Origin of the sequence: Nocardioides sp., assembly GCF_964228225.1 — a bacterium.
Taxonomy (GTDB): Bacteria; Actinomycetota; Actinomycetes; order Propionibacteriales; family Nocardioidaceae; genus Nocardioides.
The window spans coordinates 1-54,152 of sequence record NZ_CAXQZB010000003.1; the positions used below are offsets into that span (position 1 = coordinate 1).

At 73.6% G+C, this 54,152-nt stretch carries 59 protein-coding genes and 2 tRNA genes (1 of these 61 running past the window's edge); 18 read left to right on the forward strand and 43 right to left on the reverse strand.

Translation table 11 applies throughout. The features are described from left to right. On the forward strand, window positions 1-1,195 hold a 1,195-nt coding region (locus ACERUJ_RS00575; RefSeq protein WP_370246487.1), incomplete at its 5' end, for an HNH endonuclease signature motif containing protein. A gap of 104 nt (window positions 1,196-1,299) precedes the next feature. After that, window positions 1,300-1,515 carry a hypothetical protein gene (locus ACERUJ_RS00580; RefSeq protein WP_370246488.1) on the forward strand — a complete coding sequence of 72 codons (216 nt, stop codon included), beginning with the start codon at window positions 1,300-1,302 and terminating at the stop codon, window positions 1,513-1,515. Between the two features lie 6 nt (window positions 1,516-1,521). Here the strand turns inward: ACERUJ_RS00580 and ACERUJ_RS00585 are convergent, their stop codons facing one another. The 3 genes from ACERUJ_RS00585 to ACERUJ_RS00595 form a co-directional block, all read right to left on the reverse strand. Then, a complete protein-coding gene (locus tag ACERUJ_RS00585; protein WP_370246489.1) occupies window positions 1,522-3,492 on the reverse strand; it encodes a TIGR03960 family B12-binding radical SAM protein in 1,971 nt (656 codons plus the stop codon). A gap of 67 nt (window positions 3,493-3,559) precedes the next feature. Next, on the reverse strand, window positions 3,560-3,865 hold the full coding sequence (locus tag ACERUJ_RS00590) for a hypothetical protein (protein ID WP_370246490.1): 306 nt from the start codon (window positions 3,863-3,865) through the stop codon (window positions 3,560-3,562). A 42-nt stretch (window positions 3,866-3,907) separates the two neighbouring features. Continuing rightward, a complete protein-coding gene (locus ACERUJ_RS00595) occupies window positions 3,908-5,539 on the reverse strand; it encodes an MDR family MFS transporter (protein WP_370246491.1) in 1,632 nt (543 codons plus the stop codon). A 45-nt stretch (window positions 5,540-5,584) separates the two neighbouring features. On the opposite strand from ACERUJ_RS00595, the gene ACERUJ_RS00600 reads away from it, so the two are divergent. Next, window positions 5,585-6,691 carry a calcium:proton antiporter gene (locus ACERUJ_RS00600; protein ID WP_370246492.1) on the forward strand — a complete coding sequence of 369 codons (1,107 nt, stop codon included), beginning with the start codon at window positions 5,585-5,587 and terminating at the stop codon, window positions 6,689-6,691. A 204-nt stretch (window positions 6,692-6,895) separates the two neighbouring features. Here the strand turns inward: ACERUJ_RS00600 and ACERUJ_RS00605 are convergent, their stop codons facing one another. From ACERUJ_RS00605 to ACERUJ_RS00635, 7 genes are all read right to left on the reverse strand, one after another. Continuing rightward, window positions 6,896-8,593, reverse strand: a complete 1,698-nt coding sequence (locus ACERUJ_RS00605) for a CopD family protein (RefSeq protein WP_370246493.1) — start codon at window positions 8,591-8,593, stop codon at window positions 6,896-6,898. A 31-nt stretch (window positions 8,594-8,624) separates the two neighbouring features. Next, the gene (gene rodA / locus ACERUJ_RS00610) at window positions 8,625-9,833 is read right to left on the reverse strand and encodes a rod shape-determining protein RodA (protein WP_370246494.1); all 1,209 of its coding nucleotides are present in this window, start codon (window positions 9,831-9,833) and stop codon (window positions 8,625-8,627) included. Next, the gene (mrdA, locus tag ACERUJ_RS00615) at window positions 9,830-11,947 is read right to left on the reverse strand and encodes a penicillin-binding protein 2 (protein ID WP_370246495.1); all 2,118 of its coding nucleotides are present in this window, start codon (window positions 11,945-11,947) and stop codon (window positions 9,830-9,832) included. Before mrdA ends, rodA begins: the two co-directional genes overlap by 4 nt. Continuing rightward, window positions 11,944-12,513, reverse strand: coding sequence for a rod shape-determining protein MreD (locus tag ACERUJ_RS00620; protein WP_370246496.1), 570 nt, complete (start codon window positions 12,511-12,513; stop codon window positions 11,944-11,946). The genes mrdA and ACERUJ_RS00620 overlap by 4 nt, the downstream gene beginning before the upstream one ends. Then, a complete protein-coding gene (gene mreC / locus ACERUJ_RS00625) occupies window positions 12,510-13,433 on the reverse strand; it encodes a rod shape-determining protein MreC (RefSeq protein WP_370246497.1) in 924 nt (307 codons plus the stop codon). Before mreC ends, ACERUJ_RS00620 begins: the two co-directional genes overlap by 4 nt. Beyond that, window positions 13,430-14,473: a rod shape-determining protein gene (locus tag ACERUJ_RS00630; protein WP_370246498.1), complete on the reverse strand. Its 1,044-nt coding sequence runs from the start codon at window positions 14,471-14,473 to the stop codon at window positions 13,430-13,432. Before ACERUJ_RS00630 ends, mreC begins: the two co-directional genes overlap by 4 nt. A gap of 84 nt (window positions 14,474-14,557) precedes the next feature. After that, the gene (locus ACERUJ_RS00635; RefSeq protein ID WP_370246499.1) at window positions 14,558-14,956 is read right to left on the reverse strand and encodes a hypothetical protein; all 399 of its coding nucleotides are present in this window, start codon (window positions 14,954-14,956) and stop codon (window positions 14,558-14,560) included. A 118-nt stretch (window positions 14,957-15,074) separates the two neighbouring features. On the opposite strand from ACERUJ_RS00635, the gene ACERUJ_RS00640 reads away from it, so the two are divergent. Next, window positions 15,075-15,380 (forward strand): hypothetical protein, encoded by a 306-nt coding sequence (locus tag ACERUJ_RS00640; RefSeq protein ID WP_370246500.1) that lies wholly within the window; start codon window positions 15,075-15,077, stop codon window positions 15,378-15,380. 85 nt (window positions 15,381-15,465) lie between these two features. Further along, window positions 15,466-16,209 carry a YidC/Oxa1 family membrane protein insertase gene (locus ACERUJ_RS00645; protein ID WP_370246501.1) on the forward strand — a complete coding sequence of 248 codons (744 nt, stop codon included), beginning with the start codon at window positions 15,466-15,468 and terminating at the stop codon, window positions 16,207-16,209. Between the two features lie 18 nt (window positions 16,210-16,227). Here ACERUJ_RS00645 and ACERUJ_RS00650 read toward each other — a convergent pair whose 3' ends face one another. From ACERUJ_RS00650 to ACERUJ_RS00675, 6 genes are all read right to left on the reverse strand, one after another. Then, window positions 16,228-16,740 (reverse strand): hypothetical protein, encoded by a 513-nt coding sequence (locus ACERUJ_RS00650; RefSeq protein WP_370246502.1) that lies wholly within the window; start codon window positions 16,738-16,740, stop codon window positions 16,228-16,230. Window positions 16,741-16,784: 44 nt separating this feature from the next. Further along, window positions 16,785-17,330, reverse strand: coding sequence for a hypothetical protein (locus tag ACERUJ_RS00655; RefSeq protein WP_370246503.1), 546 nt, complete (start codon window positions 17,328-17,330; stop codon window positions 16,785-16,787). Between the two features lie 10 nt (window positions 17,331-17,340). Further along, complete coding sequence (locus ACERUJ_RS00660; protein ID WP_370246504.1) at window positions 17,341-17,667, reverse strand: hypothetical protein; 327 nt, start codon at window positions 17,665-17,667, stop codon at window positions 17,341-17,343. Next, the gene (locus ACERUJ_RS00665) at window positions 17,667-18,062 is read right to left on the reverse strand and encodes a hypothetical protein (RefSeq protein WP_370246505.1); all 396 of its coding nucleotides are present in this window, start codon (window positions 18,060-18,062) and stop codon (window positions 17,667-17,669) included. Before ACERUJ_RS00665 ends, ACERUJ_RS00660 begins: the two co-directional genes overlap by 1 nt. A 64-nt stretch (window positions 18,063-18,126) precedes the next feature. Next, window positions 18,127-18,537 carry a nucleoside-diphosphate kinase gene (gene ndk, locus ACERUJ_RS00670; RefSeq protein WP_370246506.1) on the reverse strand — a complete coding sequence of 137 codons (411 nt, stop codon included), beginning with the start codon at window positions 18,535-18,537 and terminating at the stop codon, window positions 18,127-18,129. Window positions 18,538-18,547: 10 nt separating this feature from the next. After that, window positions 18,548-19,231, reverse strand: coding sequence for a pyridoxamine 5'-phosphate oxidase family protein (locus tag ACERUJ_RS00675; protein ID WP_370246507.1), 684 nt, complete (start codon window positions 19,229-19,231; stop codon window positions 18,548-18,550). Window positions 19,232-19,260: 29 nt separating this feature from the next. On the opposite strand from ACERUJ_RS00675, the gene ACERUJ_RS00680 reads away from it, so the two are divergent. Next, window positions 19,261-20,622, forward strand: a complete 1,362-nt coding sequence (locus ACERUJ_RS00680) for a PLP-dependent aminotransferase family protein (protein WP_370246508.1) — start codon at window positions 19,261-19,263, stop codon at window positions 20,620-20,622. Window positions 20,623-20,637: 15 nt separating this feature from the next. Here the strand turns inward: ACERUJ_RS00680 and ACERUJ_RS00685 are convergent, their stop codons facing one another. Further along, the gene (locus ACERUJ_RS00685; protein WP_370246509.1) at window positions 20,638-21,060 is read right to left on the reverse strand and encodes a DUF4233 domain-containing protein; all 423 of its coding nucleotides are present in this window, start codon (window positions 21,058-21,060) and stop codon (window positions 20,638-20,640) included. Further along, on the reverse strand, window positions 21,057-22,436 hold the full coding sequence (locus ACERUJ_RS00690) for a folylpolyglutamate synthase/dihydrofolate synthase family protein (protein ID WP_370246510.1): 1,380 nt from the start codon (window positions 22,434-22,436) through the stop codon (window positions 21,057-21,059). Before ACERUJ_RS00690 ends, ACERUJ_RS00685 begins: the two co-directional genes overlap by 4 nt. Before the next feature lie 64 nt (window positions 22,437-22,500). On the opposite strand from ACERUJ_RS00690, the gene ACERUJ_RS00695 reads away from it, so the two are divergent. After that, window positions 22,501-22,971: a DUF4334 domain-containing protein gene (locus ACERUJ_RS00695; RefSeq protein ID WP_370246511.1), complete on the forward strand. Its 471-nt coding sequence runs from the start codon at window positions 22,501-22,503 to the stop codon at window positions 22,969-22,971. After that, on the forward strand, window positions 22,968-24,065 hold the full coding sequence (locus ACERUJ_RS00700) for an NAD(P)-dependent alcohol dehydrogenase (protein ID WP_370246512.1): 1,098 nt from the start codon (window positions 22,968-22,970) through the stop codon (window positions 24,063-24,065). Before ACERUJ_RS00695 ends, ACERUJ_RS00700 begins: the two co-directional genes overlap by 4 nt. On the opposite strand, the gene ACERUJ_RS00705 is transcribed toward ACERUJ_RS00700, so the two are convergent. Further along, complete coding sequence (locus tag ACERUJ_RS00705; protein ID WP_370246513.1) at window positions 24,043-24,987, reverse strand: GNAT family N-acetyltransferase; 945 nt, start codon at window positions 24,985-24,987, stop codon at window positions 24,043-24,045. The two genes, ACERUJ_RS00700 and ACERUJ_RS00705, sit on opposite strands and share 23 nt — an antisense overlap. 52 nt (window positions 24,988-25,039) lie before the next feature. On the opposite strand from ACERUJ_RS00705, the gene valS reads away from it, so the two are divergent. Then, window positions 25,040-27,658 (forward strand): valine--tRNA ligase, encoded by a 2,619-nt coding sequence (valS, locus tag ACERUJ_RS00710; RefSeq protein ID WP_370246514.1) that lies wholly within the window; start codon window positions 25,040-25,042, stop codon window positions 27,656-27,658. Window positions 27,659-27,869: 211 nt separating this feature from the next. Here valS and clpX read toward each other — a convergent pair whose 3' ends face one another. The 5 genes from clpX to ACERUJ_RS00735 all read right to left on the reverse strand — a co-directional run bounded on the left by clpX (window position 27,870) and on the right by ACERUJ_RS00735 (window position 32,430). Beyond that, complete coding sequence (gene clpX, locus ACERUJ_RS00715) at window positions 27,870-29,156, reverse strand: ATP-dependent Clp protease ATP-binding subunit ClpX (RefSeq protein ID WP_370246515.1); 1,287 nt, start codon at window positions 29,154-29,156, stop codon at window positions 27,870-27,872. A gap of 155 nt (window positions 29,157-29,311) precedes the next feature. Then, window positions 29,312-29,917, reverse strand: coding sequence for an ATP-dependent Clp protease proteolytic subunit (locus ACERUJ_RS00720; protein ID WP_370246516.1), 606 nt, complete (start codon window positions 29,915-29,917; stop codon window positions 29,312-29,314). After that, on the reverse strand, window positions 29,914-30,522 hold the full coding sequence (locus ACERUJ_RS00725) for an ATP-dependent Clp protease proteolytic subunit (protein ID WP_370246554.1): 609 nt from the start codon (window positions 30,520-30,522) through the stop codon (window positions 29,914-29,916). The genes ACERUJ_RS00720 and ACERUJ_RS00725 overlap by 4 nt, the downstream gene beginning before the upstream one ends. Window positions 30,523-30,678: 156 nt before the next feature. After that, on the reverse strand, window positions 30,679-31,161 hold the full coding sequence (locus ACERUJ_RS00730; protein WP_370246517.1) for an SRPBCC family protein: 483 nt from the start codon (window positions 31,159-31,161) through the stop codon (window positions 30,679-30,681). A 42-nt stretch (window positions 31,162-31,203) separates the two neighbouring features. Then, on the reverse strand, window positions 31,204-32,430 hold the full coding sequence (locus ACERUJ_RS00735) for an esterase/lipase family protein (protein WP_370246518.1): 1,227 nt from the start codon (window positions 32,428-32,430) through the stop codon (window positions 31,204-31,206). Between the two features lie 170 nt (window positions 32,431-32,600). Here ACERUJ_RS00735 and ACERUJ_RS00740 point away from each other — a divergent pair, with 170 nt between their 5' ends. Together ACERUJ_RS00740 and ACERUJ_RS00745 are read left to right on the forward strand one after the other, a co-directional pair. After that, on the forward strand, window positions 32,601-34,037 hold the full coding sequence (locus tag ACERUJ_RS00740; RefSeq protein WP_370246519.1) for a DUF1800 domain-containing protein: 1,437 nt from the start codon (window positions 32,601-32,603) through the stop codon (window positions 34,035-34,037). Continuing rightward, the gene (locus ACERUJ_RS00745; RefSeq protein WP_370246520.1) at window positions 34,034-35,329 is read left to right on the forward strand and encodes a DUF1501 domain-containing protein; all 1,296 of its coding nucleotides are present in this window, start codon (window positions 34,034-34,036) and stop codon (window positions 35,327-35,329) included. Before ACERUJ_RS00740 ends, ACERUJ_RS00745 begins: the two co-directional genes overlap by 4 nt. A 72-nt stretch (window positions 35,330-35,401) precedes the next feature. Here the strand turns inward: ACERUJ_RS00745 and tig are convergent, their stop codons facing one another. After that, window positions 35,402-36,808: a trigger factor gene (gene tig / locus ACERUJ_RS00750; protein ID WP_370246521.1), complete on the reverse strand. Its 1,407-nt coding sequence runs from the start codon at window positions 36,806-36,808 to the stop codon at window positions 35,402-35,404. Window positions 36,809-37,022: 214 nt separating this feature from the next. On the opposite strand from tig, the gene ACERUJ_RS00755 reads away from it, so the two are divergent. Together ACERUJ_RS00755 and ACERUJ_RS00760 are read left to right on the forward strand one after the other, a co-directional pair. Next, window positions 37,023-38,324, forward strand: a complete 1,302-nt coding sequence (locus ACERUJ_RS00755) for a TetR/AcrR family transcriptional regulator (RefSeq protein WP_370246522.1) — start codon at window positions 37,023-37,025, stop codon at window positions 38,322-38,324. A 10-nt stretch (window positions 38,325-38,334) separates the two neighbouring features. Then, a complete protein-coding gene (locus ACERUJ_RS00760) occupies window positions 38,335-39,573 on the forward strand; it encodes a TetR family transcriptional regulator (protein WP_370246523.1) in 1,239 nt (412 codons plus the stop codon). 15 nt (window positions 39,574-39,588) lie between these two features. On the opposite strand, the gene ACERUJ_RS00765 is transcribed toward ACERUJ_RS00760, so the two are convergent. The 4 genes from ACERUJ_RS00765 to ACERUJ_RS00780 form a co-directional block, all read right to left on the reverse strand. Next, window positions 39,589-40,857 (reverse strand): Ig-like domain-containing protein, encoded by a 1,269-nt coding sequence (locus tag ACERUJ_RS00765; protein WP_370246524.1) that lies wholly within the window; start codon window positions 40,855-40,857, stop codon window positions 39,589-39,591. A gap of 145 nt (window positions 40,858-41,002) precedes the next feature. Beyond that, a complete protein-coding gene (locus ACERUJ_RS00770) occupies window positions 41,003-41,428 on the reverse strand; it encodes an arsenate reductase ArsC (protein ID WP_370246525.1) in 426 nt (141 codons plus the stop codon). Further along, window positions 41,425-42,165: an aquaporin gene (locus tag ACERUJ_RS00775; RefSeq protein WP_370246526.1), complete on the reverse strand. Its 741-nt coding sequence runs from the start codon at window positions 42,163-42,165 to the stop codon at window positions 41,425-41,427. The genes ACERUJ_RS00770 and ACERUJ_RS00775 overlap by 4 nt, the downstream gene beginning before the upstream one ends. Then, on the reverse strand, window positions 42,162-42,521 hold the full coding sequence (locus ACERUJ_RS00780; RefSeq protein WP_370246527.1) for an ArsR/SmtB family transcription factor: 360 nt from the start codon (window positions 42,519-42,521) through the stop codon (window positions 42,162-42,164). The genes ACERUJ_RS00775 and ACERUJ_RS00780 overlap by 4 nt, the downstream gene beginning before the upstream one ends. Window positions 42,522-42,598: 77 nt before the next feature. Between ACERUJ_RS00780 and ACERUJ_RS00785 the strand changes: the two genes are divergently transcribed. Continuing rightward, window positions 42,599-43,060 (forward strand): ArsI/CadI family heavy metal resistance metalloenzyme, encoded by a 462-nt coding sequence (locus ACERUJ_RS00785; protein ID WP_370246528.1) that lies wholly within the window; start codon window positions 42,599-42,601, stop codon window positions 43,058-43,060. 45 nt (window positions 43,061-43,105) lie between these two features. On the opposite strand, the gene ACERUJ_RS00790 is transcribed toward ACERUJ_RS00785, so the two are convergent. Next, a tRNA-Pro gene (locus tag ACERUJ_RS00790) sits at window positions 43,106-43,179 on the reverse strand. Between the two features lie 93 nt (window positions 43,180-43,272). Continuing rightward, window positions 43,273-43,343 (reverse strand) — tRNA-Gly (locus ACERUJ_RS00795). A gap of 124 nt (window positions 43,344-43,467) precedes the next feature. On the opposite strand from ACERUJ_RS00795, the gene ACERUJ_RS00800 reads away from it, so the two are divergent. Further along, entirely contained in the window at window positions 43,468-44,586 is a 1,119-nt protein-coding gene (locus ACERUJ_RS00800; protein ID WP_370246529.1) for a DNA recombination protein RmuC, read from the forward strand. A 10-nt stretch (window positions 44,587-44,596) separates the two neighbouring features. Next, on the forward strand, window positions 44,597-45,010 hold the full coding sequence (locus tag ACERUJ_RS00805; protein WP_370246530.1) for a DUF6542 domain-containing protein: 414 nt from the start codon (window positions 44,597-44,599) through the stop codon (window positions 45,008-45,010). Window positions 45,011-45,054: 44 nt separating this feature from the next. Here the strand turns inward: ACERUJ_RS00805 and ACERUJ_RS00810 are convergent, their stop codons facing one another. Continuing rightward, window positions 45,055-45,678: an L-threonylcarbamoyladenylate synthase gene (locus ACERUJ_RS00810; RefSeq protein WP_370246531.1), complete on the reverse strand. Its 624-nt coding sequence runs from the start codon at window positions 45,676-45,678 to the stop codon at window positions 45,055-45,057. A 236-nt stretch (window positions 45,679-45,914) separates the two neighbouring features. On the opposite strand from ACERUJ_RS00810, the gene ACERUJ_RS00815 reads away from it, so the two are divergent. Further along, window positions 45,915-46,895 carry a glycosyltransferase family 2 protein gene (locus ACERUJ_RS00815; protein ID WP_370246532.1) on the forward strand — a complete coding sequence of 327 codons (981 nt, stop codon included), beginning with the start codon at window positions 45,915-45,917 and terminating at the stop codon, window positions 46,893-46,895. A gap of 8 nt (window positions 46,896-46,903) precedes the next feature. Continuing rightward, complete coding sequence (locus tag ACERUJ_RS00820; protein ID WP_370246555.1) at window positions 46,904-47,323, forward strand: GtrA family protein; 420 nt, start codon at window positions 46,904-46,906, stop codon at window positions 47,321-47,323. Here the strand turns inward: ACERUJ_RS00820 and ACERUJ_RS00825 are convergent. From ACERUJ_RS00825 to secY, 11 genes are all read right to left on the reverse strand, one after another. Next, the gene (locus ACERUJ_RS00825; protein WP_370246533.1) at window positions 47,301-48,302 is read right to left on the reverse strand and encodes a 4-hydroxy-3-methylbut-2-enyl diphosphate reductase; all 1,002 of its coding nucleotides are present in this window, start codon (window positions 48,300-48,302) and stop codon (window positions 47,301-47,303) included. The genes ACERUJ_RS00820 and ACERUJ_RS00825 overlap by 23 nt on opposite strands. A gap of 106 nt (window positions 48,303-48,408) precedes the next feature. Further along, window positions 48,409-49,002: a 50S ribosomal protein L17 gene (gene rplQ, locus ACERUJ_RS00830; protein ID WP_370246534.1), complete on the reverse strand. Its 594-nt coding sequence runs from the start codon at window positions 49,000-49,002 to the stop codon at window positions 48,409-48,411. Window positions 49,003-49,099: 97 nt separating this feature from the next. Next, a complete protein-coding gene (locus ACERUJ_RS00835; RefSeq protein ID WP_370246536.1) occupies window positions 49,100-50,116 on the reverse strand; it encodes a DNA-directed RNA polymerase subunit alpha in 1,017 nt (338 codons plus the stop codon). Between the two features lie 104 nt (window positions 50,117-50,220). After that, window positions 50,221-50,829, reverse strand: a complete 609-nt coding sequence (rpsD, locus tag ACERUJ_RS00840) for a 30S ribosomal protein S4 (RefSeq protein WP_370246537.1) — start codon at window positions 50,827-50,829, stop codon at window positions 50,221-50,223. Window positions 50,830-50,853: 24 nt separating this feature from the next. Then, complete coding sequence (rpsK, locus tag ACERUJ_RS00845; RefSeq protein ID WP_370246538.1) at window positions 50,854-51,258, reverse strand: 30S ribosomal protein S11; 405 nt, start codon at window positions 51,256-51,258, stop codon at window positions 50,854-50,856. Window positions 51,259-51,326: 68 nt separating this feature from the next. Next, complete coding sequence (gene rpsM / locus ACERUJ_RS00850; protein ID WP_370246539.1) at window positions 51,327-51,701, reverse strand: 30S ribosomal protein S13; 375 nt, start codon at window positions 51,699-51,701, stop codon at window positions 51,327-51,329. Between the two features lie 176 nt (window positions 51,702-51,877). After that, a complete protein-coding gene (rpmJ, locus tag ACERUJ_RS00855; RefSeq protein ID WP_004008316.1) occupies window positions 51,878-51,991 on the reverse strand; it encodes a 50S ribosomal protein L36 in 114 nt (37 codons plus the stop codon). Window positions 51,992-52,020: 29 nt separating this feature from the next. Continuing rightward, window positions 52,021-52,242 carry a translation initiation factor IF-1 gene (infA, locus tag ACERUJ_RS00860; RefSeq protein ID WP_011757309.1) on the reverse strand — a complete coding sequence of 74 codons (222 nt, stop codon included), beginning with the start codon at window positions 52,240-52,242 and terminating at the stop codon, window positions 52,021-52,023. A 220-nt stretch (window positions 52,243-52,462) separates the two neighbouring features. Then, window positions 52,463-53,287 carry a type I methionyl aminopeptidase gene (gene map, locus ACERUJ_RS00865; RefSeq protein ID WP_370246540.1) on the reverse strand — a complete coding sequence of 275 codons (825 nt, stop codon included), beginning with the start codon at window positions 53,285-53,287 and terminating at the stop codon, window positions 52,463-52,465. Between the two features lie 30 nt (window positions 53,288-53,317). Further along, the gene (locus ACERUJ_RS00870) at window positions 53,318-53,893 is read right to left on the reverse strand and encodes an adenylate kinase (protein ID WP_370246541.1); all 576 of its coding nucleotides are present in this window, start codon (window positions 53,891-53,893) and stop codon (window positions 53,318-53,320) included. Next, on the reverse strand, window positions 53,890-54,152 hold the end of the coding sequence (gene secY, locus ACERUJ_RS00875) for a preprotein translocase subunit SecY (RefSeq protein WP_370246542.1). It continues 1,039 nt past the right edge of the window; only the last 263 of its 1,302 coding nucleotides appear in the window; the start codon falls outside the window, past its right edge; its stop codon occupies window positions 53,890-53,892. Before secY ends, ACERUJ_RS00870 begins: the two co-directional genes overlap by 4 nt.

Here is a 54,152-nt window from a genome sequence, read left to right on the forward strand (position 1 = left end):
AGCGGCGGAGCGGCGGTTCTTCGTCGGCGCTGCGGAGTTCGCGGTCGCGCATCCGTTCTTCCCCTGGACCGTTTCGGACGGGCGGCCCGAGACCATGGAGGAGGTCGCGGGGATCGATGAGTCCGCGGTGGCGGAGTTCGCGTGCGCGACCGGCCGGACCTACCAGTCGGGTCTGGGGTACCTGTCAGCCGCGAAGGAGTGCGCCACCCGCCTCCCGCGCCTGTGGGTGCGGGTGCTGGCTGGTGAGGTGTCGGTGTGGCGGGCCCGGCTGATCGCGGACCGCACCTACTGCCGCAACGCCGCCGTCGCCGAGTACGTCGACGCCCGTCTCGCCGCCTACGCCCACTCCTGTTCGTTCGCCCAGCTCGACCGCACCGTCGCCGCCGCGATCGCGGCCCACGACCCCGAACTCGCCGCCGAGCAGGCCAAGGCCGCGGCCGACGGGCGCCGGGTCCTGATCGGCACCACCACCGCCGGCGCCGACGGCGTGGTCGAACTCTTCGCGACCCTCGACGCCGCCGACGCCCTCGACCTCGACCGGGCCCTCGGCGAGGTCGCCGCCGACCTGAAGGCCGCCGGCAGCGAGGACACCCTCGACGTCCGCCGCTCCATGGCCCTCGGCGAGCTCGGCCGCAAACAGCTCGCCCTCGACTTCGGCGCCCCGAGCGAAGAGGACCGGGAGCCCAGGAACCGACGGGACCTCACCCTCTACGTCCACCTCTCCCAGGCCGCCCTCGAAGCCGGCACCGGGATCGGACGGTTGGAGAACACCCGGATCCCCGTGACCCTGCGCCAGATCAAGAGCTGGTGCGGCGTCGCGGGCACCAAGGTCGTCGTCCGCCCGGTCCTCGACACCGGCGCCGTGCGACACACCGACGCATACGAAGCCACCCCGATGATCCGCGAGGCCGTGATCGTGCGGGACGGGACCTGCGTCGCCCCCTACTGCACGCACTCCGCCCGCGGCGCCGACCTCGACCACATCGAACCCTTCGACCACGCCCACCCCGCCCGGGGCGGACCGACGTCGACCGAGAACCTCACCTGCCTCTGCAGACGCCACCACCGGCTCAAGACCCACCACGGCTGGACCTACGAACCCCTCACCACCCCCGACGGGGGGTCCTATCTGTGGACCCTGCCGTCGGGCAGCCGCTACCTCCGCGGCCCCACCGGCACCACCCCACTCCACTGAGGGCACCGGCCCAGCACCACCGCCCGGCGGCACCCACCCCGGGTGCCGCCTCCCGGTGCTGCTCCGTGCTGCCCGGACACGGTCCGGGGCAGGAGGGGCGGATGGTGAGCGAGGAGAAGGCGACCCTGCAGCACTACCTCCAGGGAGCGCGGGACACCCTTGCCTGGAAGGTGGAGCACGCGGGCCACGCCGACATCCTGCGCGAGCAGGTCGACGGGTCGGCCGGGCTGCTGCGCCACGTCAGCAAACTCCCGACCTCGATCGACTGGGCCGCCTCCACCGCGCGGCTCACCGCGATCGCCGATCGCAGCCCCGACTGAGCGACCTCAGACCACCGAGAGCGGCAGGAGCTTCTGCCCGGTGGGACCGACCTGGATCTCGGTGCCCATCTCGGGGCACACGCCGCAGTCGTAGCACGGCGTCCAGCGGCAGTCCTCGACCTCGATCTCGGCACCGTCGGCGACGGCGAGGGCGTCCTCCCAGTCGGCCCAGAGCCAGTCCTTGTCCAGACCGGAGTCGAGGTGGTCCCAGGGCAGCACCTCGTCGTAGCCGCGCTCGCGGGTGGTGAACCAGTCGACGTCGACGCCGGTGCCGGCCAGCGCCTGCTCGGCGCACGCCATCCAGCGGTCGTAGGAGAAGTGCTCGCTCCAGCCGTCGAACCTGCCGCCGTCGCGCCAGACCGCCTCGATGATGCGGCCCACGCGACGGTCGCCGCGCGAGAGCAGGCCCTCGACGACTCCGGGCTTGCCGTCGTGGTAGCGGAACCCGATGGCGCGGCCGTAGCGCTTGTCCGAGCGCACGGCCTCGCGCAGCTGGCGCAGCCGCTCGTCGGTGGTCTCGTGGTCCAGCTGCGCGGCCCACTGGAACGGGGTGTGCGGCTTGGGCACGAACCCGCCGATGGAGACGGTGCAGCGGATGTCGTTGCGCCCCGACACCTCGCGGCCGGTGGCGATCACCCGCTTGGCGAGCTCGGCGATCTGCAGCACGTCCTCGTCGGTCTCGGTGGGCAGACCGCACATGAAGTAGAGCTTCACCTGCCGCCAGCCGTGGGAGTACGCCGCCGCCACCGTGCGGATGAGGTCGTCCTCGCTGACCATCTTGTTGATGACCTTGCGCATCCGGTCGCTGCCACCCTCGGGCGCGAACGTCAGACCCGAGCGACGGCCGTTGCGGGAGAACTCGTTGGCCAGGGTGATGTTGAAGGCGTCCACCCGGGTGCTGGGCAGGCTGAGGGAGACGTTGGACCCCTCGTAGCGGTCGGCCAGACCGGTGGCGATGTCGCCGATCTCGGTGTGGTCGGCGCTGGAGAGGCTCAGCAGCCCGACCTCCTCGAAGCCGGACTTGCGGATGCCGTTCTCGACCATCGCCCCGACCGTCTCGATCGAGCGCTCCCGCACGGGGCGGGTGATCATGCCGGCCTGGCAGAACCGGCACCCGCGGGTGCAGCCGCGGAAGATCTCCACGCTGAACCGCTCGTGCACGGTCTCGGCCAGCGGCACCAGGGGCTTGGCGGGGTAGGGCCAGGCGTCGAGGTCCATCAGGGTGTGCTTGCGCACGCGGTGCGGGATGCCGGGCCGGTTCGGCTCGATCGCGACCAGCGCGCCGTCGTCGCCGTAGCGGGCGTCGTAGAAGCGCGGCACGTAGATGTTGCCGGTGACGGCGAGGCGCCGCAGCAGCTCCTCGCGCCCGCCGGGCCGGTCCTGGGCCTTCCACTCGCGCACGACCTCGGAGATCGCGAGCACGACCTCCTCGCCGTCGCCGAGCACCGCGGCGTCGACGAAGTCGGCGATCGGCTCGGGGTTGAACGCCGCGTGCCCGCCGGCGATCACCACGGGGTGGGTCTCGTCACGGTCGACGGCGTGCAGCGGGATGCCCGCGAGGTCGAGGGCGTTGAGCATGTTGGTGTAGCCCAGCTCGGTGGAGAAGCTGAGGCCGAAGAGGTCGAAGTCGCGCACGGACCGGTGCTGGTCGACGGTGAACTGCGGCACGCCCGACTCGCGCATGACCTTCTCCAGGTCCGGCCACACCGCGTAGGTGCGCTCGGCCACGATCCAGTCGCGCTCGTTGAGCACCTCGTACAGGATCGCCACGCCCTGGTTGGGCAGGCCGACCTCGTAGGCGTCGGGGTACATCAGCGCCCACCGCACCGTGGGGCCCTCCGGCGCGCAGTCCCAGTCCTTCAGGGTGGAGTTCAGCTCGCCGCCGACGTACTGGATCGGCTTGGACACCGAGGACAGCAGCGGCTCGAGCAGCGGGAACAGACTGGCCCCGGGGGCGTGCAGCGTGGGCGCGGACATGGCCACGATTCTAGGAGCCCGCCGCCCACCCGAGGGGATCGGCGCCGTCGTCGGCCCGCTCAGCGCCTCACACGTCACGCCGACGACGCTGCGTCGCCGCCCCGACACCGCCCGCGCCGGCCACGATCAGCAGGGTCGCCCCGCTGCCGAGGAACGCCCAGGTGCGGCCGGTGGCGAAGGCCATCTCACGGGCGCAGTGCGCCGCGTACACGACCTCCTGGTCCTGCGGGGAGGTCGCGATGTAGGTGACGGGCGAGACCACCGAGCCGCAGTCGACCAGGCTGTCCTCGTGGCCGCTCACCCCGCGCAGCACCCCCAGGGCGAGCAGGACGAGACCGATCAGGGACAGCAGCAGGCAGGTCGCACGGGGCACCGGCACCCTCTACCCCGTCCCCCTCCGATCAGTCCGCGCCGATCAGTCCGGGACCGGCCCGGCCGCGGCAGCGTCGGCGCGGGCGGCGGCCTGGGCTGAGACCTGGCGCAGCTCGACGGCCGGCAGGAACAGCAGCACGAGGAAGGCGATGCCCCCGGCGCCGGCGGCGAGCCGGAACACGTCGTCCATCGACTCCGCGAACCCGACCTTGATCGGGTGGGCGACGGCGTCGGGCAGCGTCTCGATCACCGAGGAGTCGTCCTCGACCCCGGCGATCCGCTCCTGCAGCGCCGGGTCGGCCAGCGCCTGCGCGACGACGGGGTCGTCGGCCTCGGCGGCGAAGGCGGAGGAGATGTTGCCGCCCACCTGGCCGAAGAGCACCGAGAGGAAGACCGCCACCCCGATCGTGCCGCCGATCTGGCGGAAGAACGTGGCCGACGACGTCGCCACCCCGATGTCGGTGGGCGGCACCGCGCTCTGCACGGTGAGCAGCAGCGGCTGCATGCACGAACCCAGCCCCAGACCGAGGACGAACATGGGGGCGAGCACGAGCCCGATCGCGGTGTCGGCGGTGCTGAACGAGAGCAGGACCAGCGCGACCAGGATGAGGACCGAGCCCACCTGGGGGAACCGCTGCACCTTCCCGGTGCGGGAGATGATCCGGCCCGACCCGATCGAGGCGGTCATCATGCCGGCGACCATCGGCAGCATGAGGAAGCCGGACTCGGTCGGCGAGGCGCCGTGCACGATCTGCATGTAGAGCGGGAGCAGCATGATGCCGCCGAACATCGCCACCCCGACCATCACGCTGGCGGCCACGGTGACCGCGGCGGCCCGGATCCGGAACAGCTTGGGCGGGATGAGGGCGTCCTCCCCCATCGCCCGCTCGGCGGCGATGAAGGCCAGCAGCCCGATCCCGCCGATCACGAAGCAGGCCACCGACCGACCGGAGGACCAGCCCCACTCGCGGCCCTGCTCGGCCACGGTGAGCAGCGGCACCAGGGCGACGACGAGCGAGGCCACGCCCCACCAGTCGATGCGGGCCCGGCGCGGGGTGTGGTGCACGTGCAGGGTGCGGGTGACCACCAGGAGCGCGCCGATGCCGATCGGCACGTTGACGAGGAACACCCAGCGCCACCCGGTGACGCCCAGGATCGAGTCGGCGCCCGCGAACGTGCCGCCGATGAGCGGGCCGAGCACGCTGGAGGTACCGAAGACGGCCATGAAGTAGCCGGTGTACCGCGCCCGCTCACGCGGGGACACGATGTCGCCGATGATCGCCAGGATCAGGGTGAACAGCCCGCCCGCGCCGAGGCCCTGGATCGCGCGGTAGATCGCCAGCGTGGTCATCGAGGTGGCGAACGAGCACAGCGCGGAGCCGACGATGAAGATCGTGATCGCGGTCATGAACAGCTTCTTGCGGCCGTAGAGGTCGCCGAGCTTGCCGTAGATCGGGGTCGTGAGGGTGGCGGTGATCAGGTACGCCGTCGTGACCCACGCCTGCAGCGACAGCCCCTGGAGGTCGTCGGCGATGGTGCGGATCGAGGTGCTGACGATCGTCTGGTCCAGCGCGCCGAGGAACATCCCGAGCATCAGCCCGGAGATGATCGCGAGGATCTGGCGGTGGGTGTACTCGCCCGTCTCGGCCGGGGCGGCGGCAGGTGTGGTTGACATCGGCAACGATCTTACGCCGCACAGCGGCCCACTAGGGTGGAATCCGTGGCAGGGACGACGACCGGACGCGGCAACTGGACGACGATCCTGCCGATGGGTGCCGCCGTCGTGCTCGCCCTCACCTGGGGGCGCGACCTGCCGACGGTCCTGATCGTCGCAGTGGCCGCGGTGCTGATCGGGGCCGTGCTGGCCGCGGTGCACCACGCCGAGGTGGTGGCCCACCGGGTCGGCGAGCCCTACGGCTCACTCGTGCTGGCGGTCGCGGTCACGATCATCGAGGTCGCCCTCATCGTCACGCTGATGGCCAGCGGCGGGAAGGACACCTCCACCCTGGCCCGCGACACCGTGTTCGCGGCCGTCATGATCACGCTCAACGGCATCGTCGGACTGGCGCTCGTGGTGGGCGCGCTGCGCCACCACCTCGCCCAGTTCAACCCCGAGGGCACCGGGTCCGCGCTCGGCACGGTCATCGCGCTGGCCGGTGTCACCCTCGTGCTGCCCACGGTCACCACCGCCGAGCCGGGCCCGCAGTTCAGCGGCTCGCAGCTGGCCTTCGCCGCCGTCGCCTCGCTCGTGCTCTACGGCCTGTTCGTGTTCACCCAGACCGTGCAGCACCGCGACTTCTTCCTGCCCGTGCCCACCGGCGAGCGCGGCCTGCACGACGAGGACGGCGACGGCCACGCCGATCCGCCCTCGGTGCGGGAGGCCTGGCTCAGCCTGGGCCTGCTGGTGGTGGCGCTGGTCGGCGTGGTGGGGCTGGCCAAGGTCTCCTCCCCCGCGATCGAGGACGCCGTCGCCGCCCTGGACTTCCCGGCCGGGTTCGTCGGGGTGGTGATCGCCCTCGTGGTGCTGCTGCCCGAGTCCATCGCCGCCACCCGGGCCGCGGCGCAGGACCGCGCACAGATCAGCCTCAACCTGGCCTACGGCTCGGCCATGGCCTCGATCGGCCTGACGATCCCCGCCATCGCGATCGCCTCGATCTGGCTCGACGGCCCGCTCACCCTCGGCCTGGAGCCCACCCAGATCGTGCTGCTCGTCATCACCGTCGCCGTCAGCATCCTCACCGTCGTGCCGGGCCGCGCCAAGCCGCTCAACGGCGGGGTGCACCTGGTGCTGCTGGCCGCCTACCTCTTCCTCGCCGCCAATCCCTGACCCCTGTCCTGACCCTCGCCTGGTCTGGACCAGAGCCCGTTCCCATGGTGCGGGCGGGGGTATCGGCGTACGGTGCGCACACCCGCCGCCCTCTCCCCAGCACGCCCCGTGGCCGCCGGCCGCGGATCCGCCGCCGGATCCGGACGCTGGAGCGGCTGCGGGGCGTTCCGGCGCCGGGCCGGTCAGGGCCGGCTCAGGACCGGCTCAGGGGACGACGACCTGCAGCCGCACGTCCGGGGCGGCGTCGGGCAGGAAGAACCGCACCCGCACGTCCCAGCGCCCCGGGCGCGGGAACGTCGTGAGCGCCAGGTAGGCGCCCACCCCGGTCTGGCGCAGCGTGACGACGCCGAGGTCGAGGTCGCCCGCGCGCACCCGCACCTCGGGCGGGGCCACCGGGGCCAGCGGCGCACCGGTGGGGTCCTGCAGGCGCAGCAGCAGCCGGGGGCCCGCGACACCGCCCTCCCCTCCGGAGTCGCCGCCGGAGTCGCCCCCGGAGTCGGTGGCGACGCCGGCCAGCACCCGGGCGTCGGGGGTGTCGACCCGGGTCACCGTGGGGGCGGCGACCAGCGCCGTCCTCTCCGCCGGACGCGGGGACAGGGTGGTGAGCACCCCGGCCACCAGCAGCACGCCCACGAGCACCCCGGCCTCCACGCGCACGCTGCGTGCCACCCGGTGGGCGGCGGCCTGCCGGTCGCGGTGGCCGACGCCGTCGACCACGCCGGGCAGCAGCCGCGTGTGGTTCCAGCCGGCCACGGCCGCGACGACGCCGACGAGCGCCACCTTGCCCAGCAGTACCCGGCCGTAGGCGGTGTCGAGCAGCGCCGACGGGGTCTCGAGGATGCGCCAGGCCATGAGGGTGCCGGTCACGGCCACGGTGCCGAGCGCGGTCGCGGCGGCCGCGGAGAACCGGGTCAGCACGGCGGCGGCGTCACGGGGCCGGCCGGCGAGGGCGCCGAGGGTGAGCACGAGACCGAGCAGCCCGCCGAACCACACCGTGCCGGCCGCGAGGTGGCCGAGGTCGGTGAGCACCACCAGCCAGACCGGCTCGATCGCCCGCGAGTGGCCCACCAGCGCGGGGGCGAACGCCGCGACGAGCGCCGGGCCGGCCACCCACGTACGCCCCGCGCCGCGCCGCAGCGCGTACAGGGCGCCCGCGAGTCCGCAGGCGATGAGGCCCAGCACCAGCAGGTGCTCGCCGATCACGGCCGGATCCACCGCCGCCCGCTCCCCGAGCGCGGTGGCCGGCAGACCGAGCTGGTAGGCGCCCTGCAGGGGGAGCCCGATGACGCCGGCGAGCAGCGCGATCCCGGCGGCCCACCCGGCGGCGAGTCCCAGCCGGGTGCGCAGCGCGTCGTCGACCCGCAGCCCCTGCAGCCCGACGGCGAGGAAGACCAGCAGGCCGGCGGCCGCGAGCAGCCCGAGGTAGCCCACGCCCTGTACGACCCCGAGGGCGGTGCGGACCTGCGCCGACTCGACCTGCACCGGCGGGGGCGCCACGACCCGTTCGCTCGGGGCCCCCACGGCGAAGGTGACGGTGCCGGCGATCGGGTGGCCGTCGCTGGAGGCGGCCCGGTACACCGCCACGTAGCTGCCCTCGGCGAGGGTCGCGTCGGGCCGTGCGGTGAGCAGGTCGCCCTCGGCCGTGACGGTGAGGGACACGGGGCGCCCCGCGGCGTCGTAGAGGCGCACGGCGTCGGGCCCGGTGCGCACCGCCTCGTCGAAGGTGAAGGTCAGCTGCGCGGGCGCGCTCGCGAGCACCGCGCCGTCGGCCGGGTCGGTGGCCACCAGCGAGGCGTGGGCGGCCGCGGGCGCGGCCGTCCCGGGACCCAGGGCGAGGAGCGGCCCGAGGAGCAGGGCGACGAGCAGCGCGAGCGGCGCACGACGCGGTGTCACGGAGGGCACTGCGTCATTGTGCGGTACGGGCGCGTGCCGCTCAGCGGCGGCGCTGGTCGCGGCGGGCGATCGAGAGCAGCAGACCCACCGCGATCATGCCGGCGAACATCGAGGACCCGCCGTAGGAGACGAACGGCAGCGGCACCCCGGTGACCGGCATGATCCCCAGGCACATGCCGATGTTCTGGAAGGACTGGAAGCCGAACCAGCAGGCGATGCCGGCCGCCGCCACCCGGCCGTAGAGGTCGCGGGCGCGCACCGCGATCACCAGGGCCCGCCAGAGCACCACCCCGAGCAGGGCGATGAGCACGCCGGCGCCGAGCAGCCCGAGCTCCTCCCCCGCCACCGTGAAGACGAAGTCGGTGTGCTGCTCGGGCACGAACCCGGCCCGGGTCTGGGAGCCGTGGAACAGGCCCTGCCCGAACAGCCCGCCGTTGCCGACCGCGATCCGCGCCTGCTCGACGTTGGAGCCGGCGCCGCGCGGGTCGCGGGCGGGGTCGAGGAAGGCCAGGAATCGGTCGAGCTGGTAGTCCTGCAGCACCCCGACGGCGAGCGCCGCGGTGGCGGTGGCGGCCCCGAGCACGCCCAGGCCGACCAGCCAGCGGCGGGGGGCACCCGAGGCCCCGAGCACGCCGAGCACGGTGGCGGTGAGCACCAGGGTGGTGCCGAGGTCGGGCTGGGCGAGGATCAGCACCGCCGGCACGGCGGCGACCAGCAGCATCAGCACGACGTCGACGTGCCCGATGCCTCGCCCCCACCGCCCCTCGGTGCGCTCGGCAGCCACCAGCGCCATCCCGACCACGACGGCGAGCTTGGCCAGCTCGGAGGGCTGCACGGACAGCGGGCCCGCCATCAGCCAGGACCGTGAGCCGTTGACGACGGTGCCGGCGAGGAGCACCAGCACGAGCCCCGCCAGGGCGGCGAGGTAGAGCAGCGGGGTGGCCAGGCGCACCCAGCGGTGGTCGCAGCGCGCGACCGCCACGAGCATCCCCAGCCCCAGGCCCAGGTTCAGCAGCTGACGGCGCAGGAAGGCGTCGGGATCGCCGCCGAGCAACTCGGCCCGCGCGCTGGTGGCCGACCACACGAGCAGGCAGCCCACCGTGGCCAGCGCGAGCACGGCCCCGATCAGCCACCAGTCCCACGCGCCCTCCCGGCGCTGCGAGGCCACCGGCCGGCGGGTGGAGCGCACGGGCTGCCCGGGCCGGCCGGGGCGCGCGGGACGCAACGGGCGGGGCGCCAGGGTGCTCATCGGCGCCGCCGGGGGTCGGGCGCGGGCGGCAGCACCGAGCCGTCGGCCCGGAACTGGGGCAGCTGCTCGGGCGGCACCACCCCGGGGATCGCGGCGTCGGCGGGCCGCACCTGCTCCCCGGTGATGCCGTAGAGGGCCTCCCAGATGCGGCGGACGGCCGGGCCGGAGGTGCCCGACCCGGTGCCGCCCTGGCTGACCATCATCACCACGACGTAGTCGTCGCTGTAGGAGGCCACCCACGAGGTCGACTGCTTGCCGTAGACCTCCGCGGAGCCGGTCTTGGAGCGGATGTCGACCTCGTCGAGGGGGAAGCCCCCCATCCGCCACGCCATCGTGCCGACCCGGGTGACGCCCTCGAGCGCGGTGTCGACGTAGCGCTGCACCGACGCCGGGAGGTCGACGCGGCCGACGACCTTGGGCGCGAAGCGACGCACGACGGTGCCGTCGGCGGCCACGATCGCCCGCGCCACGCGCGGGGCGTAGAGCGTGCCGCCGTTGGCGATCGCGGCGTAGCCGCGGGCCAGCTGGAGCGGGGTCACGATGGTGTCGCCCTGACCGATGGCGAAGTTGGCGGCGTCGCCGGCGCGGTAGGCGTAGCCGTCGATGCAGAACTCGGTGGCGAAGCGGTAGACGAAGTCGGAGGTCCGGGCGTCCTGGGGCTTGCGGGCGATCCCGCAGTAGTAGCCCTTCATCGAGCGGTAGTAGGCGCGCTTCCACCGGCGGTCGGCGATGCGGCCCGAGGCCTCGCCGGGCAGGTCGACCCCGGTCTCGGAGCCGAACCCGAACGCCTCGGCCTCGGCGACGAGCGGGTCCTTGGCGTCCACGTCGGACTCGTCCGAGCCGTAGCGGCGCCAGTAGTCGTAGCCCACGCGGTAGAAGAAGGTGTTGCAGGAGACCTCGAGGGCGCGTGCGAAGGTGATCATCCCGTAGGCGCCGGACTCGTAGTTCTTGAAGTCGCGGTTGCCGACGCGGAAGGAGGAGGAGCAGTCCAGCCGCGTGTCGGGCGAGTAGCCGTGGGTGAGCGCGGCGGCGGTCATGAACGGCTTCCAGGTCGAGCCCGGCGCGAACTGGCCCTGGGTGGCGCGCCCGAGCAGCGGGGTGCCGGCCTTCTCCGAGTACAGCCGGGCGAGCTGGCGCTTGGTGATGCCGCCCACCCACAGGCCGGGGTCGTAGGTCGGCTGGCTGGCCATCGCCACCACGCGGCCGGTGTCGGCCTCGAGCACCACGACGGCGCCGGAGTCGGCGACGTAGGGCCGGTCGGTCACGGGGTCGACGGTGGCCCGGGCGGTGCGGATGGTGGCGGCCAGCTGACGCTCGACCACGCTCTGCACCCGCGCGTCCAGCGAGGTCACCAGGGTGTCGCCCGGCTGGGCCTGCACCTCGCCGTCGTCGCCGAGCACCCGACCGCGGGAGTCGACCTTGACCTCGCGGTAGCCGGGTATGCCCCGCAGCCAGCGGTCGTACTCCTGCTCGATGCCGGCACGGCCCACGACGGAGGCGCCGTTGACCGACAGGTCGCCCGCGCTCTCGGCCGCGCTGAGCTCCTCGGAGGTGATCGGGCTGAGGTAGCCCAGCACGTGGGCGGCGTTGATGCCGAACGGACTCGGGTAGGCCCGCACGCTCTGCTGGTCGACCACCACCCCGGGGTAGTCCTCGGGCTGCTCCAGGATGCGCAGGGCCGCCTGCTCGGGCACGTCCTCCGCGATCGGCACGGGCTGGTAGGGCGAGCCGTTCCAGCACACGCCGGGCATGGCACCCTCGTCGCCGCAGGTCAGCAGCCGCTGCTCGATGCGCCGCGGGCGCAGCTCGACGGCGCGGCCCACGCGGGCCAGCAGCCGCTCGCGCTGGGTGTCGCTGAGGCGGTCGAGCAGGGTGCGGTCCAGTGAGACCACCCAGATCAGCCGGTTGGCGGCGAGCGGGCGGCCCTGGGCGTCCACGATGAGGCCGCGGCTGGGCTGCACGACCACCTCGCGCACCGACTGCGCCGCCGCACGGCCCCGGTAGTCCTCGCCGGTGACGACCTGGAGGTAGTACAGCCGCACGAACAGGGTCGCGAACAGCGAGAAGACCAGCGCCTGGATGACCACCAGCCGCAGCCGGGTGTGCTGGTTCACGGGCGCACCCCGGCCAGGGCCCGGGCCGGCTCCCCGCCCCGGTCACGACGACGCCGCCAGGCGCGGGAGGCCCGGCCCGCCGCCGGCACCAGCACCGCGGCGGCCAGGCCGTCGAGCAGCGTCACGAGCAGCACCACGGGCAGCAGGTCGCCCACCGACCACGCGTCGTCGCCGAGCACCAGGCCGGTGAGGGCCACGACGGTGACGGCCACGAACCCGCAGGCGGCACCGGCGGCACCGGCCACGAGCGGCCCGATGCGGCCCGGCACGTCGAGCCGTCCGGCGAGGTGGCCGGCGGCCATCAGGGCCAGCGCCCAGCGCCCGGCGACGTGGTCGGCCGGCGGGGCGAGGTCGACGAGCAGCCCGGCGGCGAAGCCGGTGACCAGCCCGTCGCGGGCCCCGCGCACGAGCCCGACGCCCACCACGACGACGAGCACGAGGTCGGGCACCACCCCGTGCGGGCCGAGCCCGCCGAGGGTGCCGAGCACCGAGGTCTGCACCAGCAGCGCGAGCAGGGTGAGCCCGGCGAGACCGAGAGCCGTGGCCGGCGAGGCGGGGCGGGTCATCCGATGCTCCCGTCGGCCGAGACCAGACCGCGGTCGCTGGGCGTGCCGGCCGGCACGACGACGCCGACGAGGTCGAGGGAGCCGAAGTCGACGAAGGGCCGCAGCTCCGCGCGCTGGGTCGTCTCGCGCAGGCTGGAGTACACCGCGGTGACCTCCCCGATCGGCACGCCGGGCACGAACGGTCCGGCACCGGTGTCGTCGCCCCAGGTCACCACGGGGTCGGCGCGGTGGGGCACGACGGTGGTGTCGACCAGCTCCAGCTCCAGGCGCGCGTCGTCGGCGAAGCTGCCGCTGCCGCGCACGAAGCCGAGGTCCATCGAGGGGGCGATCCGCGCCCCGACGACGGCGTCGGGGTCGATGATCAGCAGCACGGTCGCGGTCTGCGGGGTGGTGCGCAGGACCCGGCCCACGAGGCCGTCGTCGTTGAGCACGGTCATGTCGGGGCGCACCCCGGCGCGGCTGCCGGCGTCGATGGTGACGGTGGCCGAGAACGTCTGTGAGGGCCCGACGGCGACGACGCGCGCGGGCACCAGGTCCAGGGCGAGCCGGGCGGCGGTGCTGGTGAGGCCCTCGAACTCGGCGAGCCGCTGCAGGTCGTATCCGCGGGTGCGCACCTGGGAGCGCAGGTCGGAGTTCTCGGCCTGCAGCGTGGCGACCTGGTCGCGCAGCCGCTGCTGGTCCTCGAACCAGCCGGAGAGGCCGGTCACGGGTCGCACGACGTCGGCGACGCCGCTCTGGGCCGGCCCGACGACGCTGCCGACCGCCGAGCGCAGCGGGTCCAGGCCGCGGCCGTCCTCGCCGCCGACGGCGCGGTCGAGCACCATCAGGCTCGCGCAGGCCAGCGCGAGGGCCAGCACGAGCGCCCGCGAGGGCGCAGGGCGCTCGCCCTCCCCCGGCGGCAGGCCCCAGCCGCGCCTCATCGGCCGCTCCGCACCGCACGTCGGTCGGCCACGAGCACCTGCTGGAGGGCCTCGAACTCCTCCACGCAGCGACCTGCACCGAGGGCGACGCTGGTGAGCGGGTCGTCGGCCACGTGCACCGGCATGCCGGTCTCGGCGCGCAGCCGGTCGTCGAGCCCGCGCAGCAGCGCACCGCCGCCGGTGAGCACGATGCCGCGGTCCATGATGTCGCCGGCCAGCTCGGGCGGGGTCTGGTCCAGCGTCACGCGCACGGCGTCGACGATCGCGTGCAGCGGCTCCGCGAGCGCCTCGCGCACCTGGGCGGCGGTGACCTCGACGGTGCGCGGCAGCCCGCTCACCAGGTCGCGGCCGCGCACCCGGTGGGGCACGTCGTCCTCGGGGCCGGGCGCGGCGGAGCCCAGGGTGGTCTTGACCTCCTCGGCGGTGCGCTCGCCGAGCATGAGGGCGTGCTCCTTCTTCAGCCAGGTGATGATCGCCTGGTCGAGGTCGTCGCCGGCGGTGCGGATCGAGAGCGAGGTCACGATGCCGCCGAGTGAGATCACCGCGACCTCGGTGGTGCCGCCGCCGACGTCGACCACCATGTTGCCGGTGGGGCGGTGCACGGGCAGCCCGGCGCCGATGGCGGCGGCCATGGGCTCCTCGACGATGAACACGCGGCGGGCCCCGGCCTGGTAGCCGGCCTCCTGCACCGCGCGGCGCTCGACCGGCGTGATGCCGCTGGGCACGCACACGACCATGCGCGGGCGGGCCAGGTAGCGGCGCCGGTGCACGCGCGCGATGAACCAGCGCAGCATCTGCTCGGTGGCCTCGAAGTCGGCGATGACGCCGTCGCGCAGCGGGCGCAGGGCGCGGATGTGGTCGGGGGTGCGGCCCACCATCTCCTTGGCGTCGCGGCCGACCGCGAGGACCTCGCCGGTCTGCTCGTGCAGCGCCACGACGCTGGGCTCGTCGAGCACCACGCCCCGGCCCCGGACGTAGACCAGCGTGTTGGCGGTCCCGAGGTCGACCGCCATGTCGCGGCCGATGATGCTGTTCGCCATCTGCGCAGGCCTCACTGGTCGTGCGCGACAGGGGAAGTCGGGCCGGTGCGCGCACCGCCACCACTGGCCCTGCGTCGAGCGTAATCAGTGGGACTGGTGTGACGCAGGAGGCGCTTGGGGCGTGTCGTGACCGATCGCCGCGACGACGGCCGTCAGTGGGACCAGGCACACCACCGGCCCGAGCCACGCCAGCAGGCCCTGACCGGCCGCCGCGGACCACAGCGCGGGACCGGCCACGAGGAGCGCCAGCGCCCCCGCGACGGCGAACGCGCGGCAGGGTCGCGCCCGCTGCGACAGCAGCGCGAGCACGGCCAGCGGCCCGGTCACGGTGCCGACGGCCAGGGCGGGCACGAGGACCACCTCGGCGGCCGGCCGCAGCAGCCACCAGCCCGTCCCCGCCCACACGAGCGTGGCGAGGAAGGGCAGCACGGCGAGCCGGGTCATCCGCCGGTCGCCGGCGGTGCAGGTGGTGGAGCGGGTCATGCCTCCAGCCTCGACGCCCGGCGCTGCGGGCGCGTGAGTACGCCGACTCAGCGCGACGCCGTCCGCTACTCGACCGGTGCCGGGGTGTGGCTCACCGGCGCCGGGGCAGGATGGCGTCATGACCCGACCCGGTGGCCGCGCGCTCGCGTACGTCGTCGGGTCCCTGGGCGCCCTGCTGCTCCTGCTCGGGGGTGGACTCGGTCCCGCTCCCGCCGTGCCGCCGGCGGCGGCGCTCGCCGGCACCCTCGCGGTGCTGCTGGCGGCGGCCCTGGTGGCCTCGGTGCTCACGACGGGACGGGTCGGACCGCGCTCGGTCGCCGCCGTCGCGGCGCACCGCAGCCCGCGTGCCCCCGACGACGCCCTCCCGCCCGGACGCCGCACCCAGCGCCGCGCCCGGCGTCCGCGCGCGCCCGGGGCCGGCTGAGCCGGACCGTCACGGCACCCGTCCGGGTGCGGGTGACGGTGCCGGCACGCCGCCGTCCCCGTCCGCCCGCACCCCGGGAGTCACCGTGTCCGTCCCGTTCCTCGATCCTGCCCTCACCACCCCCCTCGCCCGCCTGCTGGAGGGCCTGCACGACCTCGGCCTGGCCTGGGTGCCGTCCCTGGTCGCCGTGGTGGTCGTGCTGCGCCTGCTGCAGCTGCCGCTCACCCTGCACCAGGTGCGTCAGCAGCGCGCCCGCGCCGCCGCCCGCGACGACCTGCGGGCGCTGGCCCACCGCTACCGCCGGCGCAGCGACCCGGCGTCGCAACGTCGTCGCCTGGAGGAGCAGCGGACCGTCCTGCGCTCCCACGGCGTGCGGTCGTGGGGCTGCCTGGTGCTGCTGCTGCCGGTCCCGCTGTGGCTGGCCCTCTACCACCTGGTCTCCCAGCTGGCGGCCGGCAGCGTCGCGGCCGGGGTGAGCACCGCGGTGGTCGCCTCCTTCGCCGGCGCCACGCTGGCGGGGGTGCCACTGGCGGCGCGGGGCTGGAGCGGGGACCTCACGCACCTCGCCGTCGTGCTGGGCCTGGCGCTCACCAGCGCGATGCTGGGCTTCCTCACCCAGCGGGCGGCCGCGGCCGGCACCCCGCTCGCGGACGACGCGCCGGCCGCCGTGCTTCACCTGCAGCAGTGGCTGCCGGCGGTCTCGGCGGTCGGGGTCGTGGCGGCCGCGGGGGCCGTGCCCGTGGCCCTGCTGGTGTGCTGGGTCGCGAACGCCGCCTGGCAGGCCCTCCAGCAGGGCGTCCTCACCCGCGCCTCCGCCGCGATCAGCTGAGCCGGTCAGCTGAGCCGGTCAACTGAGCCGGATCGCGGCCCGGGCGCGGCGGGTGGCCACCGCCGAGAGGATCAGGACCGGGCCGGTGAGCATGCCGAGGACGAACTGCGGGCTGGTCATCACGCCGTCCACGAGCAGGTCGTAGGGCTTCACGGCCAGGGGCGCGGCGAGGACGCTCGCGCCGGTCAGCAGGACGCCCACCAGGACCGCACCGATCCCGCTCACCGGCGCGACCACCCGCGGGTCGCGGGCGCGGGCCAGCGAGACCAGGTCGACCACCAGCACGGTGAGGGCGACGGCCCCGACCAGGACCGCGGCCGCGCCCAGCAGGAGGTTGCCCATCCCGCCCAGACTGATGTCGAGATCGGGGTTGCGCTGCGAGCTGATGGACACCGCGTCGTCGTAGCTGCGGATCAGGCACCAGCCCCACAGACCGGTGGCGGCGCTGGGGGCGAGCAGGAACCACAGGCGCAACCACAGGCGGGAGGCGGGGATCAGGTGGGCGGGGGCGGTGTCGGTGTCGGTCGTCATGTCCTCCAGCCTCGTGCGACGCCGCGCCGCCCGCCTGAGTACGGCTACTCGATCCGCGGCCGACGCGGGCCCAGGACCGCCCGAAGCAGGGCACGGAGCAACGCACCGCCCAGCAGGCCCGCGCCGAGCAGCAGGCACCCCACGTACTCCAGGTGCGGAGAGAGGCCGGGCCGACGCACGCCGTCGGGCTCGAGCAGCAGCGCGGAGAACACCAGGGTCACCAGGAGCAGCCCACCGCCGATGAGCGCGTGGACCACCACCGAGACCACCATCCGGCTCGTCGTCCCGGCACGCCCGAGGGCCATGCTCGCCTGCACCACGAGGCCGAGCAGGCACGTGAGCAGCCCGACGCCGATGGCGAGGAGGGCGGCCAGCAGCGCGATCTCGGCGTTGGTGGTCTCGCCGCCCTGCGCGTCGGTGTAGCCGATCGCCTCCTGCGCGCCGTCGAGGAACAGCACCGTCCAGACGACGGTGACCAGCGACGGCACCAGCGCCAGGACGACGCCGCCGGGGGTGGCGAGCGCCGGGCGCGGCGGTGGGGCGGCCGCCGCCCACGCGGGCGGCGGTGGGGGCGGGCACACCTCGGACATGCCGGACCTCCTACCCCGCGGCGCCGGTCCCCACCCCCTGCCGGGGGCGGTCCAGGGGCTCCGAGGCCGCCCACAGCAGCAGGGCGAGGGGCAGCACGACCGCGGGGCCGAGCTCCCAGTGCGGCGCCAGGCCCGGGGCGTTGTCGCCGCCGTAGCCCACCATCGTGAGTCCGGGCCAGCAGGTGCCCGCGGCCATGATCAGCCCCAGGCAGACCGTCAGGCCCGTGTGCCGTCCGGGAAGCCGTGGGGAGCGCGGTGCGCACAGCGCGTGGACGGCCAGCACCGCACCGAGCAGCGTCAGCACGCCGCGCCACCGCACGCCCCACGCCGTGAGCATCAGGCGCCCCGGGGCGCGGGGCGGCGCATCCACCACGCCATCACCAGCGCGAGCCCGAGCAGCGCGGCCGGCTCCCAGCCGACGCCGGCGGACGTCGTCAGCTCGGACGCGGTGAGCCAGGTGCCCAGCAGCAGGACCGGGCCGAGCACCCGCGCGGCCCAGGCGTGCCAGCGGGGCAGCCGCTCGTCGTGGGGGGCGACGAGCCCGGTGAGGAGCAGGGTGCCGCCGACCAGCAGCACGACCGCCAGCAGGGGGAGCAGGACGGTGAGGGCGAGGTAGCCCGAGCCTGGCGTGGCCGGCAGGCCGGCGAACCCGTGCCGGGCGACCACGATCCAGGTGAGGGCGAGCAGCAGCGGGCGGGCGCTCAGGAGCGCCGCGCGGAGGCGGGGACCCATGGCTCCAGCCTGGGGCCCGGGCGACGGCGGCGCCTGAGCGCCGGTACTCAGGTCGGGCGGGTCGTCAGCCCAGGCCGGGGAACCACAGCGCGATCTCGCGGGCCGCGGACTCCTCGGAGTCCGAGCCGTGCACGAGGTTCTCGCGGTTGGACAGCGAGAGGTCGCCGCGGATGGTGCCCGGCGCGGCCTTGCGCCCGTCGGTGGCGCCGTTGAGGCCGCGCACCACCTCGATGGCGTCGTCGCCCTCCAGCACGAGCGCCACGAGCGGGCCGCTGGTCACGAAGTCGCGCAGCGGCGGGTAGAAGTCGCGCTCGACGTGCTCGGCGTAGTGCGCGTCGGCGTCGGCACCGGTGATCGTGCGCAGCTCCATCGCCACCAGGCGCAGGCCCTTGGCCTCGAAGCGGCGCAGCACCTCGCCCACGAGGCCGCGGCGGACGGTGTCGGGCTTGAGGAGCACGAGCGTGCGCTGGGTCATGCCCCGCAGCCTAGTGACTCCCCCGCCACGCCCGCACACGGGCGACGACGTCGTCGGGCACCGGCACGCCGGCGGCGTCGGCCGCGGTCACGACGGGACCGGCCGCGCGCGCCAGGGGCAGCACACCCGCCCAGGCGCCGGCGGCGACGTCCTCCTCGTCGTCGACGGGGTCGCCGGCACGCCGCTTGAGCGAGGCCTCCCGCAGGGGGACGGCGAGCAGCGCCGTGGCGGCGTCCTCCTTGCGCGTGGTGGGGCGCAGGGTGGCGGTGCGACCGGGCACGAGGTGGTCGACGGTGAGGGCGAGGGCGTGGGCGCGCTCGACGGGGTCGGTGACGGCCCGGGCCTCGCCGATGACCACCGCCGAGCGGTAGTTGACCGAGTGGTGGAAGGCCGAGCGGGCCAGCACCAGACCGTCGATCTCGGTCACGGTGACGCAGACCGTGGCGCCGGCGGCACGGGTGAGCCAGCCGGCGGCCACCGAGCCGTGGATGTAGAGCGTGCCCTCGGCGTCGGGCCCCTCGGTGTCGACCGCGAACGCGACCGGCACGACGACGGGGTGGTCGCCCACGATGACGCCGACGTGGGCGACGAGCGCGTCCTCGAGCAGCGCGTGCAGCTCGGCGCGCTCGGACACCGCGCGGTGGCGGCTGCGGGTCACGGTGGTGCGAGGAGTCGGCGACAGCGGGGTGGTCATGCCCCGATCCTGACCCGACAATGGCCTCGATGCACGAGCCAATCCCACCTCATTCCAGCAGGCCACTGGCCCTCTCGGTCACGCTCGACCGCGCCGCGGCGGAGCCGCTGCCGCGCCAGCTCGGCGACGCCGTGCGCCGGCTCGTGCTCGACGGCGCCCTCGCCCCGGGCAGCCGCGTCCCGAGCAGCCGGGCGCTCGCGGCCGACCTCGGCGTCTCGCGGGCCGTGGTCGAGCAGGCCTACGACCAGCTGCGTGCCGAGGGCTGGCTCACCGGGCGCGTGGGCGCCGGCACGTTCGTGGCCGCCGGGACCCGGTCACCCGCCGTCGGGCCCTCGCCGCGCCCCGCGACCGCACCGGTGGCACCCCCGCTGGTGCGACTCGACGCGGGCACGCCGTGGATCGACCCGCGCCACCGCGACGGATGGCGCCGGGCCTGGCGCGAGGTGGCGGCGGCGACCCCGCCGCGCGGCTACCCCGACCCGCACGGCCTGCGCGAGCTGCGGGTCGCGCTCGCCGAGCGACTGCACCGCCTGCGCGGGGTGCGCTGCGATCCCGACGAGGTCGTGCTCACCGCGGGCACCACCGAGGGGCTGCGCCACCTGCTGGCGGTCCTGCCGCCGGGCCCGGTGGGGGTGGAGGACCCCGGCTACCGTGCGGCCGTGGCCGTGGTGCAGGACGCCGGCCGCGCCGTCGTGGACCTAGCCGTGGGCGAGGTGGCGACCCGCCCCGCCGCCGCCTGGTACCTCACCCCGGCCCACCAGCACCCGCTCGGGCGGGTGATGCCGGCCGCCGAGCGACTGGCCTGGCTGGCGGCGGCGCGCCGCCTAGGCGGCCTGCTCGTCGAGGACGACTACGACTCGGAGTTCCGCTACGACGTCGCCCCCGTGCCGGCCCTGGCCTCCCTCGACCGCGACCACGTCGCCTATCTCGGGACCGCCTCCAAGGCGGTGGCGCCCGGGCTGCGGCTGGGTTGGCTCGTGCCGCCGCCCCACCTGCGCGACGCCGTGCTGGCGCGGCTGCGCGTGCGCCACGACGGGCCGGCCTGGCCGGTGCAGCGGGCGTTCTGGACGCTGCTGCGCGACGGGTACGTCGATCGCGTCGTGCGGTCGGCGCGGCGGGTGTACCGCGACCGCGCGCCGCGGGTGGGGGCCGCGATGACCGGCCTGGCCGAGCCGGCGGGCCCGGCTGCGGGCATGTACTCCACGTGGCTGGCGCCGGCGACGGTCGCGCTCACCGCCCACGATGCCGCCCGGGCCGCGGGCTTCGACGTGCCGCTGCTGAGCGACTACACCCGGGCCAGCCCGCTCACCGGGCTGGTGATCGGCTTCGGCGGCGTCACCGACGCCGAGCTGGACCGGGCCCTGGACGCCCTCACCGCCCCCTGGCGCTGAGGCGCCGGGCGCGAGTCACGAGCCGGGGGTCAGGCGGGCCCGCTCGGCGTCGTAGGCGGCCCAGGCCTCGGCACGCTCCCGCTCGATCCGGCGCCCCAAGAGGTCGGCGGTGGCCCAGAGCGCGGCGAAGATGGCGCCGAGGGCGTACATGGTGGTGACGACGAGGCCGAGGCCGATCGCAGCGGCCTGCAGCGCCCAGCCCAGGCGGTACCCGGACTCACGGCGCAGCATCCCGGCCACGAGCACGCACGCGACGGCGAGCCCCAGGCCGACCGGCAGGGCGGCGGCGGGGTCGACGTCGGCCACGGCGATCATCACCGGCGTGCTCAGCCCGAGCGTGATCGCCTCGAGGGTGAGCACCGCGGCGCACATGCCGCGTCGGGGCGACTTGGTGCGCTCGGGGTCGAGGGGCCGGTCGAGCTGGGTGTCGTCGGTCATCGGGCTCCTCCCCGGGTCAGCAGCGAGCGCGCCTCCCCCACGGTGACGACCGAGCCGGTGACGAGCACCGCCCCGGCGCCGAGCGGGTGGTCGCCGGCGTCGGCGCCCTCGGCGAGCGTGGCGGCGACGTCGAGGGCGTCGGCCATCCGGGGGACGACGCTCACCCGATGCTCCCCGAAGATCTCGGCCGCGAGTTCACCCAGACGGTCGGCGCTCATCGCCCGCTCGGTGCGCGGCTGGGCGCACACGACGTGGGTGAGGTGGGGCTCGTAGGCCGCGAGCAGGCCCTCGACGTCCTTGTCGGCCATCACCCCGAGCACCCCGACCAGGGCCGAGAACTGGAAGGAGTCCTCGAGCGCCGCACCCGTGGCCTCGGCACCGGCCGGGTTGTGGGCGGCGTCGAGCAGGATCGTCGGGCTGCGCCGGATGATCTCGAGCCGGCCCGGCGAGGTCGCCTCGGCGAACGCGGCCCGCACGAGGTCGGCGTCCAGCACCGCGGTGTCGCCGAGGAACGCCTCGACGGCGGCCAGCGCCACCACCGCGTTCTGGGCCTGGTGGGCGCCGTAGAGCGGGAGGAAGACGTCGTCGTAGCGGGCCCGCAGCGCCTGCAGCGACACCAGCTGGCCACCGACCGCCGGGGTGCGGGACACGACGCCGAACTCCAGACCCTCGCGCGCGACGGTGGCGCCGACGTCGGCGGCGTGGCGCAGCAGGGCGGTGGCGGCCTCCAGCGGCTGCTGGGCGAGCACCGCGAAGGCGCCGGGCTTGATGATCCCGGACTTCTCGACCGCGATCGCCCCGGGCGTCTCGCCGAGGTAGCGGGCGTGGTCCACCGAGATCGGGGTGACCACCGCGACGTCGGCGTCGAGCACGTTGGTGGCGTCCCACGAGCCGCCCATGCCGACCTCCACCACCGCGACGTCGACCGGGGCGTCGGCGAAGGCGGCGTAGGCCATGCCGACCACGGTCTCGAAGAAGCTCAGCGGGTGGGGCTGGTCGGCGTCCACCAGGTGGGTGTAGGGCGCGACGTCGTTGAACGCACGCACGAACGCCTCGTCGTCCAGCGGCTCGCCGTCGATGCTGATGCGCTCGGTCATGCGCTCCACGTGGGGGGAGGTGAACCGCCCGGTGCGCAGGTCCAGGGCCCGGAGCAGGGTGTCGACCATCCGGGAGGTGGAGGTCTTGCCGTTGGTGCCGGTGAGGTGGATCGAGCGGTAGCTGCGCTGCGGGTCTCCGAGCAGCTCGCAGAACGCGCGGATGCGGTCGAGGCTGGGCTCGAGGCGGGTCTCGGGCCACCGGGAGAGCAGGGCGTCCTCGACCTCGTCGTAGGTCTGGGCCGCTCGGGCCTCGGGCTGGAGCGCGGGGAAGTCGGTCATCAGGGACCAGTCTAGGGAGGTGCCCTGTTGACGCACCGAGTGGAACGCGTTCTACTCAGCGGCCATGACCGACCTCCACGCGCGCTTCGCCGCGCTGCGCGACGCCGACCGGGCCGCGCCCGCCGACCTCGACGCCCTGTGGGCCGACCTGCGGCCGGTGCGGGTGGCCGACATCCTGGGCCACTGGCGCGGGGGCGACTTCGCCACCGGGCACCTCGCCGGGACGGTGCTGGAGCAGGTGCGGTGGCACGGCAAGTGGTTCGAGTCGCCGCAGGACGCCAAGCCGCTGATCTGCCGCGGCGAGGACGGCCGGCTCTTCTCCCACCTCAAGGCCGGGGGCGGTGGGGAGGCGAGCCTGTGGGAGGTCGGCTTCCGCGGCGAGGTGACCGCCACGATGGTCTACGACAAGCTGCCCGTCCTCGACCACTTCAAGGCCGTCGACGACACCACGCTCATGGGCATCATGAACGGCAAGCTCGAGGCGGCCTTCGGCGTGGCCGACCTGTACTACTTCTGGCTGGAGCGCGAGCAGTGATCACCACCGCCGCGGTCGTCCACGACCCCCACGGCCCGTTCGTGTTCGAGGAGGTCGAGCTCGACGAGCCCCGGGCCGACGAGGTGCTGGTGCGCGTCGTCGCCACCGGCCTGTGCCACACCGACCTGTCGGTGAAGGAGCAGTTGCCGCCGGAGATGTTCCCGCGGGTCTTCGGCCACGAGGGCACCGGGGTGGTGGAGGCGGTCGGCCCCGACGTCGTCGGCATCGAGGTGGGCGACCACGTGGTCGTGAGCTTCCGCTCCTGCCGGGCCTGCGCGGCGTGCGCCGAGGGCGCGGTCGGCTACTGCGAGCAGACCCTGATGCTCAACTACATGGGCTTCCGGATGGACGGCTCCACCACCCACCACCGCGACGGCGCCCCGCTGTACGGCTCGTTCTTCGGCCAGTCCTCGATGGCGCGCCACGCGATCGCCTACGCCGACAACTGCGTGGTCGTGGACCGCGACCTCGACCTCACCCTGCTCGCCCCCTTCGCCTGCGGGTTCCAGACCGGTGCCGGCACCGTGCTGAACCTGATGCGCCCCGACGCCGGCTCCAGCCTCGTGGTCTTCGGCGCGGGCGCCGTGGGGCTGGCCGCGATCGCGGCGGCCGCCGCCGCGGGCTGCCCCACGATCGTGGCGGTGGACCTGATGGAGTCCCGGCTGGAGGCCGCGGCCCGCTACGGCGCGATCGGGGTGGACCCGACGACGCTGGGCGACCAGCCCGTCGCGGAGCGGGTCAAGGAGCTCACCGCGGGCGGCGCGTCCTTCGCGATCGACACCACGGCGGTCCCGCAGGTGGTCACGCAGGCCCAGCTGTCGCTGCGCGTGCGCGGGACGCTGGTGGCCCTGGGCCTGGGCCCGGCCGAGTACACCATCGACGCGATCGACCTGCTGCAGAACGGCAAGATCATCCGCTCCTCCATCGAGGGCGAGGCCGACCCGCAGACCTTCATCCCGCACCTGCTGGACCTGCGGGCGCAGGGCCGCTTCGACGTCGACCACCTCGTGACGACCTACCCCTTCACCGAGCTCGACACCGCCATCGCCGACGTGCTGGCCGGGCGGGTGGTCAAGCCGGTGCTGGTGTGGTGACGCCGGGGACCGCCTCGATCCGCAGCTCGGCGAAGTCGCCGATCGCGACGTAGCCCAGCCGCTCGTACAGGGCATTGGACGTCGGGTTGGCGGCGTCGGCGAACAGGCACGGCCGCGCTCCCGCGTCCAGCAGCGACCGGGTGGCGGCGGCCGTCGCCGCCGCGGCGTACCCGCGGCCACGCAGAGGTCCGGGCGTGTACACCGGCCCTACCCGCCCGACACCGTGCAGCACGGCCGTGGTGCCGGCCAGGCTCACCGGCTCGCCGTCGACCTCCCACAGCCGCAACCGGCCGCTGTCCACCCGGTCGCGCAGCGACTCCTCCCGCATCGCCGGCCCGGACCCGTGAGCGGCCGGCGGCCGACCGGCCTGACGGGCGGCCGCGGGATGGAAGTCGGTCAGCCACGCCCGCAGCAGCGGCAGGTCGGCCTCCGCGGCGCGCCGCCACCGCCCGGGCACCCCGTCGGCCGTGCCGAGCGCGGCGACGTCGCGGTGCTCGTAGAGCCGCTGGGTCATCCCGACCTCCACGCTCCCGCGGCCGCCCGTGGCGTCCGCCAGCGCCTGCGCGCACGCCCGGGCGGCGACGACCTCGCCGTTGAGCCCGCGCGCCTGCTCCCCGCGCCTCGCGAGCGCCGCCCCGAGCCCGGCGGCCAGCTCCGGCGGCATCGGCGCGACGTAGGGGGCGTGCGGCGGTGTCTCGGAGGTGCGCATCGCGACCCCCGCCACCTGCCCCGCCTCGTCGTACCCGACGGCGTACCAGCGGGGCCACGCGACCGGGGGCGGCGGCAGCCGCCGCAGCTCGTCGGCGACGGTGAGCACGACGGTCGTCGCGACCGGGTGGGCCGCCAGGTGGTCGGCCGCGGCGTCGAGGAACGCGGCGGCGTCGTCGTGGAAGCGCCAGCGGGCCGCGTCGTCGCTGCTCATGACGGCTATCCGATACGACAGCGAAACCCCGCCGCAACTAGGATCCGGCGTTATGACGACGCACCCCGAGAGCCCCGCGGACACCACGAGCACGGACGCCCGTGCCGTGGTCGTACCCGAGAAGCCGGCGCTCGAGGGGCTGGAGGACACCTGGGCCGCGCGCTGGAAGGAGCGGGGCACCTACACCTTCGACCGCACCCAGCCGCGCGAGAACGTCTACGCCATCGACACCCCGCCGCCCACCGTGAGCGGCAGCCTGCACGTGGGGCACGTCTTCTCCTACACCCACACCGACCTCATCGCGCGCTACCAGCGCATGCGCGGCAAGTCGGTGTTCTACCCGATGGGCTGGGACGACAACGGCCTGCCCACCGAGCGCCGGGTGCAGAACTACTTCGGCGTGCGCTGCGACCCCTCGCTGCCCTACGACCCCGACTTCACCCCGCCGGAGAAGCCCGGCAAGCAGCAGATCCCGATCAGCCGCCCCAACTTCATCGAGCTGTGCACCCAGCTGGTGGAGGAGGACGAGAAGAAGTTCGAGGAGCTGTGGCGCCGCCTCGGCCTCTCGGTCGACTGGGGCATCACCTACACCACGGTCGGCACGGACGCCCAGCGCGTGAGCCAGACGGCGTTCCTGCGCAACTTCGCCCGCGGTGAGGCGTACCTGCAGGAGGCCCCCACGATGTGGGACGTCACCTTCCAGACCGCCGTGGCCCAGGCCGAGCTCGAGGCCCGCGAGTACGCCGGCGCCTACCACCGCGTGGCCTACCACCGCCCCGACGGCGGCGTCGTGCACATCGAGACCACCCGTCCCGAGCTGATCCCGAGCGTCGTGGCGCTGATCGCCCACCCCGACGACGAGCGCTACGCCGACCTGTTCGGCACCACCGTGCGCTCGCCGATCTTCGGTGTCGAGGTGCCGGTGCTCGCCCACCCCGCGGCCGAGCCCGACAAGGGTGCGGGCATCGCGATGTGCTGCACCTTCGGCGACCTCACCGACGTCACCTGGTGGCGCGAGCTGGCTCTGCCGGTGCGCACCGTCATCCAGCGCGACGGCCGGCTCTCCCGCGACGTCCCGGAGTGGCTCGCCGCCCCGGAGGCCGCCGCGGCCTACGAGCGGCTGGCCGGCAAGACCACCTTCTCCGCGCGCGAGGAGATGGTCGCGATGCTGCGCGAGTCCGGCGACCTCGACGGCGAGCCGACCCCCACCCAGCGGATGGCGAACTTCTACGAGAAGGGCGACAAGCCGCTGGAGATCGTGGCCACCCGCCAGTGGTACATCACCAACGGCGGCCGCGACGCCGGCATGCGCACCGAGATGCTCGACCGCGGTCGGGAGATCACCTGGGTGCCCACCCACATGAAGCACCGCTACGACAACTGGGTGGGCGGGCTCAACGGCGACTGGCTGATCTCGCGCCAGCGCTTCTTCGGCATCCCCTTCCCGGTCTGGTACCCCCTCGACGACGCCGGTGAGCCCGACTACGCGCACCCGCTGACCCCGCGCGAGGCCGAGCTGCCGGTCGACCCCTCCACCGACGCGCCCGCGGGCTACACCGAGGACCAGCGGGGCAAGCCGGGCGGGTTCATCGGCGACCCGGACGTCATGGACACCTGGGCCACCTCCTCCCTCACCCCGCACATCGCGGGCGGCTGGGAGCGCGACCCCGACCTGTGGTCGCGGGTGTGGCCGATGGACCTGTGCACCCACGCCCACGAGATCATCCGCACCTGGCTGTTCAGCCGGGTGGTGCGCGCGAGCCTGGAAAACGGCGCCGTGCCGTGGTCGCACGCGATGATCTCGGGCTTCATCGTGGACAAGGACCGCAAGAAGATGTCCAAGTCCAAGGGCAACGCCATCGTGCCCGACGAGATCCTGCACAAGTTCGGCGCCGACGCCGTGCGCTGGCGGGCCGCGATCGCGCGCCCGGGCCTGGACTCGCCGTTCGACGAGTCGCAGATGAAGGTCGGGCGCCGGCTGGCGATGAAGATCCTCAACGCCTCCAAGTTCGTGATCGGCAACGTCGGGGCCTCCACGGCCGACCCCGTGCGGGTCACCGAGCCGATCGACTGCGCCCTGCTGGCCCGGCTCGCCGGGGTCGTCGGGAAGGCCACCGACGCCTTCGACGCCTACGACTACACCACCGCGCTCGAGGTCACCGAGAAGTTCTTCTGGGAGTTCTGCGACGACTACCTCGAGCTGGTGAAGGAGCGGGCCTACGCCGAGGACGGCTCCAGCGCCTCGGAGTCGGCCAAGGCGACCCTGCTGCTCGCCCTGGACGTCCAGCTGCGGCTGTTCGCGCCGTTCCTGCCCTACGTCACCGAGGAGGTGTGGTCGTGGGGTCATGACGACTCCGTCCACACCGCCACCTGGCCCACCGCCACCGAGCTGGGCTCGGCCGCCGCGGCCGACCCCGCCGCCGTCGACGCCGTCGCGGCGGCCCTGGCGGGCCTGCGCGGCGCGAAGTCCCAGGCCAAGGTCTCGATGCGGGCCGAGCTGGCCCGGGTCGAGTTCACCGGCACCCGCGCGGCGCTGGACGCCGTCATCGCCGCCGAGGCCGACCTGCGCGCCGCCGGCAAGATCGTGGGCGAGATCGTCCACACCGTCGACGACGCCGCCACCGGCGTCACCGTCGTCGCCGCGCTGGCCGAGGTCCCCACCGAGGACTGAGCGCCTCCCCGGGTGGTCGTCGGGCGCGTGGCGCCTCCGCGACGCTCAGCGGAGCAGGTGCACGACCAGGCAGGAGAGCAGGAACATCGCCCAGAAGGCGGTGAGGGCGTAGGTCTCGGAACGCACCATGGGGGTCACCTCGGGAGCAGCGGGGATTCGTGCCCCCGAGTGTGACCCACGTCACCCGATCTGTCAGCCGAACGGCCGAGGATCAGGCGGACTTCTTCTTCTTCGTCGCGGCGTCGCGCAGCACCAGGGTGGGCGTGGCCTCGCCGAGCACGGACGCCTCGGTGACCACGACCTTGGCGACGTCGCCGCGGGAGGGCACCTCGTACATGACGTGGAGGAGCACCTCCTCGATGATCGCGCGCAGCCCGCGGGCGCCGGTGCCGCGCTCGAGGGCCTTGTCGGCGATCGCGCACACGGCCTCGTCGGTGAACTCCAGCTCGACGGCGTCGAGCTCGAAGAGCTTGCGGTACTGCTTGATCAGGGCGTTGCGCGGCTCGGTGAGGATCTGCACCAGCGCGGCCTGGTCGAGCTTGGTGACGCTGGCGATCAGCGGGAGGCGGCCGATGAACTCGGGGATCAGGCCGAACTTGGTGAGGTCCTCGGGACGGACCTGCGCCAGCAGGTCCTCCTCGGCACGCTCCTCCGCCCCGCGCACCTCGGCGGTGAACCCGAGGGTCTTCTTGCCCACCCGCTGCTCGATGATGTGCTCGAGGCCCGCGAACGCGCCGCCCACCACGAAGAGGATGTTGGTGGTGTCGATCTGGATGAACTCCTGGTGCGGGTGCTTGCGCCCGCCCTGGGGCGGCACCGAGGCGGTGGTGCCCTCGATGATCTTGAGCAGCGCCTGCTGCACGCCCTCACCGGAGACGTCGCGCGTGATCGAGGGGTTCTCGGCCTTGCGGGCCACCTTGTCGATCTCGTCGATGTAGATGATGCCGGTCTCGGCCTTCTTGACGTCGTAGTCGGCGGCCTGGATCAGCTTGAGCAGGATGTTCTCGACGTCCTCGCCGACGTAGCCGGCCTCGGTGAGCGCCGTGGCGTCGGCGATCGCGAAGGGGACGTTGAGCATCCGCGCGAGGGTCTGGGCGAGGTAGGTCTTGCCGCAGCCGGTGGGGCCGATGACCAGGATGTTGGACTTGGCGACCTCGACGGCCTCGTCCTTGGCGTGCTTGCCCGCACTGCCCGAGGCGACGCCGGCCTGGACGCGCTTGTAGTGGTTGTAGACCGCCACCGCGAGCGCCTTCTTGGCCTGCTCCTGCCCGATCACGTAGGCGTTGAGGAACTCGAAGATCTCCGCGGGCTTGGGCAGCTCGTCGAGGGCGACGTCGCCGGCCTCGTTGAGCTCCTCCTCGATGATCTCGTTGCACAGGTCGATGCACTCGTCGCAGATGTAGACGCCGGGTCCGGCGATGAGCTTCTTGACCTGCTTCTGGCTCTTCCCGCAGAACGAGCACTTGAGCAGTTCGCCTCCGTCACCGATGCGTGCCACGAAACGAATCCTCCCAGTGGATCAGGGCGCCGTCCCGGGCTCGGGGCGGCAGGAGCAGGGACCCGTGCGGTCCCCCGGGGGGCGTCGAGCCTGCTCGACGGTACCCCGTCCCGCCCCCGGACGGGGGCGGGACACGAGCATTGGTGCCCGGACCCTCAGGCCAGGGCCGGGGTCTTCAACGACTCCAGCACGTTGTCGATCAGGCCGTACTCCACGGCCTGCGGCGCGGTGAGGATCTTGTCGCGCTCGATGTCGCGGCTGACCTCCTCGCGCGGCTTGCCGCTGTGCTCGCTGATCATCTGCTCGAGCAGGTCGCGCATGCGCAGGATCTCGTTGGCCTGGATCTCGATGTCGGAGGTCTGGCCGAAGGTGCCCTCGGTGTAGGGCTGGTGGATGAGGATCCGGCTGTTCGGCAGCGCCAGGCGCTTGCCCTGCGTGCCCGCGGCGAGCAGGATCGCGGCCGCGGAGGCGGCCTGACCCAGGCAGACGGTCTGCACGTCGGGCTTGATGAACTTCATCGTGTCGTAGATGGCCGTGAGCGCGGTGAACGAGCCGCCGGGGCTGTTGATGTAGATGCTGATGTCCTGGTCGGGGTTCATCGACTGCAGGCACAGCAGCTGGGCGATGACGGCGTTGGCGACGTCGTCGCTGATCGGCGTGCCGAGGTAGATGATGCGCTCCTCGAACAGCTTCGCGTAGGGGTCGATCCGGCGGAAGCCGTAGGAGGTGCGCTCCTCCCACTGCGGGATGTAGTAGTTCACGAGCTCTCCTTGGTCCGGGCCGGGCGGCCCTCGTCGGCGGCTTCACGGGCACTGGTGATCACGTGGTCGACCAGGCCGTACTCCTTGGCCTCCGCGGCGGTGAACCAGCGGTCGCGGTCGGCGTCGGCGTTGACCTGCTCGATGCTCTGACCGGTGTGCTCGGAGATGAGGTCGAGCAGCACCTTCTTGATGTGCAGCGACTGCTGGGCCTGGATCTTGATGTCCGAGGCCGAGCCGCCCATGCCGGAGGACGGCTGGTGCATCATGATCCGGGCGTGCGGGAGGGCGTAGCGCTTGCCCTTGGTGCCCGCGCAGAGCAGGAACTGGCCCATCGAGGCGGCCAGGCCCATGCCGACGGTGGCGACGTCGTTGGGGATGTAGGTCATGGTGTCGTAGATCGCCATGCCGGCGTCCACGGAGCCGCCGGGGCTGTTGATGTGCAGGAAGATGTCGGCCTCGGGGTCCTCCGCCGAGAGCAGCAGCAGCTGCGCGCAGATCGCGTTCGCGTTCTGGTCGCGCACCTCGGAGCCGAGGAAGACGATCCGCTCGCGCAGCAGACGCTGGTAGATGTGGTCGTCGAGGACGTTGAAACCGCCCGCGCCCATCGTCGGACCGGAGTCCGCCGGCGCTCGGTGAGTGGAGTACTGGGTCACGTCCTCGACCCTAGCCCGCGCGATCGCGGGATCAGGAGGAAAATCGGGGCTGTTCGCCGTCAGCAGAAGCAGCCGCGGGGCCGCCGGAGTCCGCGCCCCCGGGCGCCCTCACGCCGACTCGACGTGGGCCCGCAGCCGCTCCACGGTGGTGCGCATCCCGGCCTCGAGCTCGTCGGCGTGGCCCGCGGCACCGCCGAGCAGCACCCGGGCGAAGACGCCGCTCACGCGCGTCAGCCGCTGCGGCACCGGACGCCGGTGGACCACCCGCGTACGGCCGTCGTCGGTGGCGCTGAGCTCCCAGATCCAGCGCGCGCCGCTGGAGCGGGTGTCCCACACCAGCACCGAGGGCGCCTCCACCTGCGCGACCACCGAGCGCGTCGGCCACACGACGGCGCCACGACGGTTGATGCCGAGGTACTGCTGGCCCACCCGCAGGCCACCGCGCAGCAGCGGGAGCATCCGCACCGTCTCGGGACTCCACCGCGCGAGCGCGTCGAAGTCGGTGAGCGCGGCCCACACCCGCTCCGGCGCCGCGGCGACGACGGTCTCGGCGCGCAGCTCGCGCTCGGCGGGACGGGCGGCGTCGGTCATGGCGCGATCATGCCAGCCCTCACCCCGCCCCGGGGACGCGGCTCAGGCCAGCCAGCGGCGCAGGTGGGCGGCCACCTCGGGGTGAGCCAGCACGCCGAAGTGGTCGGTGTGGTCCAGGTGCACGGTCTCGGCGCCGGGGAAGAGCCGCCGGCCGGCACGGTCGACGGCCTGGGCCGAGCGGGTGCGCACGAGCAGGTCGCCCAGCGCGTGGCCCACGGGGTGGCGCCGGGTGGTGAGGCACGCCGAGACCAGGCGGTAGGAGACCCCCGGCAGCGGCGGCACCTCCTCCCCCAACCCGACCACGAGGTCGTGCACCCCGCGCGAGCGCCAGTCCAGGATCCGCCCGAACGCCGCGGTCTCGGGCAGCCGCGCGAGCGCCCGGCTGCCGTGCCCCACGCCCCACGCCAGCGGCGCGCCGTGGTGCGGCGTCGCCAGGGTGACGACGTCGCCGACCCGCCCGGCCCAGGCGGGGAGGCCGTCGGGGCGGGCGGGGTCGCGCACCGCGCTGGCGGCCCGGATCACGAGGCCGCCCATGGAGTGCCCGATCAGCGCGAACCGCTCCAGCGGCACGGGCCAGTGGGCGAGCAGGCGGTCGAGCAGCGCCGAGAGCGCCGCCCCGTTCTCCCGCACCGGCAGCCCGGTGTTGAGGCGGAGCACGACCACGGTCCACCCCAGCGCGCGCAGCACCTCGGGGTAGCGCACGCGGGGGCGGGCCACGCCGTCCGGCGCGGGGGCGGGCGCGGCGTCGCCCCACACCTCGTCGTCCTCGCACAGGCCGTGCACGAGCACGGCCACACGCGGACCCGCGGCCGGGAAGGCCGCGGCCAGCTCGTCGGCGTCGGGCCACACGTCGCGGCCGCCGACCCGGACGGCCAGGGGGATCGCGAGCTCGGGCCGCCGCTCGGCGAGCCGGTCGCCGATGAGGCCGTTCACCGCGGCGGTGGCCAGCCGCCCGCCCCGGGTGGCGTCCAGGGCGGGGCCGTGGCCGGTGGCGGCGACACGGTCCAGCCCCCGACCGGCACCGCGCAGGCCGAGCCCGATCCCGGCGTAGACGCCCCGCGCGATGCCGAGGTGGGCGGCCTGCGGCAGCGCCCCGAGCCCGAGGGTGCCGCGCGTGGCGAGGCCGTGGGCGCGCTGGGCGATGGCGAGGTGGGTGTCGCGCACCGTGGCGAGCACGAGCTCCTCGCCGACCTCGGCGAGCAGACCGAGGGCGTCGATCACGGTGCCGCCCGGAGCGGGCGGGGCGGCGGGCGCGGTGGCGGTGCTCATGCGCGTCACCCTACGGCTTCAGTGCACGCATGTGCACTCGAATGAGGTCGAGGTCGCATCCCGACATCCCGGACGGGGCCCGTGATCGCGGGGTCGCCCTGCGACTACGCTGTCGCCACCCCCGCAAGAGCACCGCAAGACCTCCCCGCCCGTGACGAGAGGCAACCCCCGTGCCCGGCTCCTCCCTGTCCGACCCGGCCCGCCACCTGGCCGACCGGTTCACCTTCGGCGTCGACGACCAGGTGCGCCGCGACCTCGCCCGGCTCGGCCGCGCGGGCTGGTTCGAGGCCCAGCTGCGCCGCTCCCTGCCCGAGAACGACGCCGCCCGGCAGGCACCGCTGCACTTCCCCCTGCTGGTGAACCCCCCGGCCGTGAACTACGCCCTGGCCAGCGCGGGCGTGCGGGGGGCCTTCCAGATCGGGCAGGACCTCATCGGCCAGACCTTCCTGCGACGCATCACGAGCCGTCACCAGGTCTACGAGACGATGGTCGACTTCTGGGGCAACCTGATCTACATCCCCGCCAGCGAGGACCGCTCGTTCCCGTGGCGGCCCGCCTTCGACACCGAGGTCGTGCGCGTGCACGCCCTGCGCAGCTACCGCAGCCTGCTGCGGGCCGCGATCGCCCACCCGGCGATGTCGACCTACCTCACCAACGACCTCAACGCCCGCAACGCGCTGAACGAGAACCTGGGCCGCGAGCTCCTCGAGCTCTACACCGTGGGCCGGGTCTACGACGAGGGCGACGTGCGGTCGGCCGCGCGCCTGCTGACCGGCTTCACGGTCGACACCGCCCTGGCCCTGCGGTACGGCTACGACCCCGCCCGCCACGCCACCGGCCCGGTGAGCGTGCTGGGGTTCCGCCACCCGAACCGCGCCGCCGACGGCCGCCCCGCGCTCAACGCGCTGCTGGACTACCTCGCCGCCCACCCGGCGACCGCCACCCGGATCGCCACCCGGCTGTGCGTGCGGTTCGTCTCCGACGACCCCGACCCGGCGCTCGTGCGCCACGTGGCGCGGGCCTACCGCCGCTCGGGCACCGACATCCCCGCCACCCTGCGCGCGCTGGTGCGCCACCCCGCCTTCACACGGGCCCGCCACCGCAAGGTGTGGAACCCCAGCGACGACGTCGTGCGCACCGCCCGCGTGATGGGCCTGGAGCCCCAGCCCACGCTCGCGCCGGACTCCTTCGTGACCTACCTGCTGGCCACCGCGACCGACATGGGTCAGCTCAGCCTGCGCTGGCCCGCCCCCGACGGCTGGCCCGAGACGAGCAGCGACTACCTCTCCGCTGCGCGGGTGCTGCGCTCCTGGCAGCACCACTACGACCTCGCCGCCACCTCGGGCAGCCTGTTCCGCGGCGTGCGCGTGGCCGCCCCCGCCAGCCAGCTGCCGAGCAGCTGGCCGCAGACCCTGGCCGACCTCGTCGACCACCAGTCGCGGCGCCTGCTCGGCCGCGCCGCCGACCGCACCCTCGTGGGCGCCGTGGCGGGCGCGCTCGGCCTCCCGGCCGGCCACCGGTTCCGCTCCGCCGCCGCGGTGACCGACAGCCAGTACACGCTGCTGCGCGGCACCGTGCTCAACTCCCCGGCAGGACTCCAGCGATGACGAACCCCTCCCCCGCCCCGGGCACCGCCACCCCCGCCGGCCTCGCCGCGGACGGCTGCTGCGACGACCACCGCCGGCTGAGCCGGCGCGGCGTGCTCCGCGGTGGCACCCTGGCCGCCGGCGCCGGCGTCGCCACCTCCCTGGTGGGCGACGTGCTCACCGCCTCGGTCTTCGGCGCCGAGCCCCGCGGGAGCGTGCTGGTGGTGCTGTCCCAGCGCGGCGGCGTCGACGGCCTCTCGATGGTCGTGCCCCACGGCGAGCCGGCCTACTACCGGGCCCGGCCGGGCATCGCGATCCCGCGCGCGCAGCTGCTGCACCGCGACGCGATGTTCGGACTGCACCCCGCCCTCGCCCCGCTCAGCCCGTGGTGGCAGCGCGACGCCATGGCCGCGGTGCACGCCGTCGGGCTCCCGGCCCCCAACCGCAGCCACTTCAGCGCCATCGAGGAGGTCGAGGACGCCGACCCCGGCTCCGACGCCCGCGTCGGCTGGCTGAACCGGCTCATCGGTGCGCTGGGCGACCAGGAGACCTTCGAGGGCGTCGCGGTCGGCACCAACGTCGTGCCCACCGCACTCATCGGGCCCACCGAGTCACTCGCCATCGCGACCCCGCAGTCGCTCGGCACCCCGTTCGCGGGCGGCGCCCGTGGCGACCGGGTGCGCGCCGGGCTGCAGCGGATGTACGACGGCGAGTCCGACGTCGCCCGGGCCGGCCGCAACGCCCTGGAGCTGTCCCGGCGCGGCATGCGCTACAGCCGCGAGGCCGCGAAGGCGCCCCAGCGCGGCGCCTCCTACCCCGCGACCCCGCTGGGCACCTCGATGCGCAACGCCGCCGCGCTGATCCGCAGCGGGCTGGGCGTGCGGGCGATCGCGGTCGACTCCGGCTCGTGGGACCACCACCTCAACCTGCGGGCGCTGATGCAGCGCAACCTCGCCGACCTCGCGGGCTCGCTGGCGGCGTTCTTCACCGACCTCGGTCCCGACGCGCAGCGGGTCACCCTGGTGACCCTGAGCGAGTTCGGGCGCCGCGTGGCCGAGAACGGCGCCGCCGGCACCGACCACGGCTACGGCAACTCGGTGCTGCTGATGGGCGCCGGCGTGCGCGGCGGCCGGTACTACGCCCGCTGGCCGGGGCTGGCCGAGGGCCGCCTGGTCGAGGGCGACCTGGCGGTCACCACCGACTACCGCAGCCTGCTGATCGAGATCCTGCAGTCGCGCTTCCCCTCCGTGGACACCGCGGCGGTCTTCCCCGGCGTCACCCTGCACCGCCTCGGCGCCCTCACCCGCCGCTGACCCCGACAACCAGGACGCCCCGCCCCCGCCGGTGGCGGGAGCGGGGCGTCTCGGGGTGCGGGGCGAGCAGGCTCAGGCCTCCTCGGTGGGCTCCTCGGCGGCCTCGGGGGCCTCGGCCGACTCCTCGGAGGTCTCCTCCGCCGCCGGCTCGGCGATGGTGCCGTCGGGGCGCAGGTTGGTGAGCTCGACGGTGTTGCCGGAGGCGTCGGTGACCGTGGCGGCGTCGATGAGCACCTGCAGGGCCTTGTTGCGCAGCACCTCCTGGATCAGGTCCGGGATGTGGTTGTGGGCGAACATGTGGTTCGCGAACTCCTGCGGGTCCTGACCCGACTGCTGGGCGCGCAGCACCAGGTGCTGGGACAGCTCGGCCTGCTCGACGCCGAGCTCCTCCTTCGAGGCGATCTCGTCGAGGAGGAACTGGGCGGCGACGGCGTCACGCACCCGGCGCTCGAGGTCGGCCTCGAACTCCTCGATGGTCTGGCCCTCCTCCTCGAGGTACTTCTCCATCGTCATGCCGGCGTAGACCAGCTGCTGCTCGACGCTCTCGCGGCGGGCGTTGAGCTCCTCGGTGACCAGCGCGTCGGGCAGCGGCACCTCGACCTTCTCCAGCAGCGCCTCCAGGACGGCGTCGCGCGCGGCGGCGGCCTGCTCGAGGCGCTTGCCGCGGCCGAGCCGCTCGCGCAGGTCGGCGGTGAGCTCCTCGACGGTGTCGAACTCCGAGGCGAGCTGGGCGAACTCCTCGTCGAGCTCGGGGAGCTGCTGCTCCTGGACCTGGGTGACCTTGACGGTCACCTCGACGTCCTGGCCCACGAGGTCGCCGCCCACGAGCTGGGTGGTGAAGGTCTTCTCGGTGCCGATCTCGGCACCGGCGAGGGCCTCGTCGAGGCCGTCGATCATGCCGCCACGACCGACGCGGTAGGACATGCCGGACACCTCGGCGCCGTCGACGACCTCGCCGTCCTGACGGGCCACGAGGTCGATGACCACGAAGTCGCCGTCGGCGGCGGCGCGCTCGACGTCGACCAGGGTCGCGAAGCGCTCGCGCAGGTTCTGCAGATGCTCCTCGACGTCCTCGTCGCTGACGACGACGTCGTCGACCTGGGCGGTGAGGCCCTCGTAGGAGGGCAGCTCGATGGTCGGCTTGACGTCGACCTCGGCGCTGAAGGAGAAACCCTCGTCGTCACCGATCTCCAGGCCGTCGATCTCGGGCTGGGCGAGCGGGGTGAGGTCGTTCTCCTGCAGGGCCTCGACGTACTTGCCCGGCAGGGTGTCGTTGATCGCCTGCTCCAGGACGGCGCCGCGGCCGACCTGGCGGTCGATGATCATCGGGGGGACCTTGCCGCGGCGGAAGCCGGGGACGTTGATCTGCTTGGCGATCTGCTGGTAGGCCTTGTCGAGGCTCGGCTTGAGCTCCTCGAAGGGCACCTCGACGGTGAGCTTGACCCGGGTGGGGCTCAAGGTCTCGACGGCGCTCTTCACAGGTGGTCTCCTTACAACGGTCGGTCAGGTCGGGCCGGCGGCGACCGCTGCGCGCCCGCTCCCGCCCGGCGCCCCGGGCTCACCGGGGCGCGACGGGCGATGGTCACGTGTCGTGCCGACCGTTGATCGTAGCGCCGCGGGGGCATGCGGCCGAACTCGGGCCGTCCCCGGGCGGCAGCCCCCGGCGCCACCGGTCCTTTCGTAGGGTGACCCCGTGTCGTCGGCGTCGGACTCCGGGTCCCTCCGGGATCGGCTGCTGCGTGCCGCCGTCGACGCGCTGGACGACCTGACGCCCGTGCTCCTGCTCCGCGCCGTCGGGGGGCGCGAGATCACCCGGCGCGCCGGTGCCAGCCCCGCCACCATCCACCACCACTTCGGATCGATCGAGGGCCTCGCCGACGCCGTCCTGGCCCGCGCCTACGCCACCTCCTCCTCGATGGGAGCGGGGGTGGCGCTCCTGGTGGACCAGATCCGCCACTCCCACCTCCCGCTCGAGGCGGTCTTCGCCCTGCACGGAGCCGAGTTCGACCGCAACACGACCGACCCCCACTTCCGGCACCGGCTCGGGCTGTGGGCCCTGGGCGGCGAGCAGGGCGCGCGGGCCTACCGCGACTTCCTGCACGACATGGACGCCCAGATCCTCGGGGACCTGGAGATCATGTGGGCCGCCTGGGGTCGCCGCCTGCGCGAGCCGTTCGAGCCGCGCACCTTCCTCCCCACCAAGACCGCCCTGCTCAACGGCATGACCCAGCTGCACCTGGTGGACCCGCACCCGGACCATCGGATGCGCTTCCAGCGGGCCTCGACCGCGGCCGACCTCCTCCTCACCCGGATCGAGGGCGACCGACGCACGGTGGACGACCGGCTCGCGGAGATCCACAGCCAGTCCCCGCCGCGCGCCGTGCCGCCCACGCCGGGCACGGCGCCGGCGGCCGACGACCCGACCCGTGCCCGGATCCTGAGCGCCGCCGCCACGCTCACCGCCACCGCGACGACCGACGGGATCACTCTCACGCGCGTGGCCGCGCAGGCCGGCGTGAGCCTGTCCACGCTCTACCGCTACTTCGCGACCCGGGAACACCTCGAGGCCGCCCTCTTCCTGGAACAGGCCCGCCCCCTCCTCCAGGTCCGTGGCACCGCCGCGGGATCCCCGGAGGAGGAACTGCGCCGGGTGCTCGCCGACGTCGCGCGCGCCGTCGTCCCGCGGGTGCCGCTCGCCGCCGCCTACCTGACCTCGGTGCTGCTCGCGCCCTCCTCGCCTGATCCCGCCGAGCAGGACCCGGTGCTCGCACGGACCCGGCGACTGATCGCCGCCCGCGGGTCGACTCCGGCCCTGGAAGGGGATCCGGACGGGGAGGACGACGTCGCCCGCCTCCTGCTCGCCCTCACCGTGCGCCGCGCCCTGCTCCAACCAGCCACGCCCCCGGAGCGGGTCGCGGAGCGGGCGCTGCAGCGGTGCGGGTTCCCCACCGCTCCGGGGCACGCCGTGCACCCCGATCGGGCCGGGGATCCGTAGGGTGGGGACCATGTCGTCGGAGGCACCCGAGTCGCCCCTCAAGGAGCGGCTCCTCGAGGCGGCGCTCGCCGCTCTCCTCGAACTCACCCCCGCCGCGCTGCTGAGCGCGATCGGCACCCGCGAGATCGCGCGTCGGGCCGGCGGCAGCCCGGCGAGCATCAACCACCACTACGGATCGCTGCAGGGGCTCGCCGACGCCGTGGTGGACCACGTGTACGGCTCGCCGCAGATCCTCGCCGGGGGCGTGAGCGAGCTGCTGGGACACGTGCGCCACTCCCACCTCCCCCTCGAGACGGCGTTCGGGATGCACGGCGCCGAATTCGACCGCAACACCTCCGACCCCGAGTTCCGCCATCGCGTGGGCCTGTGGGCCTTCGGCGGCGCTCAGGCGACGCAGGGGTACCGGGACTACCTGCGCAAGGTCACCGAACAGCTCGAGATCGAGGCGGGCCGGCTCTTCGAGAGCTGGGGACGCACGCTGCGGCCGCCGTTCGACCTGCGCAGCTACCTCGAGGTCAAGACGGCGCTGCTGAACGGGATGACCGTCCGGAACCTCGTGGACCCCCAACCCGGTCAGCGCGAGCACTTCCAGCGGGCCACCGTGGCGCTCGACCTCGTCGCCCTGCGCATCGAGGGCGACCGGCACGCCATGGACGACCGGCTGACCGAGATGAACTACTACCCGCTCACCAACGCCGGCCGGGCGGGCCAGACCGAGCGCAGCGACACGACGCGGTCCCGGATCCTGCACGCGGCCGCCGAGCAGTTCACCACCCGCGGCTACGAGGAGACCGCCCTGTCCCGGGTGGCCGCGCAGGCCGACGTGAGTCCGTCGACGCTGAACCGCTACTTCGCCACCAAGGACGACCTCGCCGTCGCGCTGTTCCGGCAGCAGGCCGCCGACCTGCTCCCCGCCAGCCCGGATCGCGACGACCCCCGGGAGGGCCTGGCCGCCCACCTCGCCACGATCGCGCACTTCACCGTGCCGCGGGTCGCCTACGCCGCCCCCTACCTCGCCGACCTCCTCACGACGCCGCCCACCGCCGAGGAGGACCCGCTGATGGCCGGCGTCCAGGCGCGGGTGGCCCGCCTGGATCCCTCCACCAGCGGCACCGACCCGGCCGATCCCACCGACCTCGCGGAGTCGGCGGAGCTGCTCCTCGCCCTCACCCTGCGGCGCGTGATCCTCCAGCCCGCCACCCCGCCCGAGCGGGTGGCCGCGGAGGCGCTGCGCCGCACCGGCGTCTGAGCCGGGGCCGTCGCGTCAGCCGGCGTGTCGGGCCGGCGTGTTGCCCGTCCCGCGCGCGTCGACGGGGTTGGCGCCGCGGCGCACCTCGCTGCCGTCGCGGATGCCGCCCATGTCGGTGTCGGCACGCATCGGGTCGCTCGGCGCCGAGCCGTAGGCCCGGTTCGCGGTGCCCAACAGCTCCTCGCGGTCGGTGAGGCCGTCGCGGTCGGAGTCGGCACGCACCGGGTTCGTGACACGCTTGCCGATGACGTAGGAGCTGAGCGGGGTCAGCACGGTCTGGCCGATCCGGCGCAGTCGCAGCTCCGCGCCGTCACCGAGCCCGTCTCCGTCGGTGTCGGCGCGCAGCGGGTCGGGGCGCACCACGCCCACCGGCCGGCCCTGCGCCCGGCGGATCCCGTAGGCGACCTTGGCCGACATCCGGATCCCCCGCACCTCGCGTCCGTCGCCGAGGCCGTCGCCGTCGGTGTCCTTGGCGCGGGGGTCGGTGCCCAGCGCCTCCTCCTGGGCGTCGGTGAGGCGGTCGCCGTCGGTGTCCGGGGAGACCGGCGGCGCACCGACCGTCACCGACACGGTCGCGGTGTCCTCGCCGGCGAGGTTGGTGGAGGTCACCACGAAGGTGTCGGTGCCGGTGAAGCCGGGCTCCGGGGTGTAGGTCGTCTCGGTGCCGTCGGTGCCGTCGAGACCGGTCACCGTGCCGTGCTGCGGCGCCGAGGTGATCTCGCGCACGCCGAAGGTGTCGCTGCAGCTCAGCGCGACCGTGGCGGCGACCCCGAAGCCAGTCTCGACCACGGCGTCCTCACACGTCGGAGCCGTGTCGACGACGTGGAAGGTGAAGGTGCGGATCTGCTCCTCCTGGGAGTCACCGGCCTCGGACTGCGACCGGCAGCTGGCGTCGACCGACGAGTCCCCGACGACCAGCGGCGACTCACTGGCGATCTCGACCTTGAAGGCGCCCTTCGCTCCGGGGGCCGGCGCCGCGGCGTGGAACACCGTGAAGTCCGCTCCGGGCGGGAGCACCTTGTTGGACAACGCGCAGTGCGTGACCCAGTGGACCGGCGGGTCGTCGACCGGGAGCGGCTGCATGTCGCACTGGGCGGTCAGGATCGACCGCGTCGCCCCGGCCAGGACCTGGGTCTCGGTGTCGGTGCAGGTCCAGGCGGGCAGCACCACGGGGGCGCGTTCGGCCCGGGCCGGCGCCGGGAGGGCCGTCACGGCGCCGGTGACGACGGCGGCCGAGGCGGCGAGGACGGTGCTGCGGAGCAGCGGACGGGGGCGCGACGACATGGTGGGACCTCTTCGGGGAGCGGGGTGGAGCCGGCGGGGAGGCCGGGGCCCGCCCAGGGTAGGTCATCACCAGGGCGCATCGGGGTTCCGAGACGGCACGACGCCGACCCCCGACCCCCGACCCCCGACCCCCGAGACTGTCGTCTCAGCCGTCGAGGGAGGCGATGAGGGCCTCCACCCGGGCCCGGATCTCGTCGCGGATCGGGCGCACGGCCTCGATGCCCTGTCCTGCCGGGTCCTCGAGCGCCCAGTCCTCGTAGCGGGTGCCGGGGAAGTAGGGGCAGGCGTCGCCGCAGCCCATGGTGATGACGACGTCGGAGGAACGCACGGCCTCCTCGGTGAGCACCTTGGGGGTGTTCGACGCGATGTCGATGCCCTCCTCGGCCATCGCGGCCACCGCGACGGGGTTGATCTCGTGACCGGGCTTGGAGCCGGCGGAGAGCACCTCGACGCGGTCGCCCGCGAGGTGCTGGAGGTAGCCGGCCGCCATCTGGGAGCGGCCGGCGTTGTGCACGCACACGAAGAGCACGGTGTGGCGGGTCCGCGGGGCGTCGGGGGGAGCGGTGGTCACGGGGTGGTCCTTCCGAGGTCGTCGCGGGCCGGCGGTGCGGCCGGCTCCGGGGCGGGGTGGGCGGGCGGGAAGAGCAGGCGCAGCAGGGCCATCGCCAGCGCGGCGCCGACCAGCTGCATCAGGACGAACATCGGCACCGAGCCGGGCGCGATGCCGGCGAAGGTGTCGGACAGCGTGCGGGCGATCGTGACCGCGGGGTTGGCGAAGGAGGTGGAGGAGGTGAACCAGTAGGCGGCCACGATGTAGCCCGCCACGGCGTAGGCGATGGTGGCCGTGCGGCCCGAGCGGATCGCGCCGAACACCACGAGCACCAGTCCCAGGGTGGCCACGACCTCGCCGAGCCACAGCCCTCCCCCGCTGCGCTCGCGGGTCGAGAGGACCACGGCGTCGAGGTCGAACATCAGGTTCGCCACGACGGCCCCCAGGCAGCCACCGGCCACCTGGGCGAGCACCAGCAGGGCCGCCACCCGGCGGTCGAGCCCGGTGGTGAGCACCTCGACGAGCGTGACCACCGGGTTGAACGCGGCCGACACCGGCTGCAGCGTCAGGATCAGCGCGACGAGCACGCCGCCGGTGATGAGGCTGTTGGCGAGCAACTGCAGCGCGACGTCGTCGGTGAGCGAGGTGGCCATGATCCCCGAGCCGACGACCGTAGCGACGAGGAAGGCCGTCCCGACGCCCTCGGCGGCGATCCGGCTGCGCAGGGCGGGCCCGGCGTCCGGGATCGCGGCGCTCACCGCCCACCGCCGATGAGGTGGGCGAGGTCGGCCAGGGCCTCGGTGCGCACGGAGTAGTACACCCAGGTGCCGCGCTTGGCGCGGTCGAGCAGACCGACCTCGTGCAGCACCTTGAGGTGGTGGCTGATCGTGGGCTGGGAGAGGTCGAAGGCGTCGTGGAGGTCGCACACGCACGCCTCGCGCCCCTCGTGGGCGTAGACGAGCGAGAGCAGGCGCAGCCGCACGGGGTCCGCCAGCGCCTTGAGCAGGGGCGCGATGCGCTCGGCCTGCGCCGTGCTGAGCGGCGTGGAGGACATCAGCGGGGAGCAGCAGGCGACGGTCTCGGCCGGGCTCAGCCTCTCGACAGACTTAGACACAGGTCTATGTTGACCGATATCGATACGTCGTGGCAACCTCTAATATCGATCACTATCTATTCATTGAGGAGGACGTCATGTCCCGTCTGCAGCTCGCCCTCAACGTCGAGGACCTCGAGGCGTCCGTCGCCTTCTACACCGCCCTGCTCGGCACGGCACCCGCCAAGACCCGGCCCGGCTACGCCAACTTCGCCGTCGCCGACCCGCCGCTGAAGCTCGTGCTCCTCCAGAACCCGGGGCAGGGCGGCACCCTGAACCACCTCGGCATCGAGGTGGAGGACACCGCCGCGGTGGACGCGGTGCAGGCCAGGCTGCGCGAGGCCGGTCTCGCCTCGGTCGACGAGCGGGCGACCACCTGCTGCTACGCCACCCAGGACAAGTTCTGGGTCGAGGACGCCCCCGACGCCGAGCGGTGGGAGGTCTACACCGTGCTCGCCGACTCCCCCACCTTCGGCCCGACCGACACCGAGGCGCCCGGGGCCGGTTGCTGCGGCACCTCGACGACCGAGCCCACCCCCTCGGCCACCGCCTGCTGCTGAACCCGCGGGGGCGGGGCCCAGGGGGACCGGGTGAGGGGGACCGGGTCGGGGTGACAGGATTTGAACCTGCGGCCCTTGCGTCCCAAACGCAATGCGCTACCAAGCTGCGCCACACCCCGTGGCTGTGCCCGGGATCCCGCACCAGCACGCGGCGGGCACCCGGCGGATCGGGTCGCGGGCCACGCCGCGGCGTCGTCGACGATCCGGTCCGGAGCGGATGACGGGAATCGAACCCGCGTAGCCAGTTTGGAAGACTGGGGCTCTACCATTGAGCTACATCCGCCGGTCGCGGCCCGCTCGCACGGGCTGCGCCGTGCTCATCGTGCCACACCCCCGGGCCCGGCCCGCCATCGGTTCGCCGGGCACCGCTCCCCGGGATTGTCGGTGGTCGGCCCCACGCTGGTGCCATGACCACGACCGCCGTGCTGTTGCTGCTGCTGGGCCTGGCCCTCGGACTGGCCCTCGGCCTCGTCGTCGGCCTCGCGCTCGGCGTGCCCCGGGGTCGGCTGCGCGGGCTCGACGACGCGCGCCGCGCCGCCCTCGCCGAGCGCCGCGAGGCCCCCGACCCCGCGGCCGAGCAGGCCCGCCTGCAGGAGAGCCTCGAGCGCCTGCACGACCACCTGCGCGACCTCGACCACGCCCGGGTCGCGATGCAGAGCCGGCTTCACCAGCAGGTCGACGACGTCCGCACCAGCGCCGACGGCCTGCGCCGCGAGACCGCCTCGCTGGTCGGCGCCCTGCGTCGCCCCCAGGTGCGGGGGCGCTGGGGCGAGCTGCACCTGCGCCGGGCCGTCGAGCTGGCCGGCATGGTCGAGCACTGCGACTTCACCGAGCAGGTGCGACTCGCCGAGGGCGCCCAGCGCCCCGACCTGGTCGTGCACCTCGCCGGCGGCCGCAGCGTCGTCGTGGACGCCAAGGCGCCGCTGGAGGCCTTCCTCGACGCCGCGGCCGTGGAGGGCGAGGGCCCCGAGGCCGCGGAGGTGCGCGAGCAGCACCTGGCCCGGCTCGCGCGCCACGTGCGCACCCACATCGACCACCTCGGGTCCAAGGCCTACTGGCAGGCGCTGCCGGAGACCCCCGAGTTCGTGGTGCTGTTCCTGCCCACCGAGTCGGTCTGGGCCGCCGCGCTCGAGGCCGACGCCGGCCTGGTCGAGCATGCGGCCACCCGACAGGTCGTGCTCGCCAGCCCGGGCAACCTCATCGCCCTGCTGCGCACCGTCGCCCACGGCTGGCGCCACCAGGCACTCACCGAGCAGGCCGCCCAGGTGCACGCGCTCGGCCGCGAGCTGCACGACCGGCTGGGCCGCTTCGCCCGCCACCTCGACCAGGTCGGACGCTCGCTCAACGCCGCGGTGGGCCACTACAACAGCGCCGTCGGCTCGTGGGACGCCCGCGTGATGGTGCAGACCCGCCGACTGGCCGACCTCGCAGCGGCTCCCGAGCCGGCCCCCTCGCCGCGCACCGTCGACCTCCAGGCGGTGCCGCCCCGGCGCGCCGACGACGACGAGCCCGGGCTCGCGTCGTAGCGTGGCCCCCGTGAGCCTCGCCCGCTCCCGCACCGTCTGGGAGGAAGGTCGTGCCCCCGGCGTCGAGATGGTCGCCCTCGGGGCCGCGCTGACGTTGACCCTGGCCGTGACGGACCTGCTGCTCACCGAGCGGCTGGGCCTGATCTTCGACGTCGCCTTCGTGCTGCTGTGCGTCGGCCTGGCGCTCGCGGTGCACCTGCACGACAGCTTCACCATCGGCGTGCTGCCCCCGCTGTTGATGCTGGGCGTGTGCCTGCTCTTCGCCGTCTCCGAGCGCGCCGCCGTCGCCCGCGCCGACGACACCGTGCTCCAGGCGACGGTGTCCGGACTCTCCCACCACAGCGGGGCCCTCGCGCTCGGCTACGCCGCCGCCCTCGGCGTGCTGTGGGTGCGGCACCGGGTGCAGCGGCAGCGGCCGGCCTGAGCCGGGCCCGGCCGGAGACGGGGGCCCGGCCGGAGACGGGGGGCTCAGTCCGCGAAGCGTCCGGGGTCGCCGGCCCCCACCCGCAGCACCTCCGGTGCGCCCTCGCTGAAGTCCACCACCGTCGTCGGCGAGGCCGTCACCTCCCCGGCCTCCACCACGATGTCGAGCTCGTGGTCGAGGTCCTCCTTGATCTCCCAGCCCATCGTGCGCGGCTCGGTCTCGCCCGGCAGGATCAGGGTGCTGCTCAGCAGCGGCTCCCCGAGCTCGGCCAGCAGCGCCTGCACGAAGGCGTGGTCGGGGATCCGCACCCCCACCGTCCGCTTCTTGGCGTGCAGCAGCCGGCGCGGCACCTCCGGCGTGCCCGGCAGGATGAAGGTGTAGGGGCCCGGCGTGACCGCACGGATCGCCCGGAACGCCGCGTTGTCGACGTGCACCAGCTGCCCCAGCTGGGAGAAGTCGCGGCACAGCAGGGTGAAGTGGTGCCGCTCGTCGAGCCCCCGCACCCGCAGGATCCGGTCCCGCCCCTCCTTGTTGCCGATCCGCGAGCCCAGGGCGTAGCCGGAGTCGGTGGGGTAGGCGATCAGCGCGTCGTCGCGCAGCGCGGCCACGATCTGGGCGAGCAGGCGGGGCTGCGGGTTGTCGGGATGCACGTCGAGGAAGCGGGCCACCGGACCATCCTGTCACCGATACCGCCCCGGACCGACAGGGCCGACCGATGCCGCCCGGACCGACGGGCCACATCGACGGGGCTGATCGGCACGTGTCCGGGCGATGAACTCTCACCGATCTCCTCGGTGGGGCACAGTGGACCCACGGGAAGGCGCGTGAGGATGGGGACCAGCACCCGCAGGTCGTCGGTCCACGACGCGCCGCCCCCGACCTCGACCGTCCCTGGAGAGCCGCCATGACCACGCCCGACCCCTCGGTCCCCCGCCGCCGGCGGATCGCCTTCGTGCTGCCGGTCTACCACGAGGAGGAGGGCATCGCGGCCTTCCACGAGGCGCTCACGACCACGATGGCGGCCCGGCCCGACCTCGACACCGAGTACCTCTACGTCGACGACGGCAGCCGCGACGACTCGCTGGCCCATCTGCTGAAGCTGCGCGAGGACGACGACCGGGTCACCGTGCTGAGCCTGTCGCGCAACTTCGGCCACCAGATCGCGGTCACCGCGGGTCTCGACGCCGCCGGCACCGCCGATGCGGTGATCATCATGGACACCGACCTGCAGGACCCGCCGCCGGTCTGCCTGCAGCTCATCGAGGCGTGGGAGGCGGGCGCCGACGTCGTCTTCGCCCAGCGCCGCAGCCGCCAGGACACCCGCTTCAAGAAGGTCACCGCCCACGCCTACTACTGGGTGCTGGACCGGCTGGCCGACACCGAGATCCCCCGGGACGTGGGCGACTTCCGGCTCATGGACGCCCGGGTGGTGGCCGAGGTGGGCCGCTACCGCGAGAAGGACCGGTTCCTGCGCGGCATCGTGGCCCATGTCGGCTTCCGGCAGGAGGCGGTGCTCTTCGACCGCGACCCGCGCTACGCCGGGGAGTCCGGATACCCGCTGCGCAAGATGCTGTCCTTCGCCACCAGCGGGATCATCGGGTTCTCCACCGCCCCGCTGCGCTGGATCTCCAAGCTCGGCTTCGCGATCTCCTTCGTCTCGGTCCTGCTCGCGGCCTACGTCTTCGGCGTGCGCGTGTTCAACCCCGAGGAGTCGGTGCCCGGCTGGGCGTTCCTCGGCGTCGGCATGTTCCTGCTCAGCGGGTTGCAGCTGATCATGATGGGCGTCATCGGCACCTACCTCGGTCGCGTCTACGCCGAGGCCCAGGACCGCCCGCTGTACTCCCTGCAGCTCGCGGCCCGCGGACCCCGGCAGGACCCGCGCTGAGCACGCTGCTGCGGTTCGCCGGCGTCGGCGTCGTCAACACCGCCCTCGACGTCGGCCTGTTCGTGCTGCTCCAGCCGCACTGGGGCACGGTGCCGGCGAACTTCGCCTCCACCAGCGCGGGCATGTGCGTGAGCTTCGTGGCCAACGGTCTGCTCACCTTCGGCGCCGATCGGCTCACCTGGCGCCAGGCCGGGCTCTTCCTGATCACCACAGGTGCGGTGATGTGGCTGCTGCAGCCGGTGGCGATCACCCTCGGCCTGCACGTGGCCGACGCGCTCGGGGCGGCGCCGCAGGCGCGGACCACCCTGCTGGTGGTCAAGCTCGGCTCGATCGGGGTCAGCCTGGCGGCGAACTTCCTCGCCTACCGGTACGTCGTGTGGCCCGCCAGGCGGGCCGACGCCGGGGTCAGTGGCGCCCCGCGGCCTTGAGGTCGCGACGCAGCTCCACGGGCAGGGCGAAGATCAGCGACTCCTCGGCCGACTGCACGGTGCGCACGTCGGGGTAGCCGCGCTCGGCGAGGAAGGCGAGCACGCCCTCGACCAGCGCCTCGGGCACCGACGCGCCCGAGGTGACCGACACCGTCGAGACGCCCTCCAGCCAGGCCTCGTCGATCTCGCTGGCGTCGTCCACGCGGTAGGAGGCCCCGGCCCCGGCCTCGAGCGCCACCTCGACCAGCCGCACCGAGTTGGAGGAGTTCCCCGAGCCGACGACGATCACGAGGTCGGACTCGGCCGCGATCTCCTTGACCGCCAGCTGCCGGTTCTGGGTGGCGTAGCAGATGTCGTCCGAGGGCGGGTCGAGCAGCTGCGGGAAGCGCTCGCGGATGGCCGCGACCGTCGCCATCGTCTCGTCCACCGAGAGCGTGGTCTGCGAGAGCCACGCGACGCGGGCGGGGTCGCGCACCACGATGCCGGCGACGTCCTCGGGACGCTCCACGAGCTGGATGTGGTCGGGCGCCTCCCCCGCCGTGCCCTCGACCTCCTCGTGTCCGGCGTGACCGATGAGCAGGATGTCGTAGTCCTCGGCGGCGAAGCGACGCGCCTCGTGGTGCACCTTGGTGACCAGCGGGCAGGTGGCGTCGATCGTCTTGAGCGAGCGCTCCTCGGCCTGCCGGTGCACCTCGGGCGAGACCCCGTGGGCGGAGAAGACGACGGTGGCCCCGGGCGGCACCTCGGCGAGCTCCTCGACGAACACCGCGCCGCGCGCCTCGAGGTCGGCCACCACGTGCTTGTTGTGGACGATCTGCTTGCGCACGTAGACGGGCGAGCCGTAGAGGTCCAGCGCCTTCTCGACGGTGACCACGGCCCGGTCGACGCCGGCGCAGTAGCCGCGCGGCGCGGCCAGCAGCACGGCGCGCTCAGCCTCCTCGGGCGAGAGGACAGCAGGGGTGCCGAGGTCGGTGCTCATGCCTCCATCCTAGGGCGCGGCCCGCGACGCTCCCGCACCGAAGCGACAGGGCCCGTCACCGTGATCGGTGACGGGCCCTGTCGGCGTGCGGTGCTGCGGGTGAGGGTCAGGCCTTCTCGGCGTCGCCCTCGGTGTCGGCCTCGGCGGCCGGCTCGTCGGCCTCGGCCGCGGCGGGGGACTCGTCCTCCAGGGTCGCCTCGGCGTCCTCGGTGACGACGTCGGCCTCGACCTCGGGGGTCTCCTCGACGGCCTCGGCGGGGGCCTCGGCGGGCTCCTCCTTGGCCAGCGCGGGAGCGGCCGGCTTCGCGGCGGGCGCCTTCGGGCTGTAGGCCTCGGTCACGAGCTCGATGACCGCCATGGGGGCGTTGTCGCCCTTGCGGGGGCCGATCTTGGTGATGCGGGTGTAGCCACCGGGACGCTCGGCGAAGCCGGGACCGATCTCGGTGAACAGGGTGTGCACGACGCCCTTGTCACGGATGACCTTGAGGACCTCGCGACGCTGGTGCAGCGGGTTCTCGCCGGCGTGGGCCTTGCGCGCCTTGGTGATCAGCTTCTCGGCGTAGGGCCGCAGCAGGCGGGCCTTGGCCTCGGTGGTGGTGATCCGGCCGTGCTCGAACAGCTGGGTGGCCAGGTTCGACAGGATCAGGCGCTGGTGGGCGGGGCTGCCGCCGAGGCGGGCGCCCTTCTTCGGTGCGGGCATGGTGCGACTCGTTTCTCCGAAGCCGTGTCAGGTACTCCGGTAGGGGTGGTGCGGCGCCCGGCCGGACCGACCGGGCGCCTGGAGAGGAAGGGGTGGATCAGTACTGCTCGTCCTCGACGAACGCGTCGTCGTCGTCGTCGCCGTAGGCGGCCAGGGCGGCGTGCGGGTCGAAGCCGGGGGCGCTGTCCTTGAGGGACAGGCCCATCTCGACCAGCTTGGCCTTGACCTCGTCGATCGACTTGGCACCGAAGTTGCGGATGTCGAGCAGGTCCTGCTCCGAGCGGCTGATGAGCTCACCCACGGTGTGGATGCCCTCGCGCTTGAGGCAGTTGTAGGACCGGACCGTCAGCTGCAGGTCCTCGACCGGGAGGGCGAGATCGGCGGCGAGCTGCTCGTCCACCGGCGAGGGGCCGATGTCGATGCCCTCGGCCTCGACGTTGAGCTCACGGGCCAGGCCGAACAGCTCCACCAGCGTCTTGCCCGCCGAGGCGAGCGCGTCGCGCGGCAGGATGGAGGGCTTGGTCTCGACGTCGATGATCAGCTTGTCGAAGTCGGTGCGCTGCTCGACACGGGTGGCCTCGACCTTGTAGGTGACCTTCAGCACGGGGCTGTAGATCGAGTCGACGGGCATCCGGCCGATCTCGTTGTCCGCGCCCTTGTTCTGGACCGCGGAGACGTAGCCGCGGCCACGCTCGACGACCAGCTCCATCTCCAGCTTGCCCTTGTCGGACAGCGTGGCGATCTTGAGGTCGGGGTTGTGCACCTCGACGCCGGCCGGCGGCGCGATGTCGGCGGCGGTGACGTCCCCCGCGCCGGACTTGCGCAGGTACATCGTGACGGGCTCGTCGTGCTCGGAGGAGACGACCAGGCCCTTGAGGTTGAGGATGATCTCGGTGACGTCCTCCTTCACGCCCTCCACGGTGGAGAACTCGTGCAGGACGGAGTCGATCTTGATGCTGGTGACCGCCGCACCGGGGATCGAGGAGAGCAGCGTGCGACGCAGCGAGTTGCCGAGGGTGTAGCCGAAGCCCGGCTCGAGGGGCTCGATGACGAACCGCGAGCGGAACTCGTCGACGACGTCCTCGGACAGGGTGGGGCGCTGTGCGATGAGCACTGTGGCGTTCCTTTCCGGGCCCGACCGCTATATGAGGGACCCGAACCGTGATGGGTGGGGACTCCGGTCGGGCCGACCCCGAGGGCCGGCCCGACCGGGCGGTGTCACTTCTTGGAGTAGTACTCCACGATGAGCTGCTCCTGGATGGGCAGGTCGATCTGCTCGCGCACGGGCACCTGGTGGACCAGGATCCGCATCTGCGAGGGGACGGCCTGCAGCCACGCCGGGACGATGCGCTCGCCGTGCGTCTCGCGGGCCACGATGAACGGGGTCATCTCCCACGACTTCTGGCGCACGTCGATGATGTCGTACTGGGTGACCTGGTACGACGGGATGTCGACCTTCTTGCCGTTGACCAGGAAGTGGCCGTGGACCACGAGCTGGCGGGCGTGGCGGCGGGTGCGGGCGAACCCGGCACGGTAGACCACGTTGTCCAGCCGGCACTCGAGGAGCTGGAGCAGGTTGTCGCCGGTCTTGCCCTGACGACGCGCCGCCTCCTCGTAGTAGCGGTGGAACTGCTTCTCCATCACGCCGTAGGTGAAGCGGGCCTTCTGCTTCTCCTGCAGCTGGTTGCGGTACTCGCTCTCCTTGACCCGCGCGCGGCCGTGCTGGCCGGGAGGGTAGGGGCGCTTCTCGAACGCACTGTCGCCACCGACGAGGTCGACCCCCAGACGGCGGGACTTGCGGGTCATGGGACCGGTGTAGCGGGCCATGTCAGTCTCCTATCGGTCTCGTGGTCAGACGCGCCGGCGCTTGGGCGGGCGGCAGCCGTTGTGCGGGGCGGGGGTGACGTCCTGGATGGTGCCGACCTCGAGGCCGATGGCACCCAGGGAGCGGATCGCGGTCTCGCGGCCCGAACCCGGACCCTTGACGAAGACGTCGATCTTCTTCATCCCGTGCTCCATCGCACGGCGACCGGCGGCCTCGGCGGCCATCTGGGCGGCGTACGGGGTGGACTTGCGCGAGCCCTTGAAGCCGACGGTGCCGGCGGAGGCCCACGAGATCACGGCCCCGGTGGGGTCGGTGATCGTGACGATCGTGTTGTTGAACGTGCTCTTGATGTGGGCCTCGCCCTGAGCGACGTTCTTCTTCTCCTTGCGGCGGACCTTCTTGGCCGCAGCCGCGCGAGCCTTGGGAGGCATCTGTTCTCCTGGTGTGAGCTGGTCTGGTGAGCGGGAAGTTCAGTGATCGGGGCGCGAGCGCCGCGGGGTCACTTCTTCTTCTTGCCGGCGACCGTGCGCTTGGGACCCTTGCGGGTGCGGGCGTTGGTCTTGGTGCGCTGACCGCGAACCGGGAGGTTCTGGCGGTGACGGCGCCCCTGGTAGCAGCCGATCTCGATCTTGCGACGGATGTCGGCCTGGACCTCGCGGCGAAGGTCACCCTCCACCTTGAACTCCTGGGCCTCGATCTCGTCGCGGAGCTTGACCAGCTCCGCGTCACCCAGCTGGTGGACCCGCAGGTTGGGGTCGACACCGGTCAGCTCGAGGAGCTGCTGAGCGCGGGTACGGCCGATGCCGTAGATGTAGGTCAGGGCGATCTCGATGCGCTTGTCGCGCGGGAGGTCGACCCCCATGAGGCGTGCCATGTCGATGGCCTTTCGTGGTGCGCAGCGGTGTCGGACGTGACGCGTCCCGTGGAGGTTCCGTCGGGCTCCGGCCTGCTGCTCCGGAGGTGGGTGCGCCACCCGACGAGGCGGGTGGGCGATGCGGTCACGCTGGTGAGGTGTTCAGTTGTGGCGCCGTGCGGCGCTCAGCAGCGGGCTCAGCCCTGGCGCTGCTTGTGACGCGGGTTCTCGCAGATCACCATGACGCGGCCGTGGCGACGGATCACCTTGCACTTGTCACAGATCGGCTTGACACTCGGGTTGACCTTCATGTCAGCCCTCTCTTCGTTGGGTCGGCTGGTTACTTGTAGCGGTAGACGATCCGACCCCGGGTGAGGTCGTACGGCGACAGCTCCACCACCACACGGTCCTCGGGGAGGATCCGGATGTAGTGCTGGCGCATCTTGCCGCTGATGTGCGCGAGAACCTTGTGGCCGTTGCTCAGCTCGACGCGGAACATGGCATTCGGAAGGGCCTCCACAACGGTGCCCTCGATCTCGATCACGCCTTCTTTCTTCGGCATGTCCTCACAATTCGATTCGGGGATGGTGTCTACCGTGGCCCGGGAACCTTCGCAGGACGCGGACGTCCTGGATGGACCTCATGTGGCCGTGACGGGAGCCCCTTCCCGGGACGGATCCCGGGCAGCCGCGAGGCACCACGAAACAGACCCATGTTGGGCCGACATGCCAGCATAGGTCGCCGCGGCGCCGGAACACGAATCGGCGCCGCCGGCCCCACCCTCAGGAGGGCGCGCCGCAGGCCAGTCCGCGGGCGCCGAGGCCGGCACGTCCGCCGTCCAGCGCGGTGAGCACCCACGGCCCGTCGGGGGTGGGGGTGACCGTGTGCTCGAAGTGCGCCGCCCACGACCCGTCGACGCTCACGACCGTCCACTCGTCGTCGAGCACGTCGGTCTCGTCGGTGCCGAGGGTGACCATCGGCTCGATCGCCAGCGCCAGGCCGGCCACCAGGCGCGGCCCGCGGCCCGGGCGCCCGAGGTTCGGCACGTCGGGCGGCTGGTGCATCGCCGAGCCGATGCCGTGCCCGGTGTAGTCGGGCACGATGCCGTACTCCCCCGCCGCCCGCACCGCGCGCTCGACGGCATGGGAGACGTCGCCGAGCCGACCGCCCATCCGGACCGCGCCCAGGCCCGCCCACAGCGCGTCCTCGGCGACGCGCAACAGCGTGGCGACGTCGTCGGCCACCGGACCCACCGGCACAGTGGTGGCGGCGTCGCCGTGGAAGCCCTCCACGATCGCACCGCAGTCGATCGAGACGATGTCCCCGGCCTGCAGCACCCGGTCACCGGGCACCCCGTGCACGACCTGGTCGTTCACCGACGCGCAGATCGTGGCCGGGTAGGGCGGGTGGCTGTAGCCCTTGAACGACGGGATCGCGCCGCTGCGGCGGATGTGCTCCTCGGCCAGGGCGTCGAGCTCGCCCGTGGTGATGCCGGGGCGCACGGCCTCGCGCAGCAGCTCCAGGGTCTCCCCGACGACGACGCCGGCGCGCCGCATGAACTGCAGCTGCGCCGGCGTCTTGATCTCGATGCCGCGCTCACGCCACATCGCACGACCCGTCGTCGGTGGTGGCGCCGGTCAGGACTGCGACCGCTGGTCGAGCGCGGCGAAGAGCCGCCCGGTGACCTCGCCGACCTCGCCCATGCCGTCGACCTCGACGAGCAGGCCGCGCTCACGGTAGACGTCGATCAAGGGCGCGGTCTGCTCGAGGTAGACCTCCTGGCGACGCCGGATGACGTCCTCGGTGTCGTCGGCCCGGCCGTCGGTGAGAGCGCGCTGCAACAGTCGCTGCACCAGCTCCTCGGAGTTCACGGTGAGCACCGCGACGACGTCGAGCCGGTGGCCGGTGGCCTCGATCATGGCGTCGAGCTCGTGCACCTGGGCGACCGTGCGCGGGTAGCCGTCGAGCAGGAAACCCGGCTCGGCGTCGGGCTCGGCGATGCGGTTGCGCACCATCGAGTTGGTCACCTCGTCGGGGACGTACTCGCCGGCGTCCATGTAGCGCTTGGCCTCGACGCCCAGGGGTGTGCCCTGGGAGACGTTGGCGCGGAAGATGTCGCCGGTGGAGATCGCCGGGATGCCGAAGTGGTCGGCGACGAACGTGGCCTGGGTGCCCTTGCCGGCTCCCGGGGGGCCCATGAGGATCAACCTCAACGCAGGAATCCTTCGTAGTTGCGCTGCTGGAGCTGGCTCTCGATCTGCTTCACCGTGTCGAGGGCGACGCCGACCATGATGAGGATCGAGGTGCCGCCGAACGGGAAGTTCTGGCTGGCGTTGATCAGCACGAGCGCGATCAGCGGGATCAACGAGATGAAGCCGAGGTAGAGCGCGCCCGGCAGCGTGATGCGGGACAGGACGTAGGACAGGTAGTCCTCGGTCGGCTTGCCCGCCCGGATCCCGGGGATGAAGCCGC

Coding starts and splice junctions, on each gene's coding strand:
- ACERUJ_RS00675 (WP_370246507.1), bottom strand. CDS start 19,231: ATGACCACCCCGCTGTCGCCGACTCCTCGCACCACCGTGACCCGCAGC.
- ACERUJ_RS00655 (WP_370246503.1), bottom strand. CDS start 17,330: ATGTCCGAGGTGTGCCCGCCCCCACCGCCGCCCGCGTGGGCGGCGGCC.
- ACERUJ_RS00595 (WP_370246491.1), bottom strand. CDS start 5,539: ATGTCAACCACACCTGCCGCCGCCCCGGCCGAGACGGGCGAGTACACC.
- ndk (WP_370246506.1), bottom strand. CDS start 18,537: ATGACCCAGCGCACGCTCGTGCTCCTCAAGCCCGACACCGTCCGCCGC.
- map (WP_370246540.1), bottom strand. CDS start 53,287: ATGTGGCGTGAGCGCGGCATCGAGATCAAGACGCCGGCGCAGCTGCAG.
- rplQ (WP_370246534.1), bottom strand. CDS start 49,002: ATGCCCGCACCGAAGAAGGGCGCCCGCCTCGGCGGCAGCCCCGCCCAC.
- ACERUJ_RS00745 (WP_370246520.1), top strand. CDS start 34,034: ATGACGAACCCCTCCCCCGCCCCGGGCACCGCCACCCCCGCCGGCCTC.
- infA (WP_011757309.1), bottom strand. CDS start 52,242: ATGCCGAAGAAAGAAGGCGTGATCGAGATCGAGGGCACCGTTGTGGAG.
- ACERUJ_RS00705 (WP_370246513.1), bottom strand. CDS start 24,987: ATGAGCAGCGACGACGCGGCCCGCTGGCGCTTCCACGACGACGCCGCC.
- ACERUJ_RS00680 (WP_370246508.1), top strand. CDS start 19,261: ATGCACGAGCCAATCCCACCTCATTCCAGCAGGCCACTGGCCCTCTCG.
- ACERUJ_RS00685 (WP_370246509.1), bottom strand. CDS start 21,060: ATGACCGACGACACCCAGCTCGACCGGCCCCTCGACCCCGAGCGCACC.
- rpsM (WP_370246539.1), bottom strand. CDS start 51,701: ATGGCACGCCTCATGGGGGTCGACCTCCCGCGCGACAAGCGCATCGAG.
- ACERUJ_RS00695 (WP_370246511.1), top strand. CDS start 22,501: ATGACCGACCTCCACGCGCGCTTCGCCGCGCTGCGCGACGCCGACCGG.
- ACERUJ_RS00650 (WP_370246502.1), bottom strand. CDS start 16,740: ATGACGACCGACACCGACACCGCCCCCGCCCACCTGATCCCCGCCTCC.
- ACERUJ_RS00585 (WP_370246489.1), bottom strand. CDS start 3,492: ATGTCCGCGCCCACGCTGCACGCCCCCGGGGCCAGTCTGTTCCCGCTG.
- rpmJ (WP_004008316.1), bottom strand. CDS start 51,991: ATGAAGGTCAACCCGAGTGTCAAGCCGATCTGTGACAAGTGCAAGGTG.
- rodA (WP_370246494.1), bottom strand. CDS start 9,833: ATGAGCACCCTGGCGCCCCGCCCGTTGCGTCCCGCGCGCCCCGGCCGG.
- ACERUJ_RS00735 (WP_370246518.1), bottom strand. CDS start 32,430: ATGAGCACCGCCACCGCGCCCGCCGCCCCGCCCGCTCCGGGCGGCACC.
- ACERUJ_RS00660 (WP_370246504.1), bottom strand. CDS start 17,667: ATGCTCACGGCGTGGGGCGTGCGGTGGCGCGGCGTGCTGACGCTGCTC.
- ACERUJ_RS00825 (WP_370246533.1), bottom strand. CDS start 48,302: ATGAGCACCGACCTCGGCACCCCTGCTGTCCTCTCGCCCGAGGAGGCT.
- ACERUJ_RS00765 (WP_370246524.1), bottom strand. CDS start 40,857: ATGTCGTCGCGCCCCCGTCCGCTGCTCCGCAGCACCGTCCTCGCCGCC.
- valS (WP_370246514.1), top strand. CDS start 25,040: ATGACGACGCACCCCGAGAGCCCCGCGGACACCACGAGCACGGACGCC.
- ACERUJ_RS00785 (WP_370246528.1), top strand. CDS start 42,599: ATGTCCCGTCTGCAGCTCGCCCTCAACGTCGAGGACCTCGAGGCGTCC.
- ACERUJ_RS00800 (WP_370246529.1), top strand. CDS start 43,468: ATGACCACGACCGCCGTGCTGTTGCTGCTGCTGGGCCTGGCCCTCGGA.
- ACERUJ_RS00620 (WP_370246496.1), bottom strand. CDS start 12,513: ATGACCCGCCCCGCCTCGCCGGCCACGGCTCTCGGTCTCGCCGGGCTC.
- ACERUJ_RS00640 (WP_370246500.1), top strand. CDS start 15,075: ATGACCCGACCCGGTGGCCGCGCGCTCGCGTACGTCGTCGGGTCCCTG.
- ACERUJ_RS00635 (WP_370246499.1), bottom strand. CDS start 14,956: ATGACCCGCTCCACCACCTGCACCGCCGGCGACCGGCGGATGACCCGG.
- ACERUJ_RS00665 (WP_370246505.1), bottom strand. CDS start 18,062: ATGGGTCCCCGCCTCCGCGCGGCGCTCCTGAGCGCCCGCCCGCTGCTG.
- mreC (WP_370246497.1), bottom strand. CDS start 13,433: ATGAGGCGCGGCTGGGGCCTGCCGCCGGGGGAGGGCGAGCGCCCTGCG.
- ACERUJ_RS00690 (WP_370246510.1), bottom strand. CDS start 22,436: ATGACCGACTTCCCCGCGCTCCAGCCCGAGGCCCGAGCGGCCCAGACC.
- ACERUJ_RS00760 (WP_370246523.1), top strand. CDS start 38,335: ATGTCGTCGGAGGCACCCGAGTCGCCCCTCAAGGAGCGGCTCCTCGAG.
- ACERUJ_RS00630 (WP_370246498.1), bottom strand. CDS start 14,473: ATGGCGAACAGCATCATCGGCCGCGACATGGCGGTCGACCTCGGGACC.
- ACERUJ_RS00815 (WP_370246532.1), top strand. CDS start 45,915: ATGACCACGCCCGACCCCTCGGTCCCCCGCCGCCGGCGGATCGCCTTC.
- ACERUJ_RS00725 (WP_370246554.1), bottom strand. CDS start 30,522: ATGGGCGCGGGCGGTTTCAACGTCCTCGACGACCACATCTACCAGCGT.
- rpsK (WP_370246538.1), bottom strand. CDS start 51,258: ATGCCTCCCAAGGCTCGCGCGGCTGCGGCCAAGAAGGTCCGCCGCAAG.
- rpsD (WP_370246537.1), bottom strand. CDS start 50,829: ATGGCCCGCTACACCGGTCCCATGACCCGCAAGTCCCGCCGTCTGGGG.
- ACERUJ_RS00730 (WP_370246517.1), bottom strand. CDS start 31,161: ATGACCGACGCCGCCCGTCCCGCCGAGCGCGAGCTGCGCGCCGAGACC.